Here is a 56,998-nt window from a genome sequence, read left to right as displayed (position 1 = left end):
GGCTGGCGGCTGTGATGGCGGGCGGGCTGGTGCTGGGCGCCTGCGCGTCGCAGCCGAAGCTGGTCGTCGAACGGCCGCTTGGCGTAATCGATCTGGGCTCGACCTCGACCTACAGCCTGTCCTCATCGGAGCATCCGATGGAGGCGGCGGTGGCGAACAGTCTGCGCAGCGCCTTATCGACAGCGGGCTGGCGCGAGGCGGCGGAGACCAGCGCGGACTGGCGGCTGGACGCCCTGTACGCCATCCGCCCGGCGACGACCGGCGCCCACGCCGGGGCGGAGGCCTCAACGGCGGATACGGTGTGGCTGCGGTCGCCTGCTCCTCGTCGCTGGTGGCGTCATGAAAAACAGGTGCGGACTTTGACCCTGTCCCTGATCGCGCCGAAGACCGGGGTGGAGACGGCCCGCGTCACCGCGACCCTGACCGCCATGCCCGGCCATCCAGACGCAGGTGACGAAGCGGCGACCATCGCCACGCTGGCGGCGGCGGCGCTGCAGACGCCGGCCGCATCAACGGCGTCCAGCCCGGCGCTTTAGGTCTCGACGCTCTGCGGCAGGCGAAGGGTGAAGAGCGCGCCCGCGCCCGGCGCGCTTTCACAGCCAATGTCGCCGCCGTGCCGTTCGACGACCGCCCGGGCGAAGGCCAGCCCCAGACCGGCGCCGGGCCGATCCGTCTCACCCTTGGAGAAGGGTTCGAACAGGCGGGCCTGAGTATCTGCGCTCATGCCTTCGCCATGGTCGCGAACCGTGCAGACCCAGACTGGGGCCCCGGCGCGCTCACCCGCCGTCACGGCGCACTCCACCACGCTGTCGGCGGGGCTGAATTTGATGGCGTTGTCGATCAGGTTCATCAGCACGCGGGTGATCAGGCCCTGATCGCCGCGCACCAGAGGCTCAAGGCCATTGGCATCAGCGTCAGCCTCAATTCGAACCCCCTTCTGCGACGCCTGGGGCCACAGGGTGTCGGCGGCGTCCAGCAGGGCCTGGGACAGGTCGAACACGGCGTCGCCCAGCACCTGAGACTCGGCGCGCGCCAACTGCACATAGCCCTCGGCCAGGGTCAGGGTCAGGCGCGCATTGTCGGCGATCCGGCGTTCGAACGCCGGATCGCCGCGGTCGTGGGGGCCGCTCAACAGGGTCAGGATCGAGACCTGCGGCGCGCGCATGTCATGGCTGAGAAGCTGCAGCGCCTGTTCGCGCTGGCGTTCGGCCAGGCGGAATTCGGTCATGTCGGCCAGCCGCACGATCCGCCCCTGGGCCACGCCGTTCGCATCAACCAGCGGCGCGGCGCTGACGAAGACCCGGCGGCCCGCGGGGGTGGCGATTTCAACAGGCTCGGCGCTCTCTTCGGCGCCAAGACCCTCTGAACCCAGTCCGCCGATCGCTTTCAACAATATCGTCAGGGGCGCGCCGACCAGATCGTCACGGCCGAACAGGGCTTGCGCCTGCGCATTGGCCATCACCACCGCGCCCGCCTCGCCGACCACCAGGGTCGCATCCGGCAGGCTGTGGAGGACGTCGGAGATGAACCGCTCCAGATCGCGCAGGTCCGACACCGCCGTCCGCAACGTCTCCACCTGCCGCGCCACGACATCCCCGCCCGCCAGGGCATTGACGACACGGGGCGCCGGGCCGGAACGCGCAAAGGCCTCCACCTCGATCTGCATATAGGCGGACGCCGCCGCCAGCCTCCGCCAGCTCCACAAGGGATAGGCCAAGGCCAGTCCCGTCATCGCCGCAAGCGGCGGGAACCAGACGCCGAACCAGAAAGCCGCCGCGCTGATCGCCAGGACCATGAGCGCAAGGCCCGCGCCCGCAATCAGGCTCCACAGCGGCCGCAGCAGAAGCAGCGCCCCCATCAAAAGCCACAGCGGGATCAGCGACAACAGGGCGCCCCAGAGCGGCGCCGTGGGCGTTATGGCGTCATGTCGCAACAGGGTGTCGACCAGACTGGCCTGGATTTCGACGCCGGGCGTCAACTGGCCCTCGCCCGTCGTCGGGGTGGCGTAGCGGTCGCCCTGACCGTCTGCGGTCATGCCCACCAGAACCAGTTTGCCGGTCAGGAAGGCGGCAGGCGTCTCGCCGCGCAGCAGATCGACAAAGGACGCGGTGCGGAACTGGCCAGGCGGGCCGCGATAGTTGACCAGCACCGCGCCCTTTCCAGTCAACAGGTCCGACGACTGGCTCCGGGGCGGGACGTCGCCCCCTATGTCGGGGTTCACAGTCCGCGCCAGTTGTGCGGCCAGATGCGGCCACGACGGCTGACCGGCCGACAGATAAAGCGGCATCCGGCGCACCACGCCGTCATCATCCACCACCAGATTGACGTGCCCCAGGCCGGCGGCGGCGTCACGCAGTTCCGGGATGGGCTCGGTCGCCTGCCACGGCGCGCCGTTCTCGCCGACGGGATCAACCAGCATCGGCAGATAGACATTGCCCGCCGCACTGATCGCTCGGGCCAGGTCGGCGTCGCCCTGGTCTGAGGCTTCGACAAACAGGACGTCATAGCCGACCGCGCTGGCCTGCGCCTGCGCCAGCCGGTCGATCAGATCGGCATGGACCTGGCGGGGCCAGGGCCAGCGGCCCAGCGCCTCCAGACTGCGGTTGTCGATGGCGACGATGACGATCTGTTCGCTGGTCGGCCCGGCGCGCATCCGCATCCAGGCGTCATAGATCATGTTGTCGGGCCGGGCCGTGGCCGCCGCCAGCGACAGCCAGACCACCAGGGCCGAGGTCAAGGCTCCGACCAGCGCCCATTCGATCAACGCCCGCCCGACAAAACCCCGCCCGGCGGAGCCGCCTGAAGGCAGGCGCCGCATGGACGTCGATAGTCGGGCGCTCTTCTCGGCCAAGGCCGTCAGCGACCGATATGGAGCGTCTGCGGCTCGGACCAGGTTTCAAGAATGCGGCCGAACGCCTGCCGCGTCGCCCGGACGCGCCACTCGTAATCACCGGGCTTCAATCCCGTCAGGGTGATCTCAGCAGCGTCCAGCCTTGCCTCGTCGATCACCGGCTGCACGTCTGGATCAGTGGAGACCGGACGGATCTGGAAGCGGAAATGCACATCGCCCGCGCCTTGCGCCTCCCAGCGGAACAGATACCGTCGCTCCCGCCCTCTGCCGAACACCGAGGCCGCCAGATTGCTGAGCCCGTTGCGGGCGCGCAGCAGACTGTAGTTGGAGGCCAGGCCTTCGACGCCTTCGGTCGTCACCGCCGTCAGTCGCACGAAATAGGCGCCGTCATCCAATTGGTCGAACACAACGGCGTCGTCCGCCGTTTTGCTGCGCGCCTCTGCAAAGGCGTCGATCATCCCGGCGTCATTGGCCAGTCGGGCGCGATAATAGGCGATGTCGCCCTGCGGTCTCAGCGTAAGAGCCACGGCGGCCGCGCTCTGGATCCTGTCGGGCTGCAGCAACTCAGGCGCAGGGGCCAGATCGGTCAGATGGGCCGAGCCCTTGGCTGAAACCACGCCCTGGCGCGCCGCCGCGTCCAATATGGCGTCTGCACCCGGCGCGCCCGGGGTCGACACCCCGACCAGACCCTCGATCACCTCGGTGGCGGCGCGGTCGGCCTCATCATCATAGGAGACGCGGAACTGGGTGCCGCGCACCGCCGACACCGAGACCGGCGTACGGATGGCGAAGCCGCCGGGCGCCCGCACCGGGGCGGCGCTGGCCTCAGCCCGCCCGGTCTCGACACGCATTTCCTGATCCAGGGCGCCGTTCAGCAGAATGGTCCGCAAGCGCCCGACGCGCACCCGGCTCTGCGAGGGCAGGGTCACATGGCCGCCATCCGGCAGGCCCAGGCGCACAAAGGCGTTGGCGCCGGTGGCGATGACCGCATCCTCGCTTACGATCTGACCCACGGTCGGCGTCGCGCTCTGGCCGCCCTGCAGGATCGTCACCGCTCCGCGAAAACCAGTGATCCGCGCCTGGGCCGGTTCGGTCCGCAGCAGATCGACAGGAAACCGCACCACCTGGCCCACCGCCATGCGTCGGTCATTGCGCACCCGGTTCAGCCGCTGGACCTGTTGATAATCAGATACGCGCAGCAGATAGGCGCGGGCCAGGTCCGACAGGGTGTCGCCCGGCTTCATCACATAATCGACGGTCGGCCGCGTCGGCGACGTGTCGGTCGGCGTCGCCCGGCCCGTCTGGGCCGATGCCGAACCCGTATAAATCATCGCCGTCAGGCTGGTGGCGATGATCGCCCTCGCCCCCCGATATCCCAGGCCCCCGCGCCTCATGTTTCGTCGTCCTTCAACGGCGTCGTGCGCTCGGCTCCAGCCACACGCTCCAGCCGATAGCCATAACTATAGACCGGCGTCAGACGAAAGCCGTTCTGCGGCCGCAAACCCAGTTTGGCGCGCACCCGCGACACATGCATGTCCAGCGATCGGCTGTTCAGGTCGGGATCGCTGCCCCAGGCGGATTCGCTCAGATAGCTGCGCGACAGGGCCCGGTGGAGATTGCGGAACAACACCAGCGCCAGAGAGAACTCACGCGCCGTCAGCGTCACGGCTTTACCGCGCACGACCACCGCGGACATGGACGGATCAAAGCTCAGGCCCGCATGGGTCTCGATCCCGCCGCCGACCCGTCCCGGATAGGCGCGCCGCAGCAGGGCCGCGATGCGGGCGGCGAGCACCGGGGGCGATATCGGCTTGGCCAGATAGTCGTCGGCGCCCGCCTCCAGGCCCGCGACAATATCCGCATCCTCGGTCCGACTGGTGACCAACAGCATCGGCGGCGGCGGGTCGACGTTCAGGCGCACCCAGCCGATCACCTCCAGGCCTGATCGATCCGGCAGGTTCCAGTCCAGCACCAACAGATCGAAGGTGTCGCGGCGCAACGCCGACAGCAGGGCGCCGGAACGTGAGAACCCCGTCGCACGATAGCCCGCGTCCTCCGCTACAGCCGTAATGGCCGCCAACTGCACCGGATCGTCGTCGAGCACGGCGATCTTCATCGAGTCTCCACCCCTTGATTTCCGCCCTTTTAACCCGCCGACGTCGCACAGGGCAGGAAGCGTCGCTGCGAGCGGTAAAGAGTTGTAACCTCAAACAGCCCCTCGGCGCGGCCCTTATACGCCGGACTGAGACTGGGAGATCGAAAAGAGCCGCGAATCTCCTGCGCGCACAATCGTTTACAAACCCGGGCGGCAGAGCCTGATAGCGTAGCCATAACGGCTGAGGGTCGCCTGATCGCCAATGGCGGACCGGGCTCGCCTGTGTTTTTCACAGGTTGAATCGCAGCCGATGAGGCGAGCAGTGCGATGACCAACCCGTTGAACGACAACCCCGCCCCCCGGCCGCTCAGTCCCGACGATGCGGCGCTCGACGCCCTGTGGCGTGAAGCTTTCGGCCAGCCCCTGCCCATCCTCGGCGCCGGCCATATCGTCCGGGAAATTCTCAAGGACCAGGGCATCACCGTGCCGCCCGCCCCCGCGCAGAGATCGGGCGCGAAGAAGAGCGATACGGCCGCCTCGGCGCCAGCCCAAACCGCAAAACAAATCAACGCGTCGTGACCTCGGCCACAGCTCCGAAACTGTAGGGCTGAATTATCGAAAGAGAATGACGCCGCACGTTCGTCAGGAAATCCCGCTCGCGCGCGGCCTTCCAAGATTGTTCCGCCTTTTTTGCGATCACGACGCGGGCCTCCAGGCGAGAGCTCGAAACAGGCCAGAGAGCAATCTGCACCACCCAACATGGGACCGTTGATAACGCGTTCTCTCCGCTATGAGGCGACGGCGTGAACCAACAGATAGATCACCACGGCGATCAGGCCCCATGTCACGAAATTGCAGACGATGAGGACGGCCAGCGCCAATCGGGCGGACCACGACCTGACCGGCTTCGGTGCGGGAGCCCACAGCGGGGGCCCTCTCTCTGGATCCTTCACGCTCGCCCCTCCGAACATAGATGACGGCCCGCTTCGCCGTTGGGGGGGTGCGGCGGACCGTCGTGTCGTGAAGGCCGAAACCGAGCGACGATTCAGTCGTCGTTCACGGCACACCCCGAAGCAAGTTCCTGCGCGCGGAATTCACCTCTTTTTACAATCCGAAGACTGAGCATGAGCATCCGTTTTCCAACCCGTCGCTGGCACGTTCGGCGCCCCGCTGGCGCGCGATCTTCAGGCACGCAAGCGCGGATTCTACTCAGGCTCACAATCAATGCGGTCGCCGACGCTGAAAGCCTGCGCCGATGAGGTGACAAGCCATGGCCGATTGATCTGCGGCCCTGGCGCCTAGCGATGGTGGGATTTTAGGCCGCCGCTGGCGGAGTTCTCGGTTTCAAACCGAAGTGGCGCACCCGACACGATTCCTCTGGTGGCTAACTTTGTTGTCCATGCCGCACTCCTGATCTGGAGCGTCCAGCCATCGTCATCGAGACGATTCAGGTCAACGCTGTGATAGGCGATAGCGGCTAACGACCGCTTTTGTCGGGGTCTGGGAGGGTTGAATATGCAAACGACATGGCCGCTGACGCATGTGATTGCGGCGACCGAGGTCGATGCGGAAGAGATGAGGCTGCGGGAGGTGTTGGCCAGTGCGGGCTATGACGTGGCCAAGCTGACGTTGACGCCGCTGGCCCAGCAAGTCGTCGCAGAGGGGGTGAAGGCCGTGGTTACAGACCGCTCCGTTCCATTGGTCTCCGCCATGCACGAAGGACAGCCAGACGGGTCGGTTCTGGTCCGCTTTGAGTTCCCGACCGACGATGCGCAGTCGCTCGCCCAGTTGTGGTTGCCTCACACCGCCACGCTCTCCTGACGGTCTTCCACGACCGTTTCCATCGAGCGTTTGATGGCGGTCACCGTCATGGGCGAGGCGCGATGCAGCCGGGCGGTGGCGCGGATGCCCAGACCGTCCGCCAACGATTTCCTGATCGCCTCCACACGGTCGGAAGGTATGGGTTTGCGACCGCTCTTCTTGGTCGTCCGACGAAGCCCAGCCATGATGCGTTCACGGATCATGGCCCGCTCGAACTCGGCGAAGACGCCCAACATCTGGAACATCATCCGCCCTGATGGCGTCGAAGTGTCGAGGCCCTGTTGGTGGAGTTAGTTTTTCGAATCCTTCCTGACCGGTTCAGCCACTTTGGAAGATCGCGCCGCGAAGGCCGCGTTGACCACCGGGCAGGCGATGACCGTTCTTCAAAACGCCCTCACGAAATATGTCGGCGAGGCTGACAAAGGGCTCGGAGCAAGCCAGGCGCTCGGCTCAGCGATCAATAACCACCCATTGCAGACAGCCACAACGTCAGATTTGCTGGGTTAGAATATCGATTTCTTTAAACCGAAGTAGCGTTCCCAAAAGCGAGACGAGCGGGAGCATGGCTAGGCCTGCGTAATATAGATACGTGGCGACCGCTGTGCCGCCCCAGCCAAATCGGCCATCTGCCATCGGCGCTGCCCAGACCGACGCGCTCGTCAAAAATAGCATCATCACCAAAGCAATCGACGGCCGCACCAACCTAGCAAGTTCAACCTTTTGACGCTCCGTAGCGGCTCTTCTTTCCACTCTCGTAGTGTTGAGAAGGTCGATGAACCCAGATTTCACAAGCAGCATGAGGCCTACAACGAATGTGCTGACAGGGATTATGAGCGAGTAGAAGAGGCCAGAGGGATAAGCCCTATCTGGCGCAAGCCGCCAAAGGATCGCACCAGCGATCATGACCAGCGCGATGCCGCCGACTACAGCAGCCCGCCGCCGTCTATCTGTCGTCATGGTAGTTGTTGCCCAGGTCCGCCGTCAGTTCTGACCAGATCATGCCCCTGCTAGTGTATACGTTCCACCCCTGGCCGAACTTTGAAGCGTCCGCTCTTCGGACTGGTGACCACGGTGAGCTTTCAGCACCGATGCCTTTGACCGCAATCGACCCGAAGCGGACGGTGTGGCTGCCGATCGCGCCTGACGTGGCCGTCGGCCCTGGGAAGCGGGATCAATGGGAGCAGGGCTTCACTCTGGAGGAAGCCAAGCCGATCCGCGACCTGAACGAAGCCACCTGGGGCCAAAGCTCTATGGTCGTCGGGCGATCGCCGGATCTGATCCGATCCCTTGCCTCACGGCGCTAAAGCCGGGCGAATGAACAGAAATGAACAGGCCATGTGATCTGCGCCACGGTGGTGACCATGTGATGACCCGAGCATTACGCTCTGCGCCATCCGGCCCGTAAGTGCTTGAAAGAGATGGCGCGCCGCCCTGGACGGAACGGAGAACTATATCGCTACCATCGCCTTGGCTAGCTGATGTCCGGAACGCGCCACAAGCGACCGTTGGCTTTCTAAAAGGAACAGGACATTGGGTCCTACTCCATGCGTCTGTTAGTCAACATTGGCAGGTCTGCGTCCTAGTCAGATTGCCGCATTGGCGATGGTTCTGAGCTCCTCGGCAAACTCCACATCGCCAAGATCATCGAGCGCGTCATCTGCAAGAGTATCTGCGTCTTGATCGAGTGCCCAGACCGCCGCCGGGTGGTTCGGAGGGAGATAGCTAGCCATCATGGCCACCTTCACCGGGTCGCGATCCCGCGCCGCCCAAATCATTGCGACCAGAAGCGCCTGACGCTTCGGATTTGTGGCCAGCAGGCGGCAAGCCTCCGCCACGGCGTTGATCGGACCGGCGTCGCCAAGAAGGAGGGCAAAACGGACGGCGATAGGCGCGATCCGCCCCGCCAAAAGCTTCGGGGTAACCATCTTAGGGACGGCGGGATCGAGGGGTGTAGGCGCGAACAAGAGTGCATTCGCGGCCATAACACGCACGGACCTGCGCCCCGGATCAGCCGCCAGATGGAAAAGGCGTGTTTGAGCCGCGAGGCCGCCATTCGAGACCAACAGATCGAAGCTTGAGCCACGAAGGCCTAAATCGCTTGTCTCTATGCCGAGTTTATAAATCCTCTCTGCGGCGGCATCATCCAGCGGCCCGAGGCTAGCGATGGCGGCCACCGCCTTACGGGCTATCGGGAAGACATCGTCTTCGTCGTAGTAGCGAGCGTGCCCTTTCGACCAGGTGTTGTCCGTCAGATGCAGGAGCGCCTCACGATGATCGGAGTGCGGTTTGGCGGCGAGCAGATCGACCAGTGCGTCGAGAGTAGGCGGCAAACTTGAACTGGCGAACGCCAGGATGTCCGGAGGAAGCGGCGCCAATAGAGGCTCAACGATCGCCGTGAGCGCCTTCGCCTGAACATGCGCGAACCGATGAACCAGGCCGAGAGCCAGTCCGCCCTGAAACCCCCGACGTATGGCGGCTTCAATGGCTTCCACTGCGACGTCAGGCTCATCCTCCTGTTCGTCCAGGAGGACTGCTTCGATGTCCGCGTCGATCGACAAGCCTGTGTGCTTGTCGAGACCGATCAGAAGACGACGAACAGGAAGACTTGGATCAGGTATGGCCGTCAGAAGGGACAGGGCTGCGGCGCTCACGCTCGGAGCCTGATTCTTCAAAAGGGCCGCCGCCGCCCGTCCGAACTCTCCGAAGGGCGCCGGCATGGCCGCCAGGCTGTTCTGGGCCGCCGCGGTGTCGACTTTGCGAAAATGGCGGGCCGTCTTGACCATGGAGCCCAGACTGATGGAGAGCCGAACGAGACGCTCGGCGCCGCCGTTTGCAACGAGATTTTCGAAGAGAGACTGCAGCGTCGATGGGTCGTGGACGGCCAGCGCAGTCAGGGCGCTCGTCACGCTATCCTCTTCAGTCGCTGGATCGCCGATCAGCCCCACAAGGTAAGGACAATGAGACGGGTCCCACGCTCGAATGAGGATGTCGAGCGCTTGGGCCGCATGGCGACTGCTCGCAGCAGCCGCGATCACAGCGCTCACTTCATTAGGATCGGCCCGACCTTCCTCGGCATCGCCGAACACCCCCTTTATCCAATGCCAGACCAGATGCCCCCTTTCGGAATGTGTGCTGACCGTTCGCCATTGTCCGGCTTTGCGAGCCGCATCCACATAGGCCCCGAGGAACACGCCGGCGGTGTAGCCGTCCTCTTCATCACCGACATGTTCCCACCAATCGACACCGTAGACCTCATTGACACGCGCGAGATGGAGGGATCGGTCGCGCTCCCGGTGAAGGCTCTTCTCGACAGCGACCGAAGCCTCAACGACGGCGGCGAAGCCGGGCAGATCTTTCACCGCCCCATGCGCGACAGTTCCTGCGGATCGATCCACGCCGAAACCGACCATTCGCAAAGCCGCGTCGCGGAAGGTCGCAGGCGCCGTGGTCGGCAGCAGCCGCGCTACTGCATTAGCGAAACCCGGGCCGTAGCGGTCGTTGTGCAACGGGAGGATTTCACGGACGAATGTTTCCACGACGCTCCGGGCCGAAGGATCAGCGGAAAGGCGATCGTACCACTCCGGAGGATGTTGGGGATCCGCCCATCCGACCAGATCCCACAGCGACTTGCCGCGCTTGTGCTGGAGAAACCGCGCCGCTTCGCAAGGTGCACTGGCGGGGGACCCCGCCAGTGCAGCGAGTTTGAGGTGCTCTTCGAACATTGACCCAGCTTCGATCAGCCGCGCTTCGAGCCACGCGTCAATGACCGTTTGCGCCGGCGGCGCGGGCTTAATCTTGAGATCGGCGATGCTCGCCGCAGCCGCCGCGACGCGTGCGGCGGCCGCAGCGCCCCACGCTGGATCGAACAGATTGGGGGACGCGAGGATGTGGACCAGTTTCCGAAGTGTCCGCCGGGCGGTCAGCGATTCGGAAATTAAGGCCTTCTGGATGCCGGCTTCAACCCGAGGATGATAGTAGGACAAATCGCCTTCAGGCGACCGGCGCAGATTCCGAGCCGCAACGAAAAACCCGGCAAGCGGGGAGACCCCACGCGACATCGTATCATCTGCGTCCGCGAGATCTGACTCGAGGTCTCGCAGCAGTGTGCCTGAGAGGCGCCCGAACGCCTTGATCAGAGCCCAGATCACGGCGGCCGCGGCGAGATCCTTCCGTTCTTCGATCTGGTGAACGACAGTCGCTTCGATCGAATTCTGGTGCGCAACGCTGATCGCCTCGCGCACGAGGCCGGGCGTCCCGCGCAGCTTCGCATCGCGAGTCGGCACGGCGTCAAAGAACTTCTGGATTTCCAGCGGCGTCGCGAGCTCGTCGAGAACATCAGACATGGCGTGCTTGATTTGGAGCTGCAGCACTCGAGGCAGAGCGTCGATGCGGCTTTCGTAGAGGCGACGACGTTGATCCGGGCCATAGTGTTCGGCTTCGAGCGGTACGATCCACGGACGCAGTTCTTCCGGAATCCGTGCGCTCTCGGCGACATCCAGCCGGGAGGTAACAACGATCCGCCGTCCGGTCGTTGCGCGCGCCAACAGACCTGCCAGTTGATCGGTCCAAGGACGGCTTTGAGGATCGAAGTCGAACCGCCCCCAAGGATCCTCGACGTCGAACAGGACGGGAAGTTCTGTCTTATCATCGCGGATTTCATGTGGTCCTAGCCGTATCGCCACGCGGCTGAGGCCTGGGTCCTCCTCGCGGAACTCATCATAAAGTTTCCGCGTGGCAAGAGTCTTTCCGGTACCTGACTGTCCCAGGATCAGGACGCCGTGCCGATCGCGCAGGACGCCCTTAAGCGCTTCCCAGTTTGTAGGATGCACGAAGGCGTCCAACTCCGGCGAACTCGCGATATAGCCATCGAAGCGCCTGATAACGACCTCAAGCTCGTCTGCTTTCCAAATGCCCCCGCCTGCACCCAGAACCCGGCGGCGCGCCTCTTTTCGCAACGCCGCTCGGCATGCCTTCCAGCGACTGTTCGGCACCCGGAAGCTCTCGGTGAGAAGTCTTCGAATTTCTCCTTCGAGGATGACATCTTCAAAGCCAGAGACGACAGCAACACGGCCTGCGGACTTAGCTGGAAGCAATTTACGCATAGACGCGGGGAGGACATCGGTCTTCGGCCAGCCGCGCTTCCTGATCCTCCGTGGCCTGGCAATGGCGCTCGAGTCGACTCAGCCGTGATCAACTTCTCCAAATTCACTCTCCCGACTTCCAGCATCATGGGATCACAACGTTGGGCTTTGAGGAAGAAGCGACGGTTCCAAATGAGTTGCGGATCGCGGCGATAAGCTCGTGTCGCGTCCCGAAACTGGCCGAGGCCTAATTGGGCAAGGCGTCAGCCTCTCTATCCAATGGATGTCGCAAATGTGCTGGGAGGCTATTGCAGAGACGGGCACGCTGCGGACCCAACACCTCAACGACTCTGACTTGCCAATGGGGCGGCACCCGCATCCGCGCCCCACGAAGCGCAGAGAACAAGGCGTCCGCCAGGGGGCCTACGCGGGCTCCCTCGTCGGGTAAGGTGGCGAACAACAGGTCCGTGGTCGAGCGCAGATCAAGGCCAGGGAAACGTTTGGCGGCGATCGCGGTCGCTTTGCGTTCATCAATCAAAGCGATGCCGTTCAGGCGCGCCGCCACGACCAACGTTGCGGCTTCGCCATCGTCCAATGTGTCAGCCGTGCCGCCGCCAACGAGGCTGAGGTAAGGGTCTTCATCCGCGGCCTCCAAGGCCGCGACCCGGATTTGACCAGCTCGGATCAGCGGTTCGATGTGTTCTAGAACGCCGTGGCCATTGGCGCTGCCGCGCTGAAGTTCCTGAAGCACCACGTCAACGATTACGATAGGCGCGCCTAAGGCGGCCAGAATCTCCGCACAGCGACCCGTGGCCGCGAGGTTTATCAGAACACTCGCGTCCGCTACCTGTACCGTGCCTTCAGCGCCGGATTCGGGGAAGGCCATCGGCCGCCTCCTCGTCCGCTTCGTAGGCGTCGATCAATTCCCTGGCCTGGACGCGGTCGATCTTGAGCAAACTGGCGACCTGGCCTTCGGAAAGCAGGTCGCGCTTCCAAGCCTCCGCTGCAAGGATTTGCAGCCTCAGAGATACGGACCGCTCCGCATCCCGGCCTCGCGGATCGAACCCGGGGTTCTCGCCCAAAACCTGACGAGCTTGATCGTTCGTGATGCCGCCGGTTCGGTCGAACCAGTCCCAAGTCCCATTCGGCACTAGGTCCAATTCTTCAAGACGACGCACCAGCGCCTCCCGAGATACGCCGAAGGCGTGAGCGAGCACGATCACATGGCGCCGAGTCAGATTCGATGCCCCGGCCGTCGCATCCCGGAACATCGACTTCACTGTTCGCGCAGGCGTCAGGAACGCCCTTGCGAACGCATTGGCGTAGCGTTCCTCGCGCGTCTGCTCCGGCGATCCTTCGTAAAGGCTGTCTGGCGCGCGGCGGGTCGAGATGTAGTGGCCCAGTTCGTGGGCGGCGGTCTGGGCCCGCCGCTCCCTCGGATGGAGAGCATTCAGCAGGATGCATGGGCCAACACTCGCATCATAGGCGTAGAGGCCAGAAATCTTGGCCTCAAGCCGACGCACAAAAACGCGTGCTCCGAGTTGCAGTTCGAGAATGGAGATGACGTCATGAACCGGTGCATCCCCTATGCCGAGCCACTGGCGAAGTTCGAATGCATCTTCTTCGGCTTGGGCAAGCACATTGCCAGGCAGGATTGGGCGCTCCGGCGGCTCGGATCGGCTACGGGAGACGCCGAGCAGATCCTCTAGTTCGACCTCAGCCTGAACCATATCCGTGAGCAAGGCTGAAGCTGCTTCTACCGTCGAACCGCCATCTTGGTGTCGCCGGAATCGGGGGCGCAGGTCCACCTTGGCGGACTCGCGACGCAGCATCGCGTTCACCGTAGTGCCGTAGAGACCAGCAAGGGTCTGCAGCTCATCCAGACGCGGACGACGACCGCCCTGTTCGATGGCCACTAAGGTCGTTCGGGCCGCAGAAATAGCTTCAGCCGCTTGGGCTTGGGTGACCTTGGCTGCATCTCGCGCCAGACGCAGGCGTTCACCCAAGGCGATGGGGTCGAGGACGAAAGGCACCTTCATCACGCGGCCAAGCTGGCGGCATAGCGCGCGAGGAATGATTGGTCGCCCTGCGCGGCCACGAACCGGCGCCACTCATGGGCATGGCGGTTCAGCAGGTCTTGGGTTTGGGCGAGGACCGCGCCCCCTTCCTCGCCGAGGGCATCGGCCGTCAGACGGATGACCCGATGGAACGCTCGGGTTTGCGCCGAGGGCGATGCCAGTGAGGCCAGATGATCCATGTGCAGCACGCCCGCGATTCCATACTCTCGAAGAGCGGGCGTATGTCCTTGGAATGCGTTTGCAGCGCCAGTGTCGAAATCGGCGACCGTCAGATTTTCCCACACATACCGCTCGGCGGGTTCATCGATCTCTGCGGTGAACATGCTCAGCCGGCGTAAGATGCAAGCCGCGCAGATTCCGCATTGGCGACGCACTCCGTCCACAGACGCGTGCTGTGAGCTCTGCCAGCAACTTCTTGTTTTAGTCACGAAGTCCGGTGGGGTCGGTAGCGCCTTCGCCGCCGCCAAGGTTTCTCCCTTGGTGTGCCAGAGACGCGGATACTCGTAGCGGACTTCATGTCCGGTCAGCGCCAGGAACAGGCTCTCCATTTTGCGGCTGAATGCTGGGTGCACGCGATAGTCCGGGTAGGCATGGCCAGATCGGACCAGCACCGGTCCCAAGGCTCCTTGCCCGCTTTCTGTGACTATGATCCGCTGAACCTCGGACATCGCGGCCGCGATTGCAGTCACGACCGCGAACTTGAATCCACGTGACCGCGCAGACGACTCAGGGCTGCTGGGTACAGAGATCTTATAGGGGACGCGCGCGAACGGCTTTCGGTCCTTATCCAGCGCCGCTTTATCGACCCCTCCCGCCCCCAGTCGAACACGCACCAACTCGCTGTTGGTCGCATGGGCGGTGAGCGCGTGGACAGCGAGGGAATCCAGACCTTCGCTGTAAGGCATGATGAGCGCGCGATACGGCGGTAGGGGCAATGAAACCGCAACGGGAGCGGGCTCGTCTTGCCGCCGAGCTTCAAACCGGAACCGCCAGACATCGCCAGTAAGGAACGATAGCGTTTCCTCCAGCAGCGCCTTGGTCTTCGGCGCGAACCAGACGTCGGGCTCGTGGACCGCGACCCGCACATCGAATGAACGCGACCACCCCCAAGCCGGGCGCCGCTTGATACGGTCGCAGAACTCGACCGCAGCTGCGACAACCAGCAAGTCGAAGAGGCGTCGGTCAAAGCGCGCGAAGAAAAACGAAGTGAGGTCGCGCGTATCCAGACGCAGGTTTTTGCCCAGAACGGCCTGCTTCGCGCCAAGGCGAAGCGGCGTGTCTGCTTCAAGCACATCGACCAAGAGCGGCTCATCACCGGCGCGGTAGGAAGCGAAGCCCGTCATGCGAGTGCCGGCCCATCCTCAAGACCGGAACGGTCCACGGTCTTCGGCAAGGCCCGCTTCATGACCCCGGTCACAAGGCCCGTCGCAACTACACGCACTCGGTCACGCGCCTGGTTCAGCGCTTCGGTGATGCGCTGCTCCACATGAGCGGCCCTCTCCTGGGGCGACCGCCGCAGATAGTGCTCCACAAGAGACCGGGTCACCGCTTCCCCGCGTTCCTCGAAAACGGCCTCGGCCCCGCTCTGGAAGGCTTCCGCTCCGCGCTTGCCCTCCCGCAGGGCTTCGCCAACTGCGTTGACCAAGTCGATTTCCATAACGGAAGCGGCTTGTGACCGGAGCGCCGCAACTTGCTGCGGAGAATCGTCAATCAACGTGGGCTGCTCAGACGTGAGGATTCGCCGGAGACTTTTGAGCAGACCTTCGCCGATCTCCCCTTTCGCGTCCGCCGCAAACGCAGCCGGAATTTTCTCGACCACTTCCTCGAGTGCATGGACACGCCCATCCGCAATCTCGCAGACCTTCTTCCAACCCCGCCTCAAGGGCAGGCTACGATGAGGACCGTCGCTCATTGTCACACCTCCTACGTTAGGAAGCGTGCTTTAGAGACCTGACATTGTCAACATATATATCGACGATTTCTGACATCAACTCTGTGACGCTCTGCCGTGCGTCATATTCGACGAAAACGGCATATTTGGTGATCACCGAATATAGCGTATTCATCGAATATACGCTAAAGAGGCCATATTCGCTGGTGACCGAATATGGCCTCTTTATCGAACAAGCTCGAATCCGAGTTAATCGACGCTCTTTTGGAAGCGTTGAATCAGGTGCCCATGACTCACGCGCAGGTAGCTGCACGAGACTCGCATATGGGTACCAGCGTGGCAGACGTGGTGATTAACGCCAATACCGCAGGCCAGCCTTACCGTCTGATCGTCGAGTGTAAGACCGAAATATTCCCACGCGACCTAAGAGAGCTGATCTGGAGATTGCGGGCGATAGCTGGACAGCCAGCGGGCGATGCTATGCCTCAATTTCCATTCATCAGCGCAGAAACCATCTCCCCGGGCGCTAAGGAAATCCTGCGTCAGGAGCAAGTCGGTTATTCCGACAAAGGCGGCAGCCTATTCGTGCCAGCGCCAGGTGCCTATTTGTTCATCGACAAGCCACTGCGGAAGTCGGCTGAAAAGAAGCTAGGCGCCATTTTTCAAGGTCGCCGCGCTCAGGTGCTGCACGCCGTATGGGAAAAACGAGGCGAGTGGTTCGGAGTCCATCAACTCGCGAAATTGATCGATGGAGCGCCGGCGACCGTCTCCGAGACGTTGACGACGGCTGAACGTCACAATTGGCTCGAAATCCGCGGATCTGGGCCATCCAAAGAACGCCGGCTCGCGGACTCCCAAGCCTTTCTGGACGCATGGAGCGAACATCAACGCCAGGCACCCAAGCCGAAACTGAAGAAATATTTTGTGCCTGGCGGCGGATTGCTCGATGTGACCGGAAAGATTGATGCCGCCTTCGCCAACCGGCACGCCCTCTACGAGATTACGGGTGAAGCTGCCGCACAGCAGTATGCGCCATACCTCTCCTCGGTGAGCCAAGTCCGGTGCCGCTTCATGGATAACACCGCCAGCCGCGACGCGCTTGAATCTATCGACGCCAGGCCGGTTCAGGAGGGTTGGAATCTTGGCGTGCTCGAAGCGGATTCAGAAGGTGAGTTCGCTTTTCGCCGCCATCAATCCATTTGGCTAGCCAGCCCCTTGAAAGTCTACCTCGACCTTCTTCAAGGGGCGGGTAGATCTCCAGAAATGGCCCAACACCTGCGCGAAACCATGCTTCAATGACCAAGCCCCAATTTCTCGATGGCTATAGCGAGCAAGTCACTACGGACTGCGAACGCGTTCTGGTCACCCTTCTCCGCGGGCTAGGTCCGCTGAGACAGTCAGTCTTTCTGGTTGGCGGCCTGACCCCTCGATACCTTGTGAAGGCTAAACCGCCAGAGATCCCTCCCCATGCCGGCACGGGCGATATCGACATGGTGGTCGATATGGCGATCCTCGCGAACACAGAAGCCTACGCGACGCTCGAAAAGAACCTTAAGCGCATGGGTTTCGAGCGGGGCGAAAACGATAACGGTGCCAAGGTGAACTGGCGCTGGAAGGCCAAGCTGGAAAGCGGCAGCGTCCTGGTCGTGGAGTTCTTGGCTTACGATCCCAACGTCGCAGGAAGAATGGTCGAACTGCCCACGGCAGGCAATGTGACTGCCATGAACATCCCTCACGCAGATATCGTGTTCGATCTGCACGACAAGATCACCATCACCGCCGAGCTACTCGGTGATGACGGACACGCTACTGAAACGATTGCGCATGCAAATCGCGTCAGCTTTTCGTGCCTGAAAGCGTTTGCTTTTGATGATCGCAGGGAACGCAAGGACGCCCACGACCTCGTATATTGCCTGGAGCATGGCGAGGGCGGGGTTGAGGTTGCTGTCGCCGAGTTTCAGGCAGCAGCCGAAGGCGCACATCGTGATGTCATTGCCGACGGACTTCGCAAGCTTCAGACCCGTTTTGGAGATGGCGAGAACGTGGAGGGCTTCCGCAAAGACGGCCCTGTGGCCGTTGCGAAATTTGAAATCGGCGATGACGACGAGACAGCTGAACTCCGCCTTTTAAGGCAGCGCCAGGTAGCCGATATCGTTGGAAAGCTTCTTGTTGGCCTAGAATACATCTGGACGGAACCGAAGCTGGCGGCGACCAGCGAGAAGGCGCATTAAGTTCGCTCCTGACCGGTGAACTTCTCTCTCGCCCAAGGGAATCCCGCAGGGATAAGCGAGCCGCTCTCCCTTGCCGACCGCGCGCCCTTCCCGGTGCTCTATAATCCGCGCGACGGGATTCTCAGGCTCGCGAAAACGCAACTGTGCGCTGGCAGCTATCTGCCGCCCACCGCCCGATCGTCGAGAAGTGCATGGACCAGGAAGCGCAAACCTGACCTAAACTGGCCTAGTGGTCCACTCGCGTCGGTGGGCGGTGCCCCCTCGGCGTAGTTCCAGTATTCGCCAAAAAGCGTGAGCCACCGCTGAACCGATTGTTTCGCGAATGCCTGTTTGGCATGCCCGTGCTATGCGATGCCGATGACGGACGCAGAAAGTTCCTTTTCAGAACGCTTCAACTTCAGCGCGCCGGACGCCGAAATGAAAATCCGCGAGGATGCGCCTGAAGTTCTCCGCGTCGGCCTAACGCAGCTCGCCTATGCTTCGGACATTGGCGGCAAGGAATTGCGTGAACTTATCTGCGCGGTCCTGTTGAAGCGGCCGGATTACGCCCACAACTGGGGCGCGGAGAACGTCTCTCGCGAGATCGACGAGCTCATGAGCGAGGCGCTTTGGTTCAAGGTTTATGACATCGCCGAGCGAATATATGCGGAGATCGGCAAGCACGATTATTCGGGAACCCGGCAAGACGGCTTTACGCGCCGGCTCAACCTGCTCTTCCGCGAGAACGGCATCGGCTGGCAAATTGAGGACGGCAAAATCAGGGCGCGGGGGTCAGAAGCCTTCGCCCTAGCGACACGAGATGCAGTTGAGACAATGCGGGCGGCGGGAACGCCGACCGCTGCCAACGAAGTTCACGAGGCGCTGCGCGATATCTCGCGGCGGCCCCACGCCGACACCACCGGCGCGATCCAGCACGCGATGGCCGCTTTGGAATGCGTTGCCCGCGAGGTGTCCGGCAGCTCGGACACGCTTGGCCCCATCATCAATCGGCTACCTTTGCCGGCCCCGCTCGATGTCGCGCTGCACAAGCTCTGGGGCTTCACCTCGCAGGAAGGTCGACACCTCCAAGAAGGCCGCGACCCGCAGTTCGCAGAGGCCGAGTTGGTCGTAACAGTAGCGTCGGCGGTCAGCGTATACCTGCTGCGGCACCGGGAGCGGTCGCAACAGGTTTGATTTGGGCGACGGGCGCGACCGCACCGACATCACTTCGCCGGCAGGTCCACATCGTCAGGTTCAAATACTACTGAAAAACAAGCCGTTTCCATACTACAACTCTGAATAGACCGGCTTTCGTTTTACGCGGCGATCACCTGTTCGTCCGTCGTCGGAGCGAACTCGACCGTTCGCATAGTTGGACCGTCTCGGGTCCAACTCTCAAAAATCATTGTCACCATGCGTTCGCTTGGTTGCACGGGCCGGAGCTTGCGTTGGAGTAGCCCAACCAGCCGTTCTTCATGCGTTGAAACGATGATTTGCCTGTGAGCACCGAACCGCCGCAAGACATCGACGAGGCCCAATAGATTGATAGAATCAAGACTCTGTAGGGGGTCGTCGAGGATCGTTACGTTAAGCCGCAAGCTGGGGAGAGCTAGGTTCATCGCGAGGAATAGAGATACGGCGAACGAGTTCATCTGAGAACTGGATAGCAGTGGTCCCGCATCTCGGGCTTGCGCGAAAGTGTCAGGATCGGAGATGCCTACCTCCAGCTTGCCGCGGCCGCGCTCCATTCCGGCCATGATCTGCGTTATGCGGAAAGTAGGATGCGGATCGATGCGGCTGTAAATTCTCTGGAACAACGGTGCGATCTGGGTGATCTGCTTCGCCGTCACCGCCAGCGAAGCGTCCCGTAGACCGTCGATGATCTGACCGGAGAGGACTCGGGTAGCTTCTTCGCTACCAACTCGGCTACTTGCTGCATCCAAACGCGCTGTGACCTGGACACGTTCGGCCATGAGTTCGTCACGCTGACGCTGCTCGCCGAGCCGCAGTACCTGCAAGGACAGGCGCTCGCCATCTGAGAGCAGCCTAGCGAGCGTTCCGAGCATCTTCTCAATTGCAATCGAGCGCTCCTGAAGGCTCGTGCCAGGGTCTCCGATGCCGCTGATCCCAAGGTCCGAAAGGCGGGCTGTGAGAATCGAGCGCTGCGCCTCGCGCTCGCGCATATCGTTTTCGATTTGTCGGAGGCTCTCGCGGATAAGATTCAGCGATGCTTGGATTTCGGCGCGCTCATCTGTCAGCGGCCCCAACCGGTCAGTTGTGGTGGTCTGGCCGACTTCCGAGGCGATCTCGATGAGTGCTTGCAGATGGGCTATCGTGTGGCTGACGTCGTGGGCCTGCTGACACACGGGACAGTGTTCGCCGAGGTCCTGTAGTGCTAGCTTGGCCATTGTCGCGGCACGTTGCGCGCGGTCGGTAGCGATAACCTGAGCCTGCCTCTGGGCGGCTAGCCGGGCGTGCTCAGTGCGTATCGCTTCATCCGCTGCCGACAGTTGGTCAACCAGCTTGGTTTCCTCCTCACGCAGCTTTTCGCCGGTATTGTCGGAGGCTGCCGAATTGGACAGCTCTGGGATCTGCTCCAGCAGGTTGCGAGTGGTGGCCAAATCGCGCTCAAGCCTGCTGCGCTCGGCATCCATTGTCTTGAGAAGTCGGTCCAGCCGGGCCGGGGTCGTGGGTGTCGCGTCGGGACCAAATCGAGGTTCACCCAATAGCGCAACCGCCTGCTGGAAGAGCGTGGTGGCGGCTTGACGCGCGTCGTCGCTCGCTACCGTGCCGACATCTGAGAGACGGGCGAGGTGTTCGTCGATCTGAGCGATCCGCACCACCAGCGGATCCAGTTCCTCCTTGCGGAAAGTGGTTGTACTCGCCGCCCACGACCGCCGGCTCTTCTCAAGCGCGGCCTGTAGCTCGAGCACGGCACCGGCACCGATCACCTCGCTTACGAGGGCGAAACGATCCGCCGCGCTATCGTCGTCGACAAATTGGCGGACCAAATCTTGCTGGAGGTAAACTCCCCGCGTGAGGACTCGGTTCAGAGCATCTCGGGCACCGCTGCGGTCCTTCAGGTGAGGAAGGAGCAAGTTGCATAGCTGCTGCGTAGCGGCCGCCTGCTCGTATTCTCGACCATTAATCCGGAGCCGGACAAAGTCCTCCGCCGTTCCGTCCGTCGCCCGTGTGAGGACAACGTCGCCGTCATTGCCAGACATGGTGAGTTCGACGCGAGCGCGGCCCTCGCGGGCGTATGTCGAGATGGGCGTGCCACGCTCGGCGAAGCGAGCGATCGTGCCGGCCAGTGCCCAGAGGATGGCGTCGAGAAGGGACGTCTTGCCTACGCCGTTAGGGCCCTGCAGGAGGATGACGTCTGCGTCGAGATCGATCGTCGTCTGACGGCTGAACGCCCGAAATCCCTCGATGGTGATCGACTTTAACCTCATCGTCCGCCACCACTTTCGTGCAGGCGCTCGAGCGGTGGTTCGCCCTCGCGGAAGGCGTCGACGACGATCTTCAGCTTCGCACGATCGACGGTATTCTCCATTAGTTCGGGCAGCCCGTCGAGGACGTCCTCGAGGGCGGAAAGATTGCCCGGTAGCTCGAGCGGGAGAAGGAGATCCAGAGCGCGTGTCACGTCGGCGCTGGTGCGCAGCCCACTCCCCGTGGCGACGATCTTACGAACCCTGGAAGTATCGCGCTCGATCCGATCGGCGTCGAGGCGGTCCAAAGGCTCACTGGCACACAGGAGCACAAGATAACCGTCCCACGCTTTCGGCGCGGAGCGGGAAAGACGGCGGGCGAGGAGATCGACGAGGTCGGCCTGAGCTTCCGCCCATTCCGTCTCGAGCTGTTGCCAGGTTTCGAAGGCGACGACCGAGATTACACTATAGGCGTCCTCGGCCAGAAGGGCCTGGTCGCCGAGCTTCCTCATATCAGTCATGTCGCGCACGACGCGGTAACCGTTTAGCGAAAGTGTCTCGCTAGCGAGAGCGATCATGGACGATGCCGAGAGTGAGGAGCCTTCAGGCGACATGTAACAACTCTCCAATACGGTCGACGTGGAGCGGGTCGTTGGCGGAGACTAGCAGGGGAGCGGCGAGGCCCCCGATGATGTCGTCCGGCTTTTCGTCGGCAATGAGGTCGATGTGATCAAACACGGGAGCTGCGTCGACCAAGCCGCAGATCAGAACGATATCTACGGGCATCGGGCCACTGTCCGCGACGATTTCACAGATGGTCTTGGCGCGAGCTTCAACCGCAGCCATACGACGCACGCCGCCGCCGGTCGCTAGCACGATCTGTCCAATCGGTTGCCCGTTCCGCCGCAGCGTCCACGTGCCGGCGGGCGTCGGCGCCGTGTCGAGCCCCAACCGCTCTGCGACTTCGGCGAGCCGGAGTATCGGCTCCGACATGAATTCGTCGTCACGGACGCTGTGCTGCCGGTAGAGCTTGTCGCGGTCTAGATCGGCGAAAGCACGCATCTTGCCCAGCGTGAGTAGCGACTGGCCAGCGAGCTTGGCGACGATACTACTGAACCGCTGGAGATCATCTTCGCCGTGATGGTTCTCCATCAAAAGCGCACGGCCGCTGCGCGAAAGCGAGTCGACCTGCTGCGCGGCGATGCGCTCGGCTAGTCGTGTGACGACCGAGTCCCACGATGCTTGGATGTAGCGATGCTCGGGTATCTCGAGCTTCGCAGCAAAGCCGCTCTCCGCGAAGGGGACGATATCGGCTTGATATAGTGCTTTGTTACCGCTTAACGCGCCTTGGATCATCGCTACCGTTGCGGTGATGACAGGGGCCGGCGAGCCGAGGCCAGCAAAGAGGACTGTCGGAGCCGCCAGTACCTGTTGAGCCACGATTTGGTGCCATTGGCCGATCCACTCCCCGTCCATGACTTCAGTTCGGAGGACGAGTTCGTCAGGCTCGCTGTTGGCATTCCCGTGCAATTGGATCAGAGCCGCGCGGATCGGGACGGGTTCATTGACGGCAGCGATCGTTGCGATCTCGATACCGAGTTCGGCAGCAGCGTTCTGAATCGCCAGATCGAAGTTGAGAGATAGTACATGACTTACGGCACCCTCCGCCATCAGTGCCACCAGCAGTTTGTAACCGAGGTTGGCTCTAGCGAGCCGCATTCGCTGAATCGGAAAACACTGAACCAATTCGACCTGATTGTTGCAAATCTGAAAGACTAGGCTCGCCAGCGCGGCGAGGTCGCGCGGGTTTGGGCACTGATTTGCATGCAGTCGGCCGTTGAGCACGAGTTGGCGTTCAACTGCTTCCGAGAGGTCGCCAGCGAGCGGAATGCTGGTCGGATGGCCTACTGAGCAGCCGGCACCAATCACGAGTGCGACCTGTCCTCCCCCGGGGGCGGCAAGACTTTGAAGCAATTCTGCCGGAATGGGGGTCAAGGCTGTCCTATCGGGTTGAGCAGATTAAGGATCACGTCTTCAGACGGACACCCGGCCCGCCGGAAGAATCTGCGGGCACGAAGGTCACTCCGGCAGCTTCCAGGGCCTCCTGCATGCGCTTCATATTTGTCGTGAGAATCGCTCCCTTTCCACTCTCGAAACGAAGAATGGTGGAGTCGGCCACGCCGGTCATTTTCGCCAGTTCGCGGACGCTGATTTTCAATGCGGCGCGGGCCATCCGTATCTGACTCGGCTCCAGCATGACCGAAATTCCTCCTTACGTGACGGAATTTCGTTGACTTCGTCGCGGAAATTCGGTGGAGTGTAGGTGAAATTCCATCAAACTCCACCGTTCAGCACGATTTGAGCGACCGGGCGGCTGCGCGGGAGGTCACGCATGCCTGACCACCAGAAGACTGAGACAAGCGCGGCTCCCCTTGTCGGCGACGCGACCTTGGGGCGCTGCGGGCGCAGCATCACTAGGACGCGACAGCGCACTCCCGACCAGCGCCTCGCGAGGGCGTTCGGCCACAATGCCCGAGCTTTCCACGCGATGGCCTGGACCGATGATGATCGAGTCGGCTCCCGGTGGGCCTATCACTCCGCCATCGCCATTGAACTCGGCCTCAAAGCCTACCTTCTGCATCGCGGGCTTTCGGACGATTGGAACCGCGTTTACCTCCGTCATGACCTGACCAAGGCGCTTCGGTGCGCCCGGATGTTGGGGTTTCGACGTGTGCCTGACGGCATCGCCGAACTCGCTGCGGTGTTCGGCCCGCTGTACGCCTCCGGCGCCTTGCGTTCCGGTTCAGTGAGCCCGGACCTGCCGCTCCCGCCCGACGATGCTGATAGAGCTATCTGCGACCTGCTCAGCGCAGTGGAGGCCGCTATCGGGATCGACAGGGAGGCGGACGCGTGAGGCTCCGGCCTTCACGGCTGTGGCGGGGTCGGCGGGAGGTGCCCGAAGACCGCGAGCGCCGGACACTCATCCGGGCGATACGGAGCCTGCCGCGAGACTGTCGCGACGTCCTCCTCCTCCACCGCATCGCCGAACTGTCGCTGGAGCAGATCGCCGAGCACCTGGGCATCGACCAGCAGGCGGTCGAAGCAGGCTTGGCGGAGGCGCTCGTTCGGTTGAGCCGCGCCGTCGATGAGGCGGGCGGTGGAGGGGCTTCTGAACGTTCGTGAGGGTCTAGGGCAGGATAGGCTTTGCGCCGGCATTGTCTGACAAGCGGAGCCGTATTGACCCTCACTTTAGGGGTGGGGAGCAGCGCCGCCCGCCCGCTTCAACCCCGCTTCGCGCCCTGCGGGCTGCGGCAAGCGCCGCAGGCGTTGACCCGGTCGGCCGCCGCCGCTGAAGGCTGGGCGTGATCGATGGATCGATCCGCTTTGCAAGAAAGTGGCGCCCGAAGATTTCCGAGGGGAAGGTTACGAGTATGCGCGTGGTTTTAGAGCGATCAGCTTGGCGGCTATGTACGTCCAGCCGTCATCAGAGCCGGAGGCGCGTCGGCGCCGGACTCCGCAAGCCCGGCCAGTTGGCGTACAATCGGCCGTCCGCGTCACCGACACCTGGTCTGATGATCTCCCGATCACCCCGGCCGAACTTCAGGCGGTGGAGGCGTGGCTTGGCGAGGTGCTCGACGAGGTTCTGGGTCCGCGCCTCTGAGAGGAGCAGAACATGAGCCGCAAAGCCTTCACCACGGGCGTTCAGACCCGGGCCGCCCTCTATCTCCGCGTCTCGACCGGACGGCAGGCCGTCAACGATCTGTCGATCCCTGACCAGCGCCGTCAGTTGGAAGCCTACTGCGAGGCCAAGGGCTGGGAGGCGACGGCGGAGTATGTCGAGCCGGGCAACACGGCCACTGACGACCGACGCCCATCCTTCCAATCCATGATCGAGGCGGCCCTGACCAAGCCTCCCGCCTTCGACATGATCGTAGTGCACAGCTTCTCGCGGTTCTTCCGCGATCAGTTTCAGTTCGAGTTCTACGTCCGCAAGCTTGCGAAGAACGGGGTGCGTCTGGTCTCGATCACCCAAGAGCTTGGCGACGACCCCATGAGCGTGATGATGCGCCAGATCATGACGCTCTTCGACGAGTATCAATCCCGCGAGAACGCCAAGCACACCCTGCGAGCCATGAAGGAGAACGCGCGCCAGGGCTTCTGGAACGGCGCCCGACCGCCCATCGGCTACCGCATCGTCGCGGCCGAGCAGCGCGGGGCGAAGATCAAGAAGACCTTGGAGATTGACCCGCTCCAAGCCGAGACAGTCCGCACTATCTACCGCTGGGCGCTGACCGGCGACGGAGCGCAGGGGCCGATGGGTTTGAAGACCATCGCCACACGCTTGAACGATCAGAACGTCCGAACCCGAGACGGCGGGCGTTGGGGCATCAGCGCTGTCCATCAGATCCTGACCCGCTCGACCTATATGGGCGAGCACCGGTTCAACACCCGCGACCACAAGACCAAGGCGCCTAAGCCTGAGGCGGAACACGCCATCATGGCTGTTCCGGCCATAGTGTCGAAGGCGGACCACGAGGCTGTTCGAGCGCGTCTCACCTCTCGGAACCCTAAGTGGACCCCGCCTCGCGTCTCCACCGGCCCAAACCTGCTGACGGGCATTTGCTTCTGCGGCGCCTGTGGCGGCGCCATGACTCTGAGGACGGGAAAGGGCAGCGCGGGCGGCCAGTACCGCTACTACGCCTGTTCGACCAAGGCCCGCATGGGCGAGGCAGGCTGCAAGGGCCTCGCCGTCCCGATGCACAAACTCGATGACGCCATCATCGACCACCTCGAATCTCGCGTGCTCGATCCGCATCGTCTAGCGGCGCTGATGGAACAGCTTTTAGATCGGCGGGAGGAATGGGCCGATCAGCGGCGCAGCCACATCGCGGAGATGCGCAAGCGCGCCACCGAGGCAGACGCCAAGCTCAATCGGCTCTACGAGGCTATCGAGAACGGTCTGCTGTCGCCGGACGACGCCTCGCTGAAGGATCGAGTGGCTGAACTTTCAGGCATCCGCGATCAGGCCAGAGCAGACGCCGAGCGGATCAGCGCGTCAGTAGATCGGCTGGCGCCGACGATCACGCCGGACGCCCTAACCCGCTTCGCCAGCGCCGCACGGCGTAAGCTGCGGGATCGCACCAGCGGTTATCGGCGGGATCACCTCCGAGCTCTGACACAGCGGGTGGAGGTCATCAGCAAGACAGAGGCGCGCATCATCGGCTCACGAACCGAGCTTCTGCGGGCCTTAGCGTCTAGCGATGGTGGAAGTTACGCCGCCGCTGGCGGAGTTCTCGGTTTTAAACCGAAGTGGCGCACCCGACACGATTCGAACGTGTGGCCTTTGCCTTCGGAGGGCAACGCTCTATCCAGCTGAGCTACGGGTGCGTCTGCGGCGTGGGCCGAGATGACGCCGCTTACAGCAAGGCGCGGGCCGTCTCAATCCCGAATACGCCATAGATCGGGAGAGGATGAAGAATGCGGGGATGGATTATCGGCGCCTGTCTGTTGCTGACGGCCTGCGCAGGCGTGTCGGGGGATGCGGCTGGAACAGCGGACAGCCTGGACGCAGTGGCGCGCGACTATGTGGCGCTGACGCTGGAGATCGGCGAACGTGAACCGGGCTATGTCGATGCCTACTACGGCCCGCCGGAGTGGGAGGCGGCGGCCAAGGCCCATCCGCGCGCCCTGCCCGAACTGAAGGCGGGAGCCGAGGCCCTGACGGCGCGACTGAACGCCCTGCCCGCGACCAACGCCGATCCGATGGTGGCGCAGCGGCGCAAATATCTGCTGGCCCATGTGGCGGCGGCGGATGCGCGCCTGCGGATGCTGGGCGGCGAGAAAATGAGCTTTGCAGGTGAGGCCGAGGCCCTGTTCGGCGTGCGGCCCGTGCTGAAGCCGCTGAGCGACTATGATCCGGTACTGGCGCGGATCGACGCCCTGATCCCCGGCGAGGGGTCGCTGACCGACCGGGTGACGGCGTTCAAATCACACTATGTCATCCCCAAGGACCGGCTGCAGGTGGTGATGGACGCCGCCATCGCCGAATGCCGCAAGCGGACCCTGGCGCATATTCCATTGCCCGCGACCGAGAGCTTCACCCTGGCCTTCGTCGGCGACAAGCCTTGGTCGGGCTATAATTATTATCAGGGGAATGCAGCGTCCAAGATCGAGATCAACGCCGACTTTCCGATCTATACCGAACGGGCCATCGATCTGGGCTGCCACGAGGGCTACCCCGGCCACCACGTCTATAACGCCCTGCTGGAACAGACCTTCGTGCGCCAGCGCGGCTGGGTGGAGATGAGCGTCTATCCGCTGTTCAGCCCGATGTCCTTCGTCGCCGAAGGCAGCGCCAACTATGGAATCGACCTGGCCTTCCCCGGCCATGAAGGCGTCGATTTCGAAAAGAGCGTCCTGTTTCCCCTGGCGGGTCTGGACCCGTCGACGGCGGAGAAGAAGGCGGAGCTGATGGGCCTGACGCGCGAACTGGCGCGGGCGGAATACACCATCGCCGACGACTATCTGTCGGGCCGGGTCGGGCGTGACGAGACGATCGCGCGGCTGGCCAAATACACCCTGACCGAGCCCGCCAAGGCGGCGCAGCGGCTGCGGTTCATCGACACCTACCGCAGCTACATCATCAACTACGGCCTTGGCCGCGACACGGTCCAGGCCTGGGTCGAGCGGCAGGGGCCGGATCACTGGGCCGGGATGCGGACCCTGTTGTCGAGCCAGATCCTGCCGGTGGATCTGGCTGAGTAGCTTCTTTCGTCATTCCGGGCGAAGCGCAGCGAAGACCCGGAACCCAGCGGCGCCGAAGGCGAAGTAGAGAAGCCGCAAACACTAACCGCAGAGTCCGCGACAGTTTCCCGCTCTCGCGGGCCGCTGGGTCCCCCGGTCTACGCCGCAAGCGGCTTGCCGGGGGATGACGATGATTGTGGGCTATTGCGCGGTCATGCCGCCGTCGATCTTGAACTCGGAGCCGGTGACGAACTTCGATTCATCAGACGCCAGATAGAGGACGCAGTAGGCCACGTCGTCCGGTTCGCCGATCCGCTTCAAGGGAATGCCGCGCGCCAGACGTTCCGCCGCCTTGGCCTCGTCGCCGCCCGCCATGGCGATGAAGGGGTCCAGGATCGGGGTCTTGATGAAGACGGGGTGGACCGAGTTGCAGCGCACGTTCCAGTCGGCCTTGGCCGCCTCCAGCGCCAGGGTCTTGGTGTACATCCACACGCCCGCCTTGGTGGCGTTATAGGCGCCCATGCCCGGCGCCGCCGCCAGACCGGCGATGGACGAAATATTGATGATGGAGGCCGGGGCCGCCGCGCGCAGATGCGGCATGGCGTGTTTCGCGCCCAGCATGATGGAGCGCAGGTTGATCTCGTACTGGCGCTGCCAGTTCTCGACGGTGTCCTGCTCCACCAGGGCCAGCGGGCCGCCGATGCCCGCATTGTTCACCAGCACCGACAGACCGCCCAGATCGGCGGCCACAGCCTCGATGACGCGGGTCCAGTCATCCTCGCTGGCCACATCATGAGCATAGGCGAAGGCGGCGCCGGGGATTTCGGTGTTGATGCGGTCGGCCAGGGCGGCGGCGCGGCCGCCGTCGATGTCGGAGACGGCCACCGTCGCGCCCTCGCGCGCCAGCATGAAGGCCATGGCCTCGCCCAGACCGCCGGCCGCGCCGGTGATCAGGGCCTTCTTGCCGGACACCCGGCCGGGACGCGTCACGCTCATGCTTTTGCTCCCAGGCTGGCGGCGGCTTCGTCGATGAAGCGGGCCAAGGTCACGTCCTTTTCGGTCACCCCGTCCGCGTCATGGGTCGTCAGCAAAATCTCGACACGATTATAGACGTTCGACCATTCTGGATGATGGTCCATCTTGTCCGCCAGCAGGGCCACGCGGGTCATGAAGCCGAAGGCGGCGTTGAAGTCGGCGAACCTCAGGCTGCGGGTGATGGCGGGGCGATCCCCGTCCGCGGCGGTCCATGCGGGCAGCGCCTTCAACGCCTCCGCAACATCCAGTCGAGCGTCAGTCATCAGGTTTCCTCTTTTTCTTTGGCCTAAGGCGCCCGAGGAAGCGCGGCAAGCGCCCTGAACTTCATCCGCAACCCGCCTGATCGGGTGACGGCGGCGCAGCGACGCGCTAGACCGTCGCCCATGACAGACGCCCCTTCGCACGGCCCGCATTCGTCGGGTGATCGTTCCTCGTTCGGCTTCCGCGACGTCGATGCGCGCGAGAAGGTCAAGATGGTGCGCGGGGTCTTTGATTCCGTGGCCTCGAACTACGACGTCATGAACGACCTGATGAGCGTGGGCGTCCACCGCATCTGGAAGGACATCGCCGCCAACAAGCTGAACCCGCGCCCCGGAGAAACCATTCTGGACGTGGCGGGCGGCACCGGCGACATGGCCCGACGCTATTCCAAGATGGCGCGCGCGGCCCAGGAACGGCGCGGCGGCGAAGACGCCAGCGTCATCGTCATGGACTACAACGCCGAGATGATCCTGGCGGGCGTGCACAAGGGCGGCGAGCCGGAGATGAGCTGGTCGGTCGGCGACGCCATGAACCTGCCCCTGCCGGACGCCTCGGTCGACGCCTATTCAATCAGCTTCGGCATCCGCAACGTGGCCCATATCGACAAGGCCCTGTCCGAGGCGCGGCGTGTGCTGAAGCCGGGCGGTCGGTTCCTGTGCCTGGAGTTTTCGCGCCCCACGACCGGCCCGATCCGCAAGGTCTATGACGCCTGGTCCTTCCACGCCATTCCGCGCATCGGCGGCTGGGTCGCCAAGGATCGCGACAGTTATCAATATCTGGTCGAGAGCATCCGTCGCTTCCCCGACCAGCAGGCGTTCAAGGGTCTGATCGAGGACGCCGGGTTCCGCCGCGTCTCGGTGACCAATCTGTCGGGCGGGATCGCCGCCATCCATCACGGGTGGGCGATCTGACCAGCCGGATCTATCGCACGGCCCCGCCGCCGCCCGCCACCGTGGCGGTGCAGAACCCGGTTGCGGCATCCTTACGCCTGCTGGGCTGGCTGTGGGTGCTGGTGCGCCATGACGCCCTGGTGCCGCGCGAAGTCACGCCCCTGCTGCCCGCCTGGACCCGGCCCTTCGCCCGGTTCGTCCAGATGTTTTCGGGCCGCGCAGGTCGTCAGGGCCGCCCCGGTCAGCGTCTGGGCAAGGCGTTCGAGCATCTGGGGCCGGTGGCGATCAAGCTGGGTCAGGTTCTGGCCACCCGCGCCGACATCTTCGGGCTGGAGTTCGCCCGCGATCTGGGCCGTCTGAAGGACGCCCTGCCGCCCTTCCCCGAAGACGAGGCCCGTCGCGAAATCGAAAAGTCGCTGGGTCGTCCGGTCGAAAGCCTGTTCACCGATCTGGGACCGGCGGTCGCCGCCGCCTCTCTGGCGCAGGCCCACCGCGCGACCCTGGCCGATGGGCGGGCCGTGGCGGTCAAGGTGCTGCGCCCCGGCGTCGAACGCCGCGTGGCCAATGGGCTGGATTCCATGCGCCTGGGCGCGGCCCTGGTGTGGAAGCTGGTTCCCCTGTCACGCCGTCTGGAGCCGCAGGCCTTCGTCGAGACCATCGCCAACTCGCTGGATCTGGAGCTGGACATGCGTCTGGAGGCCGCCGCCGCCAGCGAGATGGCCGAGGTCATGGCCAAGGACAGCTACATGTCCGCGCCCGCCGTCATCTGGGACGGGGTGGGCAAGCGGGTGCTGACGCTGGAATGGGCGCCGGGCGTGCCGATGACCGATCCCGCCCTGCTGGAACTGCCGGGCATCGACAAGGATCTGCTGGCCGACAATGTGGTGCGCGCCTTCCTGGTTCAGGCGCTGGACCACGGCGCCTTCCACGCCGACCTGCACGAGGGCAATCTGTTCGCCAGCGCCCCGGCCCACCTGACCGCCATCGACTTCGGCATCGTCGGGCGGCTGGGACCGGCCGAGCGGCGCTATCTGGCGGAAATTCTGTGGGGCTTCATCAGCCGCGACTACGACCGGATCGCCCGGGTGCATTTCGAGGCGGGCTATGTCCCCGCGCACCATTCGGTCGAAACCTTCGCCCAGGCTCTGCGCGCCGTCGGCGAGCCGGTGATCGGCCGCGCCGCCAGCCAGGTGTCGATGGGCCGCCTCTTGGGCCAGTTGTTCGAGATCACCGCCCTGTTCGACATGAGCCTGCGGCCCGAACTGATCCTGCTGCAGAAGACCATGGTCTCGGTCGAAGGGGTAGCCCGTCGCCTGAACCCCGACCACGACCTGTGGGCCGCCGCCAAACCTGTCGTGGAGCGCTGGATCAAGCGTGAACTGGGCCCCCAGGCCCAGGCCAAGGACGCCCTGAACGAAGTGATCTCGGCCGCCCGCGCCATCTCGCGTCTGGTGCAGGAACCACCGCGTCCGACGACCGTGGTCATCGAAAAGTCGGGAACCCCGGCTTGGCTCGTGGCTTCTGTCACGGTCGCGGTCATCGCCGCCCTGACGTCCCTGGGCCTTTCGCTCTGGCCCTATCTGCACTGACCGGAGCCTTCACATGAAGACGACCCTGCCTCTGGCGGCCCTCGGCGCCGCCCTGCTGCTGTCCCCCGTCTCCGCCTCCGCGCAGGTCGCGGCTGGAACTGTGCCCAACAGCTTCGACCGCCCCGCCCAAGCCCAAACCCAGCCTGCGCGCCCGGCGCCCGCCCCATCCGCCCCGTCAGCCGCGGCGCCAGACATCGCCCGCGCCGAAGAAGCCCTGCGTAGCGTCATCACGGCGGCCCAGGGACCGGGCTTCGACTACGCCGTCTTCACCGACAATCTGGCCACCCAGATCCGCCAACAGGCCGATCAGGTTGCGCCCCTGTTAAAGAGCTTCGGCGCCGTGAAGACCGTCGAATATCTGCGCCAGGAAGGCGAGGCCCAACTGTTCAAGGTCACCTTCGACAACCAGGTCACCGAATGGCTGATCGGCTTCGACAGCGACGACAAGATCGCCGCGCTTCTGTTCCGTCCTGCCGAGGGCTGAACCACGGCCCATCTGGACTTGAGCCGCAACTCATGATTCAGCTTCCACGCAACTGGGGCTGGGGCTGAGACTGATCATGGTTCGTACTTGGAGCGCGGCTTTTGCAGCCGCGCTATTTACGTGCGCTACGGTCGCGCAAGCACAAACCAACAGCGAACTAACTTGGAGTTCCGCGCCGTCAGGTGATCTTGTGTCAGAGCTTTCGCCGCGTTTCGCCAATATGCTTGGCATCAGCGGGACTGCGCGTATCGAGTGCCGCGTCTCTGCAGATGGTCATCCATTTCTTTGCCGTACAATCTCCGAGACGCACCACGGTTTAGGGTTTGGCGCGGCGGGACGCCTGATCGTCGCCAGCGGCGTCATCAGGGTCGAGCGTCAGAATGGCAGACCGATCAGCGGCTTGTTCAGAACCAACGTGAATTTCATAGCTCCCGACTTTGAGGATTGGCCCTCTCGCTGGCGCGGGCCAACGCCCTCCTCTACGGCGATGGCGTTGGCGGGTCGTATTGTCAGCAGTTCCAAGATCAATGACTTCCCGCTCGATGATCAACTCGACGGTTTGGACTTCGATCGCCGCTCCATTGTTCAAGAATGGATGAACGAACTCATGCCTGTAACAGCAACGGAAAGGCACAATGCACAAACCTTGCAATTTGCAAGACTGTTCTCCGAGAAAGATCTGCAGCGAATTCTGGATGGTGAAAATGTAGAGCTGCCTTCTGCAGACCGTCTTGCAGAAGCATGTCCTGAACTCACCGAGCGACAAATCAAAGCCTGGCGTGAAATTCGTGTGCGCTATTGTACGCGCTACGAATGCTGACCTGCTTCCGGGGCCTACGCTGGCACAGAATCCGCTTTCATGCTGCGACGGAATGTCGCAACTTGAGCCGTTGAAGCGTGGGACGGGGGCGTCCTCAGACTGAAGGTTCAAGATGAAACGCGTGATCGCCGGCCTGATCATCAGCCTGGGCCTGACGGCTGCTCCGTCCATCGGCGCCGCTGCGACCCCGGCGACTGATCCGCCACAGGATCAGGCCCCGACAACCCGGCCCTCCATCTTCATCAGCCCTTATGGCGAACCCTTCCTGTCACAGGCGGGCGAACCCTATCCGGTCGCGGCCTGGTTCGCCGGCGCCGACGCCGATCACGACGGTCGCCTGACCCCGGAGGAATTCGCCGCTGACGGACGACGCTGGTTCGGCAGGCTGGACCAGAACGGCGACCAGATCATCGATCCCGCCGAGATCGCCGCCTATGAGCGGCTGATCGACGCCGCCTTCCTGCGTGTCGGGGCGCAATCGGGGCCAGGCGGGCGCGGCGGTCCCGGCGGCGGCGGTCGTCGCGGCGGCGGGCCGCGCCTGGGCATGGGCGAAGGCGGCGGCCAGGAGGATGAACCCTCGCACATCCAGCCGCGCGAACCCCGCGTCACGGCGGCGGCTGAATCCTCGGAACGCATGGCCCGCGCAGGTCTGCTGTCGGTGCCGCAGCCGGTGCGTTCAGCCGACCGCAACATGGATCAGAAGATCACGCTTCAGGAATGGACGGCGACCGGCGAGCGCTGGTTCAGCCTGCTGGACACCAGGCATCAGGGCTATCTGACGCTGGAGGGTCTGCCGCAAACGGCGATCCAGAACGACGGCGGTCGTCGGGGCCGTGGGCGCCGCTGACGCCTCAGTCGTCGCCGCTGGGACGCCCTCGCCCGCTCTTGATGGCGGATCGCGTGGTCTTGGCCTTCAGGCGTCGTTCCTTAGAGGCCTTGGTCGGGCGGGTCGGCACCCGATAGACCGGCTTGATCGAGGCCTCGTCCACCATGGCCTGAAGCCGTTCGATGGCGTCGGCGCGGTTTCGCTCCTGGGTGCGGTGGCGCACGGCGTTGATCAGGATCACCCCGTCCAGCGTCAAGCGACTGCCCGCCAGTTTCATCAGACGCGCCTTGACCGGCTCCGTCAGACTGGGCGAGTTCCTGACGTCGAACCGCATCTGCACGGCGGTCGACACCTTGTTGACATTCTGACCGCCCGGCCCGCCCGCGCGATAAAAGCGGAACTCCAGCTCGTCCTCGGGGATGGTCGTCATGTCGCCGCCTTGCGCGCCTTGACCACCGCCTGATCCAGGGCCTGCAGGAAGCGCGAACGGTCGGCGGCGGAGAACGGCGGCGGGCCCGATGTGGCCACGCCCATCGAGCGCAGATGCTCGCCCACCATCCGTCCGGCCAGGGCCGATCCGATGGAGTCAGGGGTGAACGGCTGTCCGTTCGACTTCAGCGCCTGGGCGCCGGATTTCAGACAACGATCCGCCAACGGAATATCGGCGGTGATGACCACATCGCCCACGCCCGCGCGTTCGGCGATCCAGTCGTCGGCGACGTCAGGCCCGGCGTCCACGACCACCTGTTCGATCAGGGCCTCGCGCGGAACCTGCATCCAGCCGTTGGACACGACATAGGTCTTCAACCCGTAGCGGCGCGCCACGCGATAGACCTCTCCTTTCACCGGACAGGCGTCAGCGTCGATGTAGATGGTGGTTGGCATAGGCGTGACCTAGCGCGGCGCGATGCGATGCGACAGACTCAAAGAAAAAGGGCGGGACCATCGGCCCCGCCCTTTCCATTCGTCAGTTCCGATAGGCCGGCGGCATCGTCGTCGGCTGCAGGTAACGGTCGCGCAGCAATAGCGGACGGCTGGTCAGCGGCTGTTCGACGCCGTTGACGAAGATCGCCGACGGCTGGCTGAGCGGCTCCAGCGGATCGCCTGACCAGATCACCACATCGCCCGCAGCGCCCGGCGCGATCTGGCCGAACTGTCCGGCCATGCCGAAGATCCTGGCCGGATTGACCGTCAGGGCGGCGATGGCTGCGCTGTAGGGCAGACCGTGCGACACGGCGTTGCCGGCGTTGTAGCGGGCCTCGCGCGCCCGGTGGGTCGAGCCTTCATTGCCCTTGATGGCGATGACCACGCCCGCCGCGTTCAGGGCCGCCGCATTCTCCATCCGCGCCGCCCGCACCTCGAAATCGCTGGGCAGGTTGGAGATGGGGTTCAGCAGCACCGGCACATTGGCCGCCGCGATCTCACCCGCGACCAGCCAGCCTTCCTCGGCGCCGTCCAGGATGATCTTGATCCCCTCTTCGCGCGCCAGACGCAGAACCTGCTGGATGTCCGACGCCCGGTGGACGGTGACGATCAGGGGCAGGGCGCCGTTGGCGACGGGGATCAGGGCCTCAAGATCAGCCCGCGACAGGCTGAGATTACGCAGGCCCGCCCGCTCATAGGCCGACTTGTTGCGGGCATAGAGGCGGACCTCCGACAGGGTCTCCTTGAACAGGACGAACTGGGCGCCGCGCGCGCCGCCCGCGACGGCGGCCCCGGCTTCGCCGAACGGGGCGACCATGGCCACGCGCGGCTTGACCAGGATGTTGGAGCCCTGGCCCAGGTTGATGATGGCCGCCTGACCGGCGAACAGGCCCGGCGTCTGGAAGCCGCCGTCGCCTGCGCCCGCCGTCTCCTCTTCATGGACATGGCCGCCCGAGGATCCGGGATGCTGGGGCACGACCACCGCGCGGGTGATGCCGCCCAGACGCGCCACCGGCAGGGTGAAGGACCAGGGGTCCAGCCCATAGGAGACGTCGAAGGCCGCGCTCAGCGTATTGGCGCTGTTCCTCAGGTCATTGGCGCCGCGCACCGATCCGACCTCGGTTCCGGCCAGACCGGAATCCACGGCGACGAAGCCCGGGGCGACGGTCTTGCCCGCCGCATTGATGACGCGCGCCCCCGCAGGCGCTGCGCCCGATCCGACCGAGACGATCTTGCCGTCACGCAGAACGACAGTGCCGCTTTCGATGACGGAGGTTCCGGTCAGGATGCGCCCGCCGACGATGGCGACGGTTTCCTGGGCGACCGCAGGCGCGGCCATCGACAGGGCGGCGACGGCCCCCGCGATCATGTGAGAGAGGCGCATCAGCGGGCTCCTACAGTGGCGTTGGCCGCGGTCAGGCCATAGCCCGGCTGGCCCAGCTCAAAATCGCTGGTCGGCTGATAGGCGGGATTGGCGCGGTCATAGGTCAGGGCGCCGTCGATGAAGACCTGATCGGCGCGGGCGTAGATCGAGAAGGGATCGGCGCTCCAGATCACCACATCGGCGCGCAGGCCGGGCGTCAGCGCCCCCGTCTGATCGGCGATGCCGATGGCCTTGGCCGCGTTGGAGGTGAACCAGCCGATGGCGTGTTCTTCGGAGATGTTCAGACCGGCGCGGCGACCGGCCGACAGGGCGGCGGCGGCTTCCTGGTTCAGACGCTGGGTCAGTTCCGGGTCGTCAGAGTGGATGACGGCGCACGAACCCTGCTGGGCGTCCACGAGGGCGGCGTTCTCCTCGATGGCGTCCAGAGCCTCCATCTTGAAGCCCCACCATCCGGTCCAGATGGCCGCGCAGATGCCGTTGGCAGCCAGTTGCGGCGCGATCTTGTAGGCTTCGGTCGCGTGGTGGAAGGTCGAGATGCGGTAGCCGAACTCATTGGCCATATCCATCATCATCGCCATTTCGTTGGCGCGGTAGCAGTGGTTCTGGATCAGGATCGAACCGTCCAGAACACCGGCCAGCGTCTCGTTCTGCAGGTTGCGGGTCGGCGGCGAGCCTTCGCCCGTCTCACGCCACTTGTCCCACTTGGCCTTGTATTCGCGCGCGGCGATGAAGGCGGCGCGATAGCCCGCCATATTGCCCATGGCGGTCGAGGGGCTCTGGTTGCGCGAGCCATAGACGCGCGCCGGGTTCTCGCCGCAGGCCATCTTGACCGTATAGGGAGCGTTCGGGAACTTCAGGCCCTGCATGGTGACCGAGGGCACATTGCGGATGGTCACGCCGCGACCGCCGAACAGGTTCGCCGATCCGGGCAGGATGTGCAGCGTGGTGACCCCGCCCGCTCGCGCGGTGTTGAAACCGGGGTCCTGAGGCCAGATCGAATGTTCGGCCCAGACCTGGGCGGTGTTCGGGCTGGTGGCTTCGTTGCCGTTGCTGAGGCCCTGAACGCCGGGCGACGGATAGACGCCCAGGTGGCTGTGCACGTCGATGACGCCGGGGGTGACATAGCGGCCGCGCGCATCAATGACGCGGTGCCCGGCGGGAACCGGGGTCTGGGCGTCGCCGACGGCGGCGACCTTGCCGTCCGTGACCACGACCACGCCGTTCTCGATCTTGCGATCCGTGCCGGTCAGGACGGTGGCGCCGACCACGGCGAAATTCTCGCGCGGCAGGGGCTGATAGGTCGAGGGATAGGGATTCAGCGTCGTCGCCGGGTCCAGTCCCGCGTCCAGGCTGCGATCTTTGGAGGGTTTAGCCGCACCGCCCGCCTCGGAGTTGGCCGTCCCCTGGCCGGTCGTGGCGCAGGCGCTCAGCGCCAATGCCGCGCAAGCGACCGCCGCGAGGCTGGCGCCCCGCAGATGATGTCTGTTCATAAAAGCCCCTTCTCCCACTCCGCACCCTGACAAAAGCAGATGCGGCGAATGACCCATAGAAACGGGTGAATTGCGGAAGGTCAAAGCGTTTCAACGCCCAGCGATCAGAGCCTCAATGCGTTCCCGGAGGATAGTCTCGTCCAGCCCCTCGACCGAAATCATCTTCAGCCGTGACTGGCCGCCACGCTTCACACTGACCGCAGACCGGCTGACGCCCAGCGTCTTGGCCAGGAACCGGGTCACCGCCTCGTTGGCCTCGCCATCCACCGGCCGGGCGCGCACGCGGACCTTCAGGACAGGCCGTCCCTCGGCGTCCGTCTCCCAGCCGTCGATACGGTCGACGGAGGCGCCGGGCTGGAGCTTCAGGGCAAGGTCGGCGATGGGACAGGCTCGCGCGGAGAGGTGGGAAATCGCCGCCAAACCTAGACAATAAGTCTCAGCCGGGGAACGGCTGTGCGTCTGACGCGTCATCCCATGACCCGGGCCGATGACCGGCCGCCCATGAGGACGCCCCCATGTCGATGACCGTCGCCGACCTGATCGCCCAGACCCTGACCAATGCGGGGGTGAAACGCATCTGGGGCGTGACCGGCGACAGTCTGAACGGCCTGAACGACAGTCTGCGGCGCCTGGACACCATCGAATGGATGCATGTCCGTCATGAAGAGACCGCCGCCTTCGCCGCCGGGGCAGAGGCCGCCATCACCGGGGAGCTGGCTGTCTGTGCAGGCAGCTGCGGGCCGGGCAATCTGCACCTGATCAACGGCCTGTTCGACTGCCACCGCAACCGCACGCCGGTTCTGGCGATCGCGGCCCATATCCCCTCATCCGAGATCGGTCTGGGCTATTTTCAGGAGACCCATCCGCAGGAGCTGTTCCGCGAGTGCAGCGACTTCTGCGAACTGGTCACCAACCCGGCGCAGATCACCGGCGTCCTGGCCCGCGCCCTGAACACCGCCGTCGGCAAGGGCGGGGTGGCGGTGATCGTCATTCCCGGCGACGTGGCCCTGGCCAAGGCGCCGGACGGCGCCAGCACGGAATGGAATGCGCCGGGCCGCCCGCGCATCAGTCCCGCAGAGGTCGATCTGGACCGCGCCGCCGAACTGCTGAACGGGGCCAACAAGGTGACCATTCTGGCGGGCAGCGGCTGTGCGGGGGCGCACGATGCGGTCGTGGCGCTGGCCGAGGCGCTGCAGGCGCCGGTCGTCCACGCCCTGCGCGGCAAGGAGCATGTCGAATGGGACAATCCCTACAGCGTCGGCATGACCGGCCTGATCGGCTTCTCGTCCGGCTATCACGCCATGCTGGCCTGTGACGCCCTGGTCATGCTGGGGACCGACTTCCCCTATCGCAACTTCTATCCGACCGACGCAAAGATCATCCAGATCGACCACGACCCGACCGCGCTGGGCAAGCGGGCGACGCTGGCGCAGGGGATTATCGGCGATGTCAGCGAGACGGTGTCGGCCCTGCTGCCGCGCCTGAAGCACGAGCGTTCGTCACGGTTCCTGGAGTCGGCGCAGAAACACTATGTCGGGGCGCGCAAGGGACTGGACGATCTGGCCCGCCCCTCTCCGCCCGGAAAGCCGATCCATCCGCAATATGTCGCCGAGGTCGTCAGCCGCCTGGCCGAGGATGACGCCATCTTCACCGCCGACGTCGGCACCCCCACCGTCTGGGCCGCGCGCTATCTGGAGATGAACGGCCGGCGTCGCCTGATCGGTTCGTTCAACCACGGCTCAATGGCCAATGCGATGCTGCAGGCCATGGGCGCGCAGGCGGCAGCGCCGGATCGTCAGGTCGTGTCCCTGTCGGGCGACGGCGGCTTCACCATGATGATGGGCGACTTCATCAGCCTGACGCAGCTGAAGCTGCCGGTGAAGGTCATCGTCTTCAACAACGGCTCGCTGGGCTTTGTCGCCATGGAGATGAAGGCGGCGGGCTTCTTGGACACCGGCACCGACCTGAAAAACCCCAACTTCGCCGCCATGGCCGCCGCCATGGGCGTGACCGCCTTCCGCGTCGAGGACTCGGGCGATCTGGAGGAGGCCGTCGCCGCCGCCCTGGCCCACCCCGGCCCGGCCCTGGTCGATGTGGTCACCGCCCAGCAGGAACTGGTCATCCCGCCCAAGATCAAGCTGGAGCAGGCCAAGGGGTTCGGCCTCTATATGCTGAAGGCCGTGATGAACGGGCGCGGCGACGAGGTTCTGGCCCTGGCCAAGACCAACCTCTAGCAGCGCCGGTCCGGCAGGGATCAGACCTCGGTCAGATCGCCCTGCGGCGTCACGCTGTAGCGTTTCACGACCCGCGTCTGATACGGCTTGGCCATGATGGTCGAGACCGCGCACAGTTCGGCGACCGCGCGTTCCGGCGTCAGGGTCAGCAGGATGTAGCCCTTTGACGTCTGGTCGCAGAAGACCACCTCCGGGTTGGCCGACGACAGGGCCAGACCGATGGGCAGGCCGCCGACGTGGTCGCCCACTGACGGGCTGGAGATGGACGAGGTTCCGAACTCCACGGCCCGGCGCTGGCCCGCATTGTCATACAGTTCATTGGTCCAGAAGGCGTGGCTGTCGCCCGACAGGACGATGGGCTGGACGCCTGTGGCCTTGAAAGTCTCATACAGGCGCTCACGGCCCGCCGGATAGCCGTCCCAGCCGTCCAGATTGAACGGCAGGCCCAGTTTGAACAGCTGGATCGCCGCCTCGATCTCGGGGCGGGTTTCCGGCGGCAGGGTCGCCAGAAGCTGGGCCACCTGCTCGGGCGGCATCATCTGCTCGATGTTGGGCCCCTTGACCCGGGCCATGACCACCTGATTGCCCAGCACCTGCCACGGACGGCCCGCCGCGTGCGAGCGCTGGATGGTGTCGCCGATCCAGCGGCGCTGCACCTCGCCCAGCATGTCGCGCGACGGATCATTGCGCGTGACCTCAAAGGCCGCCACGTCGGGCGAGCCGTCCGCCTTGCGCGGCAGATCGGCGTAGGTCAGCTGCTTGTTGCGCGCCAGAAGCCGGGTCTCGACCATGATCAGGCTGGCCAGGTCGCCGAAGTGGAAGGCGCGGTTGATCGCTTCCTGGAGCGTGCCCGCCTTGGGCTCGCGGATCGGCATCCATTCGTAATAGGCCCGAAGCGCCGCGGCCTTTCGCACGGCGAAGTCGCCCTCGGTTTCCGGCTGGTGGTTCTCCGCGCCCAGAATCCAGGTGTCGTTGGCCACCTCGTGATCGTCCCACACGCAGATGAAGGCAGCCCGCGCATGGGCGGCCTGCAGGTCGGGGTCGGTCTTGTACTGGGCGTGACGCGTCCGGTAGTCAGACAGAGTGACGATCTCGTGCGCAGGCTCGGGAATGCGGTTCAGCCGCGCCCCGTGGTCCATGCCATAGTCGCCCGCCGCCGCGCCATATTCGTAGATGTAGTCGCCCAGATGCACGACCGCATCGACGCGCGGCTGTCTGGCGATGGCGTCATAGGCGTTGAACAGGCCGCCCGGATAAAGCTGGCACGACACCACCGCCAGAACCACGTCCGGCGTCTGGTTTTCGGGCAGGGTCCGCACCTGTCCGACCGGCGACGTCACGCCATTGGCGGTGAAGCGGTAGAAATACTCCGAGCCTGGACGAAACGCCGCATCGTCCAGTTCGTGCTTGATCGTAAAGTCGCGCTCGGCCCCGGCTTTCAGGTTCGAAACCCGGCGCACCAGGTCGTTGAAGGCCGCATCGCGCGCGACCTCCAGCGTAACGGCGATATCGCCGCCCGCACCCGTTTCAGGCGTCACCCGCGTCCAGAAGACAGCCGAATGCGGCCCCGGATCGCCGCTGGCCACCCCATGCAGAAAGGCGACCTGTCCGGTGTTGGCGACCTTTGCGGCGGCGGGCGTTGCGGCGCCCGCGCCGAGCAGGCCCAGAAGACTGCGGCGATCCAGGTTCATCGGTTCTCTCAGAGCTTCAGCTTGAACACGAGGCCGTAGGAGGCAGGCCGTCCGGCGATGAAGGTCGGCATGCCCAGCGCATCGCCGGTGTTGCCCGCATCCTTGATGTATTTCTCATCCAGAATGTTCTCGCCGAAGGCCTCCACGCCCCAGTTCTGCGACGCCGGGGCATAGCGGATGCGCAGGTTCAGCAGACCATAGGCGTCCTGGTATTCGTCCTGAATCAGGTCAGGGACGAAATGGCCCTTCTGCAGTTCCGGGATGTCGTTGTCGTCGTCGAAGAAGACCTTGGACTGCCAGGTGTAGGTGGGCTGAACCTCGATCGCCCCGCCCGCGACCGGCAGACGCCAGATCGCGCCGAACGAGGCCGCATGGTCAGGCGACAGACGGAAGTGGTTGCCCTTGTACAGGCCATTCTCGAACCGCGAATGGTTGAAGGCGTAGGTGGCGAACAGATCCAGGCTCGACGAGACGGTGAAGTTGGCCTGTCCCTCGAAGCCATAGGACTTGGCCTCGCCCGCATTGGTGGTGACGAACAGGGTGCCCTGCTGCACCGTCGTCTGGAAGTTGTCGTAGTTGTACAGGAAGACGGCGCCGTCCACGCGCAGGCGGCGGTCCAGCAGGGCGGCCTTGGCGCCGATCTCGTAGCTGTCGACCGTCTCGGCGGCGACCGGGGTGAAGCGGGCGGCGGCGCCCGGCGCGGCGGGACCAGAGGCGCTGATGACCTCCGGGCGGCGGCCGCGCGCATAGTTGGCGTAGATGTTGGCGTCGTCGGACAGGGCGTAGCGCGCCGTCAGACGCCAGGTCACGCCGTCATCCTTGGAGTCGAAATAGGAGAAGTCGCCATTGTTCGTCGTCGGCTGGGCCGTCAGGCCGAACAACGGGAACAGATTGGCGGGAATGTTCAGATAGGCCGGATTGGCCATGGTCGTCAGGAAGGCCTGCATTTGGCTGGCAGGGATCGCTCCCGACTGAAGCGCCAGCAACGCCCCCAGAACCGAACGGCTTTGAACCGAACTGGCGAAGCCCGTTGTCTTGTCATCGCGGGTGTAGCGAACCCCGCCCGAGACCTCCAACCGGTCGGTCAGGGCATAGGTGACATCGGCGAAGACATCGTAGGATGTCAGGTCCGAGTTGTTGATCGGCGTCTCGATATGCGTCGCCTTCAGGTTGGCGGCGATCGGAGCGGCGAAGGCCCCCGCGCCCAGCGGGCTGAGCAGTCCGCCCAGAGCCAAGCCCGCCAGCGTCGGATAGCTGGCCATCGGCAGGGTCTTGTCGCCGACCGTGGTCGGCGATCCGTCCAGCAGTCCGGCCAGCTGCACCAGGGCCAGACGTTCGTCGAACTGGGTCGGGGTGCGCTGATAGCCCTCTTCATGGAACCAGCCCGCGCCGACGAAGCCGCTGAGCCGCCCGCCGTTGTTGTAGCTCAGGCGCAGATCCTGGCTCCACTGTTCGCCATAGGTGTCCTCGGCGGCGGTCAGGATGGGCAGGGAGACGCCGTCCGCGTCAAAGGTCTCGTAGTTCTTGAACTGGCGGTAGGCCGTGGTCGAGTTCAGGCGCAGCGAGGACTTCAGATCGATGTGGGCCAGACCCGTCACGCCCCAGACCTCGCGGGTCAGACCCAGCGACTTGCCGCCGTCAAAGGCCGCGCCCGGCGTCAGGGCCGCGCCGTCCCACGGATCCTTGCCGCCCAGCACCGCGCCGGTGTTCGAGTCGGCGGGGAAATAGGCGATGGACTTGAACGGCGTGCCGGACGCCTTGTCCGTCTGATAGTTGGCGATCACGTCGAACCGCGTGCGCTCATTCGGCGCCCATGCGCCCGACAGGCGGAAGGCCTTGGTCTCGATGGAGTTGTAATCGTCACCGCTCAGCAGGTTCTCGACAAAGCCGTCGCGCGTCTTCAGGCGCGTGGACAGACGCAGGCCCGCCGTCTCGCCGACCGGCAGGTTCACCGCCCCCTCGACCATGCGATAGCCTTCGTTGCCGACCTCGGCCTGGGCATAGGCTTCGGTGCGGCCGATGCGGGCGCGATTCTGGACCAGATTCACCGCGCCGATCAGAGCGCCGCGTCCGTACAGGGTCGACTGCGGCCCCTTGGCCACCTCGATCCGCTCCATATCGAACAGTTCGACATAGGAGCCGCGCGACTTGGAGATCGACACCCCGTCCTGGAAGACGGACACGCGCGGCTCAGCCGTCGCGGAGCCGCTGTCCGAAGTGATGCCGCGCATCACAAAGCCCGGATTGTTCGGCGACTGGTTCTGCACCAGGAAGCCGGGCACGAAGGCCGACAACTGATCGAACTCCTGAACGCCCAGATCCTGCAGGAACTGGCCCGAATAGGCGGTCAGGGCGAAGGGGACGTCGATGGTCTTCTGTTCACGCAGTTGGGCTGTCACGACGATGTCGTCGACGGTGGAAGGCGACGTCTGTTCGTCGGCCCAGGCGATGGTTCCCCCGGCGCTGGCGCCGACCAGGGTCGCGGCGGCCAGCAGCCGCGCCTTCAGTGAAATGGTCATGATCGAATCCCCCAGAGTGGCAATGTCAGGGGACTGACTAGCCGTAGGCCATGTCGCAGCGGCGACGGTTCGGCATAGGCTTCAAGACGACCGCGAGACATGACGGCGACGCTTGATCCGGGTTCGGCGCTTCAGCGCAAGTCCGAAATCATCCGGCGTTCAAAAAACTCAGGTTTCCGGCTCCAGCCGATAGCCGACGCCCCGGACATTACGCAGCAAGCCCGACGCGCCGGATGTCTCCAGCTTGCGGCGCAGATGGCTGACATGGCTGTCGATGGTGCGTTCCAGCACGTCCTGATTGGGAAAACAGGCCTGCATGATGTCGGCGCGGCTGAAGACCCGCAGCGGCGTCCGCGCCATATGGGCCAGGATGCGGAACTCGGTCAGGGTCAGGTCCAGCCGCCGACGCCCTTCGTGCAGGATGACGGCGGCCAGATAGTTCTCAAGCTGCACTTCCAGCGGCCCGACGCGCAGCACCTTGGCCTTCTGTGCGCCCAGGGTCCGGCGCAGGATGGCGTGCGCGCGCGCCGCCGCCTCCACCGGCGTCAGCGGCTGGATCAGATAGTCGTCCGCGCCGATCCGCAGGGCCTGAAGACGCCCCGCCTCACGCCCTTGCGACGCCAGCATGAAGACGGGGGTTTCGCCGCGCCGCCGCACCTCGCCCAGCACGTCCCAGCCGTCACGGACAGGCAGGTCCACGCCCAGAAAGATCAAGTCCGGCTTCAGGGAATCCTGAAGGTCCAGCGCCGCCTGACCATCGGACGCCAGAGCGGTGCGAAAGCCTTCGCGGCGCAGGCTGGCGTCCAGCCCATCGGCGGTTTCGGCGTCACTTTCGGCGATCAGAACCAGCGGCGTCATGCCGCGCCTCTGCACCGCCCGGATCGCGACGGTCCAGCAAAAGCGGAATCATCGCGTAAAATTCACGCCAGTTTCACATTCGAAAACGCCTGAACCCTCCCCGCCCGATCAGGGGCGAGGAGGGCCAAAACGCTAAGGCTTGGTCAGTTTTAGTACTTGGCCGTCAGCTGGATGCCGAAGGTGCGCGGCGTGTTGAAGTTGCCGTAGTCCCCCAGCGTGGCCCGGTTCGACGGATCACGACGATAGACATAGGTTTCGTCCAGCAGGTTGCGCGACCACACAGCCACTTCCAGCAGCGGACCGCCGGGGTTGGTCTGGATGTCGGCGATGGCGATGCGGCCGTTCACGACGAACGACTGGTCGTTCTTGATTTCGAACTGTTCGAAGCTGTGGCTGGCGTCGGCGTAGTTGGCGTCGATGTGGGCCTTCAGCGTGGCGCCCATGAAGGGCGATTCCCAGTCGGCGGCGACGCTGGCTGCGTTCTCGGGCGTATAGGCGATGAACACCTTCTGCAGCTTGCCGTCGAACGGGTTGACCGTGTCCGGGATCTTGGCGTCCGTATAGGCGTAGGAGGCCGACAGGGTCAGGTTGTCGGTCGCGCGGAACTGACCTTCCAGCTCCAGACCACGGATCTTGGTCGTGCCGGGGGCGTTGACCGTCTCAAGCGTGTTGCGGGTGCCGGTGATCAGGCTGAAGTCGATCTGGCTGTCGGTGCGGTCCATCGCATAGATGGCGGCGTTCAGGCGGACGCGACGGTCGAACAGGTCGCTCTTCAGACCCAGTTCGTAAGCCTTGACCTCTTCCGGATCGAACGAACGATAGGTCAGCGAGCGCGAGGAGGCGCCGCCGGCGCGGTAGCCGGTCGAATATTTGCCATAGACGTTGACGGTGTTGGTCAGGTCATAGGCCAGGGTGACCAGCGGGTCGAAACGGTCGACCGAGCTCTTGAAGTGCAGTTCGCCCGTGACGCCGTTCACGACCGGCAGGGCGTTGTTGACCAACTCCAGCGTGCCGTCTTTTTCATCCCAGGTGTAGCGGCCGCCGACCGTCAGATGCAGGTCGCTCAGGTTCGCGGGGGTCCAGGTCGCCTGACCATAGACAGCCTTGGATTCCGAGTGGGCCGTGGACTTGCGGTCCATCGAGCGGAAGCCGCGGATGGTCGGGGTTGGATCCAGGATGGTGTAGCCCGTGCCGTCCGCATTCCACTGGTTCGTCGAGGGCGTGGAGGCGTCGTCCGAGACGGTCTCCTTGAAGTAGAAGACGCCGCCGACGTAGTCGATGCTGTCGCCCAGCGAACCGACCGCCTGGATTTCCTGGCTGAACTGGTGCTGCCAGAAACCGGCCAGCGAGTAACGCGAGAACTTGCCGTTCGGCGAGCCCAGCGGCGGACGGTGGGCGCCGGCGATGTTGTCGTACTGTTCAACGTCCAGATCGCGGTAAGCGGTGATCGAACGGATTTCCAGCGAGTCGTTAGGACGATAGGACAGGTGCAGGTCGATGCCGCGGGTGTCGTCGACGCTCCACTGCTGCGGCACGCCGATGTCGGCCTGCGTCATGCGCTTGGAGCCTTCAACCTGCACCAGCGGCGACAGGCCGCGGATGCTGCCCGACGGCACCGAAGCCGCGGTGAAGGGCACCACGGTCAGGCCGTTCGGGTTGAAGTTCAGCAGTTGCGAATAGAAGGGGGTGTTCTTGTCCTTGCCGATGTCGGCGGCCAGGGTGGCCGAGAAGTTGTCGGTCGGGGTCCAGCGGGTCTGGAAGCGCAGGCCGCGACGGTCGTACTGGCCAAAGCCGGTCTCACCCGGAAGGATGTTCTTGGTGACCGGACCCTGCACCTGGATCACGCCGTCGACCTTGAAGGCGAAGTCGCCCAGGGCCGGGAAATCGACGTGCATTTCCGTGTTGTAGGAGTCCAGGTTGCCGACGCCGGCGGTGGCGCGCATGCCGAACTCGCCGGTGGGCTTGCGCGTGACCAGCGACAGGGCGCCGCCTTCGGTGTTGCGGCCGAACAGGGTGCCTTGCGGCCCTTTCAGAACCTCGATGCGCTCGATGTCGAGCAGGGCCGAGCCCAGGCCGTGCTGGCGGGCCAGATAGACGCCGTCGACATAGACGCCGACGCCCTGTTCGCGAGCGGGCTGGTTGGCGTCGTTCGGCACGATGCCGCGAATGCCGATGGTCAGCGCCGACTGGCGGGCTTCGAAGGTGGCGACGCGCAGGGACGGAACCGCGCCGTCGGCCAGGTCCATCAGGCTCTGGACGTGGCGGTTCTCCAGCGCCTCGGAGCCGAGCACCGAGATCGAGATCGGCGTCTCTTGCAGATTGGTCTCACGCTTGGTCGCGGTCACGATGATGTCGGCCAGGCCGGACTGTTGATCGACCGGCGCCGGTGCGGGTGCAGTTTCGGCGAAGGCGGCGGCGGGCGTTACGAGAAGGGCGCCGCCCAGCAGGAGCTGGAGGCGAAGTTTATTGCGACGTTGCATCATTGTTCCCCTGCGATGTCAGCGTCGGGGATTAGGACGTCTGTGCAATAGTCAGTTCACAGACGTGTAACGGCCAGGTGCATTATTCGTGTCGTGACATCAGCGCAGTCGCCAAACGGCCTAATTCAAATCTCCTGACAATCTCCACAATTCAGCAGGCAGGCCTGAGCCGATGCGACGGCGTCGCCTTCAGGCTGCGAACAGTTTCAGCGCCTGCTCGTGCAGGCCCTGGTTGGCGGAAATCAGCACGGGGCCGCCCGCCTCAGCCCGCTCGCCGTTCAACTGTGTCACCACCCCGCCCGCCTGTTCGATGATCGGGATCAGGGCGACGATGTCATACGGCTGAAGCGACGGCTCTATGGCCAGGTCGATCTGGCCTGCCGCGACCATGACCATGGCGTAGCATTCGCCGCCGTATCGCGTCATGCGCGTGGCGGCTTTCAGACGGGCGAAGCCGTCCAGCAGATGGTCGGGCCACCCCTCTGGCGAGGTGGTGTGCAGGACGGCCCCGGCCAGATCGTCGACCGCGCGCGTGCGGATGGGATGGCGCGCGCCGCCGCGCCGGGTCCAGGCCCCGTCCGGCCCGCCCCAGAAGCGTTCGCCGGTGAAGGGCTGGCTCATCAGGCCGTGGGTCGCCATGCCGTCCTCAGTCAGGCCGATCAGCGTGCCCCAGACCGGAATGCCGCACAGGAAGGGGCGCGTGCCGTCGATGGGGTCGATCACCCACTGGAACCGGCTGTCGCCTGCCAGACCGAACTCTTCACCCAGGACGCTGTGGTCCGGATAGGTCGCGGTCAGGATCTCGCGGATGGCCAGTTCGGCGTCGCGGTCCGCATCCGTCACGGGATCGAAGGAGAAGCCGGGCTTGACCTTGGTGTCGACCTCCAGCGCCTGCCGGAACCGGGTCGAGGTGATGGCGTCGGCGGCGTCCGCCAGACGGTGCAGAAACTCGATATCGACAGGCGTGGTCATGGTTGAACCTTTGGCTTGGTGGAGCCCCGCTCGATCAGGGTGAAGGGCAGGACGGCGTCGGTCGCGGCGGGGGCTTCGTCGCGATTGCGGAAAGCGGTCTTCAGCGCCTCCATCGCCTGCCCGGCCATTTCGGCCAGGGGCTGTCTTATGGTGGTCAAGGTCGGCCAGACGCGGGTGGCCAGAAGCGTATCGTCAAAGCCGCAGACGGCCAGATCATCGGGCAGCCTCAGGCCGCGCCGGTTGGCGGCCCACAGGACACCCGCCGCCATTTCGTCATTCGCCGCGACGATGGCGGTCGGCGGATGTTCGAGGTCCAGCAGTTGATCGGCGCAGGCGATGCCGGATGCGAAGCCGAAGTCGCCCTGCGCCTCCAGTTCATCCGGCGGCGTCAGGCCGCGTGCGATCAGGGCGGCGCGATGCCCGTCCCGGCGCGCGATGCTGTCGGAATGGTTCAACGGGCCGACGACGACGCCGATCCTTTCATGCCCCTGATCCAGCAACAGGGTCGTCACGGCCTGCGCCGCGCCCACATTATCGATCCGCGCCGTCGCCATGCCCTCGATCGGACTGGCGGTGACCAGACCGGCCAGCGGCACGCCCAGTTCCGTCATCGCCCCGACGTCCAGCATCTCGGCATAGGGCGGCACCAGAATGATCGCCTCGGCCCCGCTCGACACCAGTTCCTGCGCCAGATCGCGCACCCTCTCGGGCTTGCGGGTCAGGAGCGGACGAAACAGAAGCTGCAGGCCGCGCGACGCGGCCTCGGTGGCGATGGCGGCCGTCAGCGTGGTCTGAAAGGCGCTTTCGCCCGAATTATAGATGACCCCGACACGCGACAGACCAGCCCCCGCCAGACGACTGGCCGACAGATTGGGCACATAGCCCAGCAAGGCGGCGGCCTCTCGGACCCGCATCCGCGTGTCGTCGCTGGCCCGTCCGCCGCCGTTCAGGACGTTGGACACGGTCATGATCGAGACCCGCGACACGCGCGCCACGTCCGCCAGCGTCACCTGGGCTCGCCGTGTCCGGGTCATGCGCCGACATCCATGGGCCTAGCCTCTGTTGGCCGTGATCGTGCGGGCCAGAACTGGCACCAGGACCATCAGGCCGGCAAGTCCCCAGAAGGCGGCAGGCAGGCCGACCAGCTTGGCCACGGCGCCGACGCCTGCCGGTCCCATCAGAATACCCGCATAACCGGTGGTGGTGATGGCCGCGACGGCCAGGCCCGACGGCATCGCCTTCTGCGCGCCCGCCAGACGGAACAGCACCGGCACGATGTTGGATGCGCCCAGGCCGATCAGGACGAAGCCGGCGATGGCGATGACAGGCTCCTTCACCAGCAGCAGCACGGCGAAACCGGCCAGGGCCGCCAGGCCGCCCCAGAACAGGGTGCGGAAATCCCCGATGCGCGCCGTCACGCCGTCGCCGACCAGTCGCCCGGTCGTCATGGCCAGCGAGAAGACAATATAGCCGACGCCGCCCTGCGACAGCGGAACCAGTCCCGCATCTGTCAGCAGCAGGGCGCTCCAGTCCAGAATCGCGCCTTCGGTCAGGAAGGTGACGGCGGCCAGAAGGGCCAGCACCAGAACTATGCCGCGCGGGAAGGCGAACAGGGGCCCGCCCTCATCGGCCTGGGTCGCGATCAGGCGGGGCCAGGCCAGCAGGATCGCCATGCCGACCACAACCGCGCTGACCACCGCACAGACCACCGGCGCCAGACCCAGCGACAACATGGCCGTCACGCTGGCGGCGCCACCGAACCCGCCGATGCTGAACAGGGCGTGGAAGCCGGACATCAACGGTCGCGGCGACGCCTTCTCGACCTCCACCGCGTGAATATTCATCGCCACGTCCAGCGACCCCAGGCCCGCGCCAAAGACGAACAGGGCCACACCCAGGGTGATCGGAGACAGGGCAAAGGCCAGAAAGGGCATGGCCGCCGCCATGATCAGTCCGCTGACGATGATGATGGGGCGGCTGCCGTGCTTGGCGCTGAGGATGCCGGTCAGGGCCATGGCCAGAACAGAGCCGACGCCCAGGCACAGCAGCAGCAGACCCAGCGCCCCTTCGTCGATGGCCAGACGCGTCTTGGCGAACGGCACCAGAGGCGCCCAGCTGGCGAGGCCGAAGCCCGCAGCCAGAAAAGCCAGTCTCGTCGCCAGCCGCGCCTGTTTTCCGTCCATGACCGTCATCAGAAATCCAAAAAAGAGGCCGGTCACGTGTCACAGAGATCTGCGTGACCGGCCCGCAAGTGAACAGCGAGGGAAGCTGTCAAAAGCCGCAGTCATTGATTTAACGCTAAACCACAAGCGGTAAACCCGCACGATTTTTGCTATTTCGTCCAACCGCCGAAATCTGGACCGCCGCCTGCGGATCACGGAACGGCCCGATGACCGAACACGACACCGCCGGTCGAAGTCACACGCCTGTAACGCAACCGTAGTTCAGGCGTCTCACCTCGCCCCTAGACGCGCTCCGACTGAAGGGGAAATCGCGTCATGTTGTCACATACTGGATATTCGCGCCTGGCCTGCCTGCTGGCGGGCACGGCCTTGGCCGCGCTGGCCGGAACGGCGTCCGCCGCAGACCTGTCGACCGCTGCGGTCGTCGCGGCCGTAAACGAACAGGGCGCAAACGAGCCTTCTTATGAGGTCGGCGACATCGTCGTGGTCGGCAAGGGCCAGACCCGCTCGGTCTCGACCCTGCTGCCCGCCAATCTCGAGACCCTGCCGCCGGGCACGAGCGTCCAGAAGGCGCTGAACTTCCTGCCGGGCGTCAGCGCCCAGTCGATCGACGCCCTGGGCGTGAACGAACAGTCCCTGACGCTGCAGGTGCGCGGCTTCAACACCACCCACCTGGGCTATGCGCTGGACGGCGTGCCGCTGGGCGACGGCGCCTATAACAACTACAACGGCCTGACCATCAGCCGCGCCCTGATCTCAGAGAACCTGGGCCGGGCCGATCTGGCCACCGGCATCGCGGGCCTGAGCATCCCATCGACCAGCAATCTGGGCGGCGCGCTGATCTATAGCTCCAGCGACCCGCGCAAGACCTGGGGCGTGCGCGGCAGCCAGACCTTCGGCAGCGAAGACACCAAGCGCACCTTCCTGCGCCTGGACACCGGCGAGCACCACGGCTTCTCGGCCTATGTGTCTGGCCAGTACAGCGAACAGGACCTGTTCGTGAATCAGGACGCCTGGAACCAGTCGACCGGCAAGCAACTGAACGCCAAGGCCAGGTACGAATTCGAACGCGGCGCGATCACCGCCTTCGCCGACATCTCGCGCACCAATCAGGCCGATGACGCCTATCTGTCCAAGGACATGCAGAGCCGTCTGGGCTGGGACTGGGCCGGTTACGCCCCCAACTGGCAGGCCTTCCTCGACCGCGCCTATTGCTCGGTCACCGGCCCGACCGCACCCGCCAAATGCGTGCCCGCGACCGCGCCGGAGAAGAACTCCGACGTGACCTTCACCAACGGCCAGATCCTGCGCAACGACGAGCTTTATTACGTCGCGGGCGACTATCGGATCACCGACAGCCTCAGCGTTCGCGGTCAGGTCTACAAGCACACCGACAAGGGCGCCGGTAACAACTGGATCGTCGGCTGGTCCATCAACCCGACGGGCAATCTGCCGGTCCAGATCCGCGACACCCGCTACACCATCGACCGCGAGGGCGTTCTGGGCAGCGCGACCTGGGCCATCGGCGCCCACCGTCTACAGGCCGGGTTCTGGCTGGAGGACAACACCTCCAGCGCCGCCCGCTACATCTGGACCAATGTCACCGAGCCGTTCAGCTTGGCGCGCTTCCTTAAGGGCCAGCCGAACAACGCCCAGTGGGTTCAGCAAACCACATGGACGACCCGCCAGTTCTACGTGCAGGACGAGGTCAAACTGCTGAACGACGCCCTGACCATCGATTTCGGCTTCAAGAGCACCTATTCCAAGTCCGTCGCCGAGGCCCAGCGCGGCATCGCGGTCAACGCCCCGCCCGCCTCCAGCCAGTTCGCCTCGGGAACTCTGACGGCCAAGGACGACTTCCTGCCCGAGATCGGCGTCCACTGGCAGATCACGCCCGAGCATGAACTGTTCGCCAGCTATGCCGAAAACATGGCCATGTATCAGGGCGGCTTCAAGCTTGGTCCGCAATCCGTGTCACAGGCCGTCTGGGACGCCCAGGGCCACACCCTGAAGCCGGAAACCTCCAACAGCTTCGACGGCGGCTATCGCTACATCAGCGGCCCGCTGCAGATCGCCCTGTCGGCCTATCACGTCAGCTTCAACGACCGCCTGCTGCAGTATAACCCCTGCCCGACCAACCAGCAGCAGAACCCCGGCTGCGGCAACTCCTTCCATAATGCGGGCGGGGTCACCAGCACGGGCGTCGAACTGGGCGTGCTGTGGAAGCCGGTTCCGTGGGCGACCTGGTACAACTCGGCCTCGCTGAACAAGACCACCTATGACGATAACCTGAACTGGTGCACCGCCACCTGCGTGGTCAAGGAAACCGAGGGCAAGCAGCAGGTCGACACGCCCAAGGAGATGTTCGCCAGCGTCCTGACCCTGCAGCGCGGCGGCTTCTCGGCCTCGTTGATGGGCAAGTACACTGGCCGCCGGTACTACACCTACACCAACGACCAGAGCTTCGGGGGCTACACCACCTTCGACCTGGGCCTCAGCTATGATCTGGGCAACGTCGGGGTGAACGGCGCCAAGCTGGCGGTCAATGTCACCAATCTGACCGGCAAACGCTATGCGTCCAACTTCGACAGCAGCGTGTTCGCGCCGGATGATGCGGCGGGCAGCATCGTGGTCTTCCACGCCTCGGCCCCGCGTCAGGTCTTCGCCACGATCAGCTTTGACTTCTAGGTCGGGCTAATCCCTCTGTTACGCCTCCTTCCCGCCCGCCACGGCGGGAGGGAGGCGGTTTCAATTCCACACGGGAGACGGACTGATGAAAATGCTCCGCTGGCTTCAGATCGCCGCCGCGACCGCCGCCGTCGCCCTGTCGGTCGGCATCGCCAACGCCGACGCCCAGGACTTCACCATCGCCGTCGTCCCCGACACCCAGAACTATTCCGACATCACCCTGTCCCAGCCGCGCGGCGAGGCGACCTTCATCCAGCAGATGCAGTATCTGGCCGATCAAAAGGACCAGAAGAATATCGTCTTCGTCAGCTTCGTCGGCGACCTGATCCAGCACGGCGACGGCCAGTTCCGCATCGCGCCAAAGGACGGCGCCCCCGGTCCGCACACAGTCATGGACACGCGCGGCGAATGGGACATAGCCAACCGCGCTGTTTCGATCCTGGGTCGATCGGGCGTGCCCTTCGGCATAGTTCCCGGCAACCACGACTATGACAACTATTCCTGGTGGAGCGAGGACGGCGGGCCGGGCGCCTCGCGTCCCCTGTCGGGCGGTCGGGCATGGAACCTGTATTTCGGCCCCGCCTCGGGCCATTTCGCGGGCAAGGCCTGGTACGGCGGCGCATCGTCGAACGGGCTGAATTCGTTCCAGACCTTCCAGGGCGACGGGAAAACCTTCCTGCACCTATCGCTGGAGATGGACCCGCCGGTGTCGGCCCTGAACTGGGCGCAGACCGTGCTGGACGCCCATCCCGGCCTGCCCGTCATCGTCACGACCCATGAATGGCTGGCGCCCAGCAAGACTGGCGAGACCAAACGTGGCGACAGCACCGCCAACCTGTTCGCCGGAACCGACCACCTGTCGCCCGATCAGGTCTGGGACCGGTTCATCCGCAAGAACCCGATGATCTTCATGGTGTTGAGCGGCCACGCCTATCTGCCCGCCGTCGACGGCGTGTCGCTGGGTGAAAACCTGCGGATCGACACGAACGACGCCGGTCATCCCGTCTATCAGGTGCTGCAGGACTATCAGGCCAACACCGTCGGCCCCGACGGTCAGGCCGGATCAGCCAATGGCGGCGGCGGCTGGCTGCGTTTCATCACCTTCGACACGGCCCGCCGGAAGATGCATTTCCACACCTATTCCCCGCTTCTGGACCGCTACGCAGGCCAAGACGGGGAAGCCACCTTCGGCGTCCCCGCCCATTATTCCGACTTCGAACTGGATTTCCCGCCCCAGCTTGTGGTCCGGCGATAAGTCCAACCGCCTCGACGAAGCGAACATCCAGGTTGCAGAATGCTGCAACCGGAAATGTAACGTTAGAATTGCTGTTGCAACCGTAACAATTCCTAGCTTTCCGGTAGATTTTCCCCGTTCCACAAAGGCACGGGGGATGAGGAGAAGACAGGGCGGCGCCAGCCTGGCCCTGGGTCTCCCCTTTCCCGGTCCGGAAGGGGAACAGACACAGTGCGCATCAACGGATTTCAGGATCAATCGCGATCAGGGCTGGCGCGATGACGCTGGTCCAGCTTCGCTATCTGATCGCAGTGGTTGATGCGAACCTCAACATCACGGCGGCGGCGGCGCGTTTGAACGCGACCCAGCCAGGCATATCCAAACAGCTGAAACTGCTGGAGGACGAGCTGGGCTTTCAGGTCTTTGTACGCAAGGGCAAGAGCCTGGAGCGGACCACGCCCGCCGGGGTCGAGGTGATCGACCGCGCCCGCAGCGTTCTGGTCGAGACCGACAACATCCGGTCCCTGGCGGCGGATTTCCAACAACAGAGCGACGGCGAACTGCACATCATCGCCACCCAGACCCAGGCGCGCCTGTTCCTGCCGCGCGTGCTGGGCGTGCTGAAGGCCCAGTATCCGGCGCTGGGCATCCGCCAGTCCTATTTCAGCGAAAACCCGGCGGCGGCGACCTCGGAATCCGAGTCCGTCGATCTGTCCGTGGTCAGCGCCAGCGAACATGAGAGCGTCGGATCGCCCGCCATCCCGTTGTATCGCTGGCGACGCAGCCTGTTGGTTCCGGCGGGGCATCCGCTGACGCGGCTGGGACGGGCCATCACCCTGGCCGATATCGCCGAGCATCCGCTGGTGTCCTATCCGTCGATGGCGCGAGCGGGATCCAGCGTGTCACGCGCCTTCACCCTGTCCGGCCTGACCCCGCGTTTCTTCGGCACGGCCCAGGACCCGGAACTGATCAAGTCCTATGTCCGCTCGGGTCTAGGCGTCGGCCTGATCGCCGAAATGGCGGTTTCGGCCAGCGACGGCGCCGACCTTGTTGCCATCGACATCGGCGACCTTTTGCCGACCTGCACCGCCTGGGCGGTGCTGCGGCGCGATACGGTGGCGCGGCGCTACACGCTGGATCTGCTGCGGCTGCTGGCGCCCCGCTATTCGCTGCAGGACATCAGCCGCCTGCTGCGGGACGGCCGCCCCCTGCCCGACCGGCCCGCGCCGTGGTGGAGCGATGTGCAAGCGCATGAGCCTGTCGTTCCGCTCCATCCCACGCCTGCGCCCAGCAACGTCACCGCCTTTCCCGCCGCACACGTCCGACGAGGCGGCTGCTGAGATCAGCCAGCCCCCAGCGCAGCGCGGTCAGGTCGCGCTTCGTGCGTCGGATGCTCATCCAGGCGCCGGTGCCGCACACCAGGGTCACCCCCGCCAGCAGCAGGATCGCCAGACCGTCCCACAGCGGGCGGGCGCGCACCACGTCCAGACTGTGCAGGCCGTTCCGCCACCAGCGCGAGGCGCGCGACGAGGCGTCGGCGATGCGAACCACCTCGGCGGTCTTGGGGTCGATGTACAAGCGCGTAGCCTGATCATCCTGCAGGATGGCGCGATAGACCGGCCAGGCGACCGGGGTCTTGAAGCCGTAATAATAGGCGTCCGCCTTGGTCAGCAGGTCGAACTGGGCGATGGGCGCGGACGCTTTGTTTTCTATGACGGCGCGGACAGCGGCGGCCTCCAACGGCTGAACCGGACCTGCGACCGTCCAGCGTTGCACCACGCCCTGCGGCCCGACGGTCACGCCTGACAGTTCGCCGCCAAAGGTCGAAGAGCGAAGCTGCGCCACGCCGCGCCCCGGCGCCGAGGCATGACCGACCCGGGCGATCAGTCCCTTGGCCTCGGCCCAGGTGTGGGTTCCCGTCAGCGACCGGCGCAGATTGTTGGGCGTTCCGTCCAGCAGGCCCCACGGGTTCATGGTCAGCAGGCCGCTCAGCACCCAGGTCAGGGTGAACAGTCCGAAGACCAGACCGATGATGTGGTGCCAGTACCAAAGCCCCCGGAACGGCGACCACCGTCCGTTCTTGCGCCGCCCGAACCGGGAAATCCCGACATAGAGGCCCGTCACGGTCAGGAAGACGCCCGCTGACGTGCCCCTGAGAATTTCCTCCACGCGGAGCTAGAGTCCGGCCCTTGAAAGGACGGACGGAATGAAACGAGCGAGATTCACGGAAGAGCAGA

47 protein-coding genes, 1 tRNA gene and 2 pseudogenes (1 of these 50 cut by a window edge) are annotated in these 56,998 nt (G+C 64.5%); 20 read left to right on the top strand and 30 right to left on the bottom strand.

Going from position 1 to position 56,998, the window contains the following annotated elements; translation table 11 throughout:
• Positions 1-536 carry the 3' portion of a hypothetical protein gene (locus JKF87_RS10365; RefSeq protein ID WP_201099822.1) on the top strand. Its footprint begins 37 nt before the window's first position, so 536 of the gene's 573 nt are visible here — the last part of the coding sequence; its start codon lies off the left edge, out of view; the stop codon is at positions 534-536.
• On the opposite strand, the gene JKF87_RS10360 is transcribed toward JKF87_RS10365, so the two are convergent.
• Genes JKF87_RS10360 through JKF87_RS10350 form a run of 3 tightly spaced genes read right to left on the bottom strand, consistent with a single transcriptional unit; the run spans position 533 to position 4,967 of the window.
• Positions 533-2,818 (bottom strand): CHASE2 domain-containing protein, encoded by a 2,286-nt coding sequence (locus tag JKF87_RS10360; protein WP_201099821.1) that lies wholly within the window; start codon positions 2,816-2,818, stop codon positions 533-535. The two genes, JKF87_RS10365 and JKF87_RS10360, sit on opposite strands and share 4 nt — an antisense overlap.
• A 38-nt stretch (positions 2,819-2,856) precedes the next feature.
• A complete protein-coding gene (locus JKF87_RS10355; RefSeq protein ID WP_201099820.1) occupies positions 2,857-4,245 on the bottom strand; it encodes a FecR domain-containing protein in 1,389 nt (462 codons plus the stop codon).
• Positions 4,242-4,967 (bottom strand): response regulator transcription factor, encoded by a 726-nt coding sequence (locus JKF87_RS10350; RefSeq protein ID WP_201099819.1) that lies wholly within the window; start codon positions 4,965-4,967, stop codon positions 4,242-4,244. Before JKF87_RS10350 ends, JKF87_RS10355 begins: the two co-directional genes overlap by 4 nt.
• Positions 4,968-5,273: 306 nt before the next feature.
• On the opposite strand from JKF87_RS10350, the gene JKF87_RS10345 reads away from it, so the two are divergent.
• Together JKF87_RS10345 and JKF87_RS10340 are read left to right on the top strand one after the other, a co-directional pair.
• Complete coding sequence (locus tag JKF87_RS10345; protein ID WP_201099818.1) at positions 5,274-5,525, top strand: hypothetical protein; 252 nt, start codon at positions 5,274-5,276, stop codon at positions 5,523-5,525.
• Positions 5,526-6,461: 936 nt separating this feature from the next.
• The gene (locus tag JKF87_RS10340) at positions 6,462-6,767 is read left to right on the top strand and encodes a hypothetical protein (RefSeq protein ID WP_201099817.1); all 306 of its coding nucleotides are present in this window, start codon (positions 6,462-6,464) and stop codon (positions 6,765-6,767) included.
• Here the strand turns inward: JKF87_RS10340 and JKF87_RS10335 are convergent.
• Positions 6,746-7,036, bottom strand: a pseudogene (locus tag JKF87_RS10335) (recombinase family protein); the annotation flags it as partial. The gene JKF87_RS10340 and the pseudogene JKF87_RS10335 overlap by 22 nt on opposite strands.
• 220 nt (positions 7,037-7,256) lie before the next feature.
• Positions 7,257-7,724 (bottom strand): hypothetical protein, encoded by a 468-nt coding sequence (locus tag JKF87_RS10330; protein WP_201099815.1) that lies wholly within the window; start codon positions 7,722-7,724, stop codon positions 7,257-7,259.
• A 131-nt stretch (positions 7,725-7,855) separates the two neighbouring features.
• Here JKF87_RS10330 and JKF87_RS10325 point away from each other — a divergent pair, with 131 nt between their 5' ends.
• Positions 7,856-8,071 (top strand): hypothetical protein, encoded by a 216-nt coding sequence (locus JKF87_RS10325; protein WP_201099814.1) that lies wholly within the window; start codon positions 7,856-7,858, stop codon positions 8,069-8,071.
• A gap of 279 nt (positions 8,072-8,350) precedes the next feature.
• On the opposite strand, the gene JKF87_RS10320 is transcribed toward JKF87_RS10325, so the two are convergent.
• The 5 genes from JKF87_RS10320 to JKF87_RS10300 form a co-directional block, all read right to left on the bottom strand.
• A complete protein-coding gene (locus JKF87_RS10320) occupies positions 8,351-11,869 on the bottom strand; it encodes an nSTAND3 domain-containing NTPase (RefSeq protein WP_201099813.1) in 3,519 nt (1,172 codons plus the stop codon).
• Between the two features lie 226 nt (positions 11,870-12,095).
• Positions 12,096-12,734, bottom strand: a complete 639-nt coding sequence (locus JKF87_RS10315; protein WP_201099812.1) for a hypothetical protein — start codon at positions 12,732-12,734, stop codon at positions 12,096-12,098.
• Entirely contained in the window at positions 12,709-13,887 is a 1,179-nt protein-coding gene (locus JKF87_RS10310) for a helix-turn-helix domain-containing protein (RefSeq protein WP_201099811.1), read from the bottom strand. The genes JKF87_RS10315 and JKF87_RS10310 overlap by 26 nt, the downstream gene beginning before the upstream one ends.
• The gene (locus JKF87_RS10305; RefSeq protein ID WP_201099810.1) at positions 13,887-15,269 is read right to left on the bottom strand and encodes a 7-cyano-7-deazaguanine synthase; all 1,383 of its coding nucleotides are present in this window, start codon (positions 15,267-15,269) and stop codon (positions 13,887-13,889) included. Before JKF87_RS10305 ends, JKF87_RS10310 begins: the two co-directional genes overlap by 1 nt.
• Entirely contained in the window at positions 15,266-15,838 is a 573-nt protein-coding gene (locus tag JKF87_RS10300; RefSeq protein WP_201099809.1) for a hypothetical protein, read from the bottom strand. The genes JKF87_RS10305 and JKF87_RS10300 overlap by 4 nt, the downstream gene beginning before the upstream one ends.
• A 195-nt stretch (positions 15,839-16,033) precedes the next feature.
• Between JKF87_RS10300 and JKF87_RS10295 the strand changes: the two genes are divergently transcribed.
• The 3 genes from JKF87_RS10295 to JKF87_RS10285 all read left to right on the top strand — a co-directional run bounded on the left by JKF87_RS10295 (position 16,034) and on the right by JKF87_RS10285 (position 19,221).
• A complete protein-coding gene (locus tag JKF87_RS10295; RefSeq protein ID WP_201099808.1) occupies positions 16,034-17,116 on the top strand; it encodes a type IV toxin-antitoxin system AbiEi family antitoxin in 1,083 nt (360 codons plus the stop codon).
• Positions 17,113-18,048, top strand: a complete 936-nt coding sequence (locus JKF87_RS10290; RefSeq protein ID WP_201099807.1) for an antitoxin — start codon at positions 17,113-17,115, stop codon at positions 18,046-18,048. Before JKF87_RS10295 ends, JKF87_RS10290 begins: the two co-directional genes overlap by 4 nt.
• A gap of 357 nt (positions 18,049-18,405) precedes the next feature.
• On the top strand, positions 18,406-19,221 hold the full coding sequence (locus JKF87_RS10285) for an AbiJ-NTD4 domain-containing protein (protein WP_201099806.1): 816 nt from the start codon (positions 18,406-18,408) through the stop codon (positions 19,219-19,221).
• Positions 19,222-19,343: 122 nt separating this feature from the next.
• Here JKF87_RS10285 and JKF87_RS10280 read toward each other — a convergent pair whose 3' ends face one another.
• Genes JKF87_RS10280 through JKF87_RS10265 form a run of 4 tightly spaced genes read right to left on the bottom strand, consistent with a single transcriptional unit; the run spans position 19,344 to position 23,688 of the window.
• Positions 19,344-21,479 carry an AAA family ATPase gene (locus JKF87_RS10280; protein ID WP_201099805.1) on the bottom strand — a complete coding sequence of 712 codons (2,136 nt, stop codon included), beginning with the start codon at positions 21,477-21,479 and terminating at the stop codon, positions 19,344-19,346.
• The gene (locus JKF87_RS10275; RefSeq protein ID WP_201099804.1) at positions 21,476-22,033 is read right to left on the bottom strand and encodes a hypothetical protein; all 558 of its coding nucleotides are present in this window, start codon (positions 22,031-22,033) and stop codon (positions 21,476-21,478) included. Before JKF87_RS10275 ends, JKF87_RS10280 begins: the two co-directional genes overlap by 4 nt.
• A 25-nt stretch (positions 22,034-22,058) precedes the next feature.
• Positions 22,059-23,450, bottom strand: coding sequence for a hypothetical protein (locus JKF87_RS10270; protein WP_201099803.1), 1,392 nt, complete (start codon positions 23,448-23,450; stop codon positions 22,059-22,061).
• A 31-nt stretch (positions 23,451-23,481) separates the two neighbouring features.
• Positions 23,482-23,688: a helix-turn-helix domain-containing protein gene (locus JKF87_RS10265; RefSeq protein WP_236261289.1), complete on the bottom strand. Its 207-nt coding sequence runs from the start codon at positions 23,686-23,688 to the stop codon at positions 23,482-23,484.
• Between the two features lie 159 nt (positions 23,689-23,847).
• On the opposite strand from JKF87_RS10265, the gene JKF87_RS10260 reads away from it, so the two are divergent.
• The 3 genes and pseudogenes from JKF87_RS10260 to JKF87_RS18315 all read left to right on the top strand — a co-directional run.
• Positions 23,848-24,369, top strand: a complete 522-nt coding sequence (locus JKF87_RS10260; protein ID WP_201099801.1) for a HEPN domain-containing protein — start codon at positions 23,848-23,850, stop codon at positions 24,367-24,369.
• A complete protein-coding gene (locus tag JKF87_RS10255) occupies positions 24,366-24,638 on the top strand; it encodes an RNA polymerase sigma factor (RefSeq protein ID WP_201099800.1) in 273 nt (90 codons plus the stop codon). Before JKF87_RS10260 ends, JKF87_RS10255 begins: the two co-directional genes overlap by 4 nt.
• A gap of 490 nt (positions 24,639-25,128) precedes the next feature.
• Positions 25,129-26,235 (top strand): annotated as a pseudogene (locus JKF87_RS18315) (recombinase family protein); the annotation flags it as partial.
• A gap of 531 nt (positions 26,236-26,766) precedes the next feature.
• Here JKF87_RS18315 and JKF87_RS10245 read toward each other — a convergent pair.
• Positions 26,767-26,843, bottom strand: a tRNA-Arg gene (locus JKF87_RS10245).
• 90 nt (positions 26,844-26,933) lie between these two features.
• Here JKF87_RS10245 and JKF87_RS10240 point away from each other — a divergent pair.
• Complete coding sequence (locus JKF87_RS10240; protein ID WP_201099799.1) at positions 26,934-28,220, top strand: hypothetical protein; 1,287 nt, start codon at positions 26,934-26,936, stop codon at positions 28,218-28,220.
• Between the two features lie 180 nt (positions 28,221-28,400).
• On the opposite strand, the gene JKF87_RS10235 is transcribed toward JKF87_RS10240, so the two are convergent.
• Positions 28,401-29,195: an SDR family oxidoreductase gene (locus JKF87_RS10235; protein WP_201099798.1), complete on the bottom strand. Its 795-nt coding sequence runs from the start codon at positions 29,193-29,195 to the stop codon at positions 28,401-28,403.
• Positions 29,192-29,497: a 4a-hydroxytetrahydrobiopterin dehydratase gene (locus JKF87_RS10230; protein ID WP_201099797.1), complete on the bottom strand. Its 306-nt coding sequence runs from the start codon at positions 29,495-29,497 to the stop codon at positions 29,192-29,194. Before JKF87_RS10230 ends, JKF87_RS10235 begins: the two co-directional genes overlap by 4 nt.
• Positions 29,498-29,617: 120 nt before the next feature.
• Between JKF87_RS10230 and JKF87_RS10225 the strand changes: the two genes are divergently transcribed.
• The 5 genes from JKF87_RS10225 (at position 29,618) to JKF87_RS10205 (ending at position 34,125) form a co-directional block, all read left to right on the top strand.
• On the top strand, positions 29,618-30,406 hold the full coding sequence (locus tag JKF87_RS10225; RefSeq protein WP_201099796.1) for a class I SAM-dependent methyltransferase: 789 nt from the start codon (positions 29,618-29,620) through the stop codon (positions 30,404-30,406).
• Positions 30,394-31,974, top strand: coding sequence for a 2-polyprenylphenol 6-hydroxylase (gene ubiB / locus JKF87_RS10220; RefSeq protein WP_201099795.1), 1,581 nt, complete (start codon positions 30,394-30,396; stop codon positions 31,972-31,974). The genes JKF87_RS10225 and ubiB overlap by 13 nt, the downstream gene beginning before the upstream one ends.
• 13 nt (positions 31,975-31,987) lie before the next feature.
• Positions 31,988-32,458 (top strand): hypothetical protein, encoded by a 471-nt coding sequence (locus tag JKF87_RS10215; RefSeq protein WP_201099794.1) that lies wholly within the window; start codon positions 31,988-31,990, stop codon positions 32,456-32,458.
• Positions 32,459-32,534: 76 nt separating this feature from the next.
• Positions 32,535-33,278 carry an energy transducer TonB gene (locus JKF87_RS10210; RefSeq protein ID WP_201099793.1) on the top strand — a complete coding sequence of 248 codons (744 nt, stop codon included), beginning with the start codon at positions 32,535-32,537 and terminating at the stop codon, positions 33,276-33,278.
• A gap of 112 nt (positions 33,279-33,390) precedes the next feature.
• Positions 33,391-34,125, top strand: a complete 735-nt coding sequence (locus JKF87_RS10205; RefSeq protein WP_201099792.1) for an EF-hand domain-containing protein — start codon at positions 33,391-33,393, stop codon at positions 34,123-34,125.
• 4 nt (positions 34,126-34,129) lie between these two features.
• On the opposite strand, the gene arfB is transcribed toward JKF87_RS10205, so the two are convergent.
• The 5 genes from arfB to JKF87_RS10180 form a co-directional block, all read right to left on the bottom strand.
• Positions 34,130-34,534 (bottom strand): alternative ribosome rescue aminoacyl-tRNA hydrolase ArfB, encoded by a 405-nt coding sequence (arfB, locus tag JKF87_RS10200; RefSeq protein ID WP_201099791.1) that lies wholly within the window; start codon positions 34,532-34,534, stop codon positions 34,130-34,132.
• Positions 34,531-34,989, bottom strand: coding sequence for a YaiI/YqxD family protein (locus JKF87_RS10195; protein ID WP_201099790.1), 459 nt, complete (start codon positions 34,987-34,989; stop codon positions 34,531-34,533). The genes arfB and JKF87_RS10195 overlap by 4 nt, the downstream gene beginning before the upstream one ends.
• 82 nt (positions 34,990-35,071) lie before the next feature.
• The gene (locus JKF87_RS10190) at positions 35,072-36,412 is read right to left on the bottom strand and encodes an amidohydrolase family protein (protein WP_201099789.1); all 1,341 of its coding nucleotides are present in this window, start codon (positions 36,410-36,412) and stop codon (positions 35,072-35,074) included.
• The gene (locus JKF87_RS10185; protein WP_201099788.1) at positions 36,412-37,902 is read right to left on the bottom strand and encodes an amidohydrolase; all 1,491 of its coding nucleotides are present in this window, start codon (positions 37,900-37,902) and stop codon (positions 36,412-36,414) included. Before JKF87_RS10185 ends, JKF87_RS10190 begins: the two co-directional genes overlap by 1 nt.
• Positions 37,903-37,992: 90 nt before the next feature.
• Positions 37,993-38,373, bottom strand: a complete 381-nt coding sequence (locus JKF87_RS10180; RefSeq protein ID WP_201099787.1) for a DUF167 family protein — start codon at positions 38,371-38,373, stop codon at positions 37,993-37,995.
• A gap of 44 nt (positions 38,374-38,417) precedes the next feature.
• On the opposite strand from JKF87_RS10180, the gene poxB reads away from it, so the two are divergent.
• Positions 38,418-40,136: a ubiquinone-dependent pyruvate dehydrogenase gene (gene poxB, locus JKF87_RS10175; RefSeq protein ID WP_201099786.1), complete on the top strand. Its 1,719-nt coding sequence runs from the start codon at positions 38,418-38,420 to the stop codon at positions 40,134-40,136.
• Positions 40,137-40,156: 20 nt separating this feature from the next.
• Here poxB and JKF87_RS10170 read toward each other — a convergent pair whose 3' ends face one another.
• The 7 genes from JKF87_RS10170 to JKF87_RS10140 all read right to left on the bottom strand — a co-directional run bounded on the left by JKF87_RS10170 (position 40,157) and on the right by JKF87_RS10140 (position 50,848).
• Complete coding sequence (locus JKF87_RS10170) at positions 40,157-41,827, bottom strand: alkaline phosphatase D family protein (protein WP_201099785.1); 1,671 nt, start codon at positions 41,825-41,827, stop codon at positions 40,157-40,159.
• Between the two features lie 8 nt (positions 41,828-41,835).
• On the bottom strand, positions 41,836-44,346 hold the full coding sequence (locus JKF87_RS10165) for a TonB-dependent receptor (RefSeq protein WP_201099784.1): 2,511 nt from the start codon (positions 44,344-44,346) through the stop codon (positions 41,836-41,838).
• Between the two features lie 168 nt (positions 44,347-44,514).
• Positions 44,515-45,204, bottom strand: coding sequence for a winged helix-turn-helix domain-containing protein (locus JKF87_RS10160; protein WP_201099783.1), 690 nt, complete (start codon positions 45,202-45,204; stop codon positions 44,515-44,517).
• 149 nt (positions 45,205-45,353) lie between these two features.
• A complete protein-coding gene (locus JKF87_RS10155) occupies positions 45,354-47,684 on the bottom strand; it encodes a TonB-dependent receptor (protein ID WP_201099782.1) in 2,331 nt (776 codons plus the stop codon).
• Positions 47,685-47,873: 189 nt separating this feature from the next.
• Positions 47,874-48,656, bottom strand: a complete 783-nt coding sequence (hisN, locus tag JKF87_RS10150) for a histidinol-phosphatase (protein ID WP_201099781.1) — start codon at positions 48,654-48,656, stop codon at positions 47,874-47,876.
• Positions 48,653-49,690: a LacI family DNA-binding transcriptional regulator gene (locus JKF87_RS10145; protein ID WP_201099780.1), complete on the bottom strand. Its 1,038-nt coding sequence runs from the start codon at positions 49,688-49,690 to the stop codon at positions 48,653-48,655. The genes hisN and JKF87_RS10145 overlap by 4 nt, the downstream gene beginning before the upstream one ends.
• 18 nt (positions 49,691-49,708) lie before the next feature.
• Complete coding sequence (locus JKF87_RS10140) at positions 49,709-50,848, bottom strand: MFS transporter (protein ID WP_201099779.1); 1,140 nt, start codon at positions 50,846-50,848, stop codon at positions 49,709-49,711.
• Positions 50,849-51,154: 306 nt separating this feature from the next.
• On the opposite strand from JKF87_RS10140, the gene JKF87_RS10135 reads away from it, so the two are divergent.
• The 3 genes from JKF87_RS10135 (at position 51,155) to JKF87_RS10125 (ending at position 56,101) form a co-directional block, all read left to right on the top strand.
• Positions 51,155-53,527, top strand: coding sequence for a TonB-dependent receptor (locus JKF87_RS10135; RefSeq protein ID WP_201099778.1), 2,373 nt, complete (start codon positions 51,155-51,157; stop codon positions 53,525-53,527).
• Positions 53,528-53,612: 85 nt separating this feature from the next.
• Positions 53,613-54,782 carry a metallophosphoesterase gene (locus JKF87_RS10130; RefSeq protein WP_236261288.1) on the top strand — a complete coding sequence of 390 codons (1,170 nt, stop codon included), beginning with the start codon at positions 53,613-53,615 and terminating at the stop codon, positions 54,780-54,782.
• A gap of 257 nt (positions 54,783-55,039) precedes the next feature.
• Positions 55,040-56,101, top strand: a complete 1,062-nt coding sequence (locus JKF87_RS10125; protein ID WP_201099777.1) for a LysR substrate-binding domain-containing protein — start codon at positions 55,040-55,042, stop codon at positions 56,099-56,101.
• Here JKF87_RS10125 and JKF87_RS10120 read toward each other — a convergent pair.
• Positions 56,058-56,930: a hypothetical protein gene (locus JKF87_RS10120; protein WP_201099776.1), complete on the bottom strand. Its 873-nt coding sequence runs from the start codon at positions 56,928-56,930 to the stop codon at positions 56,058-56,060. The genes JKF87_RS10125 and JKF87_RS10120 overlap by 44 nt on opposite strands.
• Between the last annotated feature and the right edge of the window lie 68 nt (positions 56,931-56,998).

This window comes from Brevundimonas nasdae (assembly GCF_016654005.1).
GTDB lineage: Bacteria > Pseudomonadota > Alphaproteobacteria > Caulobacterales > Caulobacteraceae > Brevundimonas > Brevundimonas nasdae.
Note: the sequence above shows the minus strand (reverse complement) of the source record. Positions and strands in the feature narration are given on the sequence as shown.

Excerpts from the sequence above, each read along its gene's own strand:
- JKF87_RS10360 (WP_201099821.1), bottom strand. The coding sequence starts at position 2,818 with ATGCGGCGCCTGCCTTCAGGCGGCTCCGCCGGGCGGGGTTTTGTCGGG.
- JKF87_RS10355 (WP_201099820.1), bottom strand. The coding sequence starts at position 4,245 with ATGAGGCGCGGGGGCCTGGGATATCGGGGGGCGAGGGCGATCATCGCC.
- JKF87_RS10350 (WP_201099819.1), bottom strand. The coding sequence starts at position 4,967 with ATGAAGATCGCCGTGCTCGACGACGATCCGGTGCAGTTGGCGGCCATT.
- JKF87_RS10345 (WP_201099818.1), top strand. The coding sequence starts at position 5,274 with ATGACCAACCCGTTGAACGACAACCCCGCCCCCCGGCCGCTCAGTCCC.
- JKF87_RS10340 (WP_201099817.1), top strand. The coding sequence starts at position 6,462 with ATGCAAACGACATGGCCGCTGACGCATGTGATTGCGGCGACCGAGGTC.
- JKF87_RS10330 (WP_201099815.1), bottom strand. The coding sequence starts at position 7,724 with ATGACGACAGATAGACGGCGGCGGGCTGCTGTAGTCGGCGGCATCGCG.
- JKF87_RS10325 (WP_201099814.1), top strand. The coding sequence starts at position 7,856 with ATGCCTTTGACCGCAATCGACCCGAAGCGGACGGTGTGGCTGCCGATC.
- JKF87_RS10320 (WP_201099813.1), bottom strand. The coding sequence starts at position 11,869 with ATGCGTAAATTGCTTCCAGCTAAGTCCGCAGGCCGTGTTGCTGTCGTC.
- JKF87_RS10315 (WP_201099812.1), bottom strand. The coding sequence starts at position 12,734 with ATGGCCTTCCCCGAATCCGGCGCTGAAGGCACGGTACAGGTAGCGGAC.
- JKF87_RS10310 (WP_201099811.1), bottom strand. The coding sequence starts at position 13,887 with ATGAAGGTGCCTTTCGTCCTCGACCCCATCGCCTTGGGTGAACGCCTG.
- JKF87_RS10305 (WP_201099810.1), bottom strand. The coding sequence starts at position 15,269 with ATGACGGGCTTCGCTTCCTACCGCGCCGGTGATGAGCCGCTCTTGGTC.
- JKF87_RS10300 (WP_201099809.1), bottom strand. The coding sequence starts at position 15,838 with ATGAGCGACGGTCCTCATCGTAGCCTGCCCTTGAGGCGGGGTTGGAAG.
- JKF87_RS10295 (WP_201099808.1), top strand. The coding sequence starts at position 16,034 with ATGGCCTCTTTATCGAACAAGCTCGAATCCGAGTTAATCGACGCTCTT.
- JKF87_RS10290 (WP_201099807.1), top strand. The coding sequence starts at position 17,113 with ATGACCAAGCCCCAATTTCTCGATGGCTATAGCGAGCAAGTCACTACG.
- JKF87_RS10285 (WP_201099806.1), top strand. The coding sequence starts at position 18,406 with ATGACGGACGCAGAAAGTTCCTTTTCAGAACGCTTCAACTTCAGCGCG.
- JKF87_RS10280 (WP_201099805.1), bottom strand. The coding sequence starts at position 21,479 with ATGAGGTTAAAGTCGATCACCATCGAGGGATTTCGGGCGTTCAGCCGT.
- JKF87_RS10275 (WP_201099804.1), bottom strand. The coding sequence starts at position 22,033 with ATGATCGCTCTCGCTAGCGAGACACTTTCGCTAAACGGTTACCGCGTC.
- JKF87_RS10265 (WP_236261289.1), bottom strand. The coding sequence starts at position 23,688 with ATGGCCCGCGCCGCATTGAAAATCAGCGTCCGCGAACTGGCGAAAATG.
- JKF87_RS10260 (WP_201099801.1), top strand. The coding sequence starts at position 23,848 with ATGCCTGACCACCAGAAGACTGAGACAAGCGCGGCTCCCCTTGTCGGC.
- JKF87_RS10240 (WP_201099799.1), top strand. The coding sequence starts at position 26,934 with ATGCGGGGATGGATTATCGGCGCCTGTCTGTTGCTGACGGCCTGCGCA.
- JKF87_RS10235 (WP_201099798.1), bottom strand. The coding sequence starts at position 29,195 with ATGAGCGTGACGCGTCCCGGCCGGGTGTCCGGCAAGAAGGCCCTGATC.
- JKF87_RS10230 (WP_201099797.1), bottom strand. The coding sequence starts at position 29,497 with ATGACTGACGCTCGACTGGATGTTGCGGAGGCGTTGAAGGCGCTGCCC.
- JKF87_RS10225 (WP_201099796.1), top strand. The coding sequence starts at position 29,618 with ATGACAGACGCCCCTTCGCACGGCCCGCATTCGTCGGGTGATCGTTCC.
- JKF87_RS10215 (WP_201099794.1), top strand. The coding sequence starts at position 31,988 with ATGAAGACGACCCTGCCTCTGGCGGCCCTCGGCGCCGCCCTGCTGCTG.
- JKF87_RS10210 (WP_201099793.1), top strand. The coding sequence starts at position 32,535 with ATGGTTCGTACTTGGAGCGCGGCTTTTGCAGCCGCGCTATTTACGTGC.
- JKF87_RS10205 (WP_201099792.1), top strand. The coding sequence starts at position 33,391 with ATGAAACGCGTGATCGCCGGCCTGATCATCAGCCTGGGCCTGACGGCT.
- arfB (WP_201099791.1), bottom strand. The coding sequence starts at position 34,534 with ATGACGACCATCCCCGAGGACGAGCTGGAGTTCCGCTTTTATCGCGCG.
- JKF87_RS10195 (WP_201099790.1), bottom strand. The coding sequence starts at position 34,989 with ATGCCAACCACCATCTACATCGACGCTGACGCCTGTCCGGTGAAAGGA.
- JKF87_RS10190 (WP_201099789.1), bottom strand. The coding sequence starts at position 36,412 with ATGCGCCTCTCTCACATGATCGCGGGGGCCGTCGCCGCCCTGTCGATG.
- JKF87_RS10185 (WP_201099788.1), bottom strand. The coding sequence starts at position 37,902 with ATGAACAGACATCATCTGCGGGGCGCCAGCCTCGCGGCGGTCGCTTGC.
- JKF87_RS10180 (WP_201099787.1), bottom strand. The coding sequence starts at position 38,373 with ATGACGCGTCAGACGCACAGCCGTTCCCCGGCTGAGACTTATTGTCTA.
- poxB (WP_201099786.1), top strand. The coding sequence starts at position 38,418 with ATGTCGATGACCGTCGCCGACCTGATCGCCCAGACCCTGACCAATGCG.
- JKF87_RS10170 (WP_201099785.1), bottom strand. The coding sequence starts at position 41,827 with ATGAACCTGGATCGCCGCAGTCTTCTGGGCCTGCTCGGCGCGGGCGCC.
- JKF87_RS10165 (WP_201099784.1), bottom strand. The coding sequence starts at position 44,346 with ATGACCATTTCACTGAAGGCGCGGCTGCTGGCCGCCGCGACCCTGGTC.
- JKF87_RS10160 (WP_201099783.1), bottom strand. The coding sequence starts at position 45,204 with ATGACGCCGCTGGTTCTGATCGCCGAAAGTGACGCCGAAACCGCCGAT.
- JKF87_RS10155 (WP_201099782.1), bottom strand. The coding sequence starts at position 47,684 with ATGCAACGTCGCAATAAACTTCGCCTCCAGCTCCTGCTGGGCGGCGCC.
- hisN (WP_201099781.1), bottom strand. The coding sequence starts at position 48,656 with ATGACCACGCCTGTCGATATCGAGTTTCTGCACCGTCTGGCGGACGCC.
- JKF87_RS10145 (WP_201099780.1), bottom strand. The coding sequence starts at position 49,690 with ATGACCCGGACACGGCGAGCCCAGGTGACGCTGGCGGACGTGGCGCGC.
- JKF87_RS10140 (WP_201099779.1), bottom strand. The coding sequence starts at position 50,848 with ATGACGGTCATGGACGGAAAACAGGCGCGGCTGGCGACGAGACTGGCT.
- JKF87_RS10135 (WP_201099778.1), top strand. The coding sequence starts at position 51,155 with ATGTTGTCACATACTGGATATTCGCGCCTGGCCTGCCTGCTGGCGGGC.
- JKF87_RS10130 (WP_236261288.1), top strand. The coding sequence starts at position 53,613 with ATGAAAATGCTCCGCTGGCTTCAGATCGCCGCCGCGACCGCCGCCGTC.
- JKF87_RS10125 (WP_201099777.1), top strand. The coding sequence starts at position 55,040 with ATGACGCTGGTCCAGCTTCGCTATCTGATCGCAGTGGTTGATGCGAAC.